Annotated in this window: 50 protein-coding genes and 3 tRNA genes; 5 read left to right on the forward strand and 48 right to left on the reverse strand. The window is 43.0% G+C overall.

All coding sequences use genetic code 11. From position 1 onward, the window contains the following. Positions 1-73: 73 nt before the first annotated feature. From radC to gyrA, 4 genes are all read right to left on the reverse strand, one after another. Positions 74-757: a RadC family protein gene (gene radC, locus H7T92_RS09645; protein WP_201037658.1), complete on the reverse strand. Its 684-nt coding sequence runs from the start codon at positions 755-757 to the stop codon at positions 74-76. A gap of 54 nt (positions 758-811) precedes the next feature. Next, positions 812-1,090, reverse strand: coding sequence for a porphobilinogen deaminase (locus tag H7T92_RS09650; RefSeq protein ID WP_201037659.1), 279 nt, complete (start codon positions 1,088-1,090; stop codon positions 812-814). A 179-nt stretch (positions 1,091-1,269) separates the two neighbouring features. Then, positions 1,270-2,013: a class A sortase gene (locus tag H7T92_RS09655; RefSeq protein ID WP_014713268.1), complete on the reverse strand. Its 744-nt coding sequence runs from the start codon at positions 2,011-2,013 to the stop codon at positions 1,270-1,272. A 13-nt stretch (positions 2,014-2,026) separates the two neighbouring features. After that, positions 2,027-4,483: a DNA gyrase subunit A gene (gene gyrA / locus H7T92_RS09660; RefSeq protein WP_201037660.1), complete on the reverse strand. Its 2,457-nt coding sequence runs from the start codon at positions 4,481-4,483 to the stop codon at positions 2,027-2,029. 198 nt (positions 4,484-4,681) lie between these two features. Here gyrA and H7T92_RS09665 point away from each other — a divergent pair, with 198 nt between their 5' ends. Beyond that, positions 4,682-5,668 carry an L-lactate dehydrogenase gene (locus tag H7T92_RS09665; RefSeq protein WP_021153137.1) on the forward strand — a complete coding sequence of 329 codons (987 nt, stop codon included), beginning with the start codon at positions 4,682-4,684 and terminating at the stop codon, positions 5,666-5,668. A gap of 44 nt (positions 5,669-5,712) precedes the next feature. On the opposite strand, the gene H7T92_RS09670 is transcribed toward H7T92_RS09665, so the two are convergent. The 10 genes from H7T92_RS09670 to parE all read right to left on the reverse strand — a co-directional run bounded on the left by H7T92_RS09670 (position 5,713) and on the right by parE (position 15,071). Continuing rightward, a complete protein-coding gene (locus tag H7T92_RS09670) occupies positions 5,713-6,129 on the reverse strand; it encodes an NUDIX hydrolase (protein WP_045759394.1) in 417 nt (138 codons plus the stop codon). Between the two features lie 56 nt (positions 6,130-6,185). After that, a tRNA-Arg gene (locus H7T92_RS09675) sits at positions 6,186-6,257 on the reverse strand. Between the two features lie 76 nt (positions 6,258-6,333). Beyond that, positions 6,334-7,533 carry a 30S ribosomal protein S1 gene (gene rpsA, locus H7T92_RS09680; protein ID WP_003011990.1) on the reverse strand — a complete coding sequence of 400 codons (1,200 nt, stop codon included), beginning with the start codon at positions 7,531-7,533 and terminating at the stop codon, positions 6,334-6,336. A 168-nt stretch (positions 7,534-7,701) separates the two neighbouring features. Next, positions 7,702-7,773, reverse strand: a tRNA-Gln gene (locus tag H7T92_RS09685). A gap of 49 nt (positions 7,774-7,822) precedes the next feature. Continuing rightward, positions 7,823-7,903: transfer RNA gene (locus H7T92_RS09690), tRNA-Tyr, on the reverse strand. Positions 7,904-7,955: 52 nt separating this feature from the next. After that, on the reverse strand, positions 7,956-8,186 hold the full coding sequence (locus H7T92_RS09695; protein WP_003003589.1) for a DUF2969 domain-containing protein: 231 nt from the start codon (positions 8,184-8,186) through the stop codon (positions 7,956-7,958). A 236-nt stretch (positions 8,187-8,422) separates the two neighbouring features. Continuing rightward, positions 8,423-9,445, reverse strand: a complete 1,023-nt coding sequence (locus tag H7T92_RS09700) for a branched-chain amino acid aminotransferase (RefSeq protein WP_201037661.1) — start codon at positions 9,443-9,445, stop codon at positions 8,423-8,425. A 175-nt stretch (positions 9,446-9,620) separates the two neighbouring features. Next, complete coding sequence (gene parC, locus H7T92_RS09705) at positions 9,621-12,074, reverse strand: DNA topoisomerase IV subunit A (RefSeq protein ID WP_201037662.1); 2,454 nt, start codon at positions 12,072-12,074, stop codon at positions 9,621-9,623. A 172-nt stretch (positions 12,075-12,246) separates the two neighbouring features. After that, positions 12,247-13,065 carry an aminoglycoside 6-adenylyltransferase gene (locus H7T92_RS09710; protein WP_201037663.1) on the reverse strand — a complete coding sequence of 273 codons (819 nt, stop codon included), beginning with the start codon at positions 13,063-13,065 and terminating at the stop codon, positions 12,247-12,249. 56 nt (positions 13,066-13,121) lie between these two features. Beyond that, the gene (gene parE, locus H7T92_RS09715; protein WP_031576991.1) at positions 13,122-15,071 is read right to left on the reverse strand and encodes a DNA topoisomerase IV subunit B; all 1,950 of its coding nucleotides are present in this window, start codon (positions 15,069-15,071) and stop codon (positions 13,122-13,124) included. Between the two features lie 187 nt (positions 15,072-15,258). Between parE and plsY the strand changes: the two genes are divergently transcribed. Continuing rightward, positions 15,259-15,903 carry a glycerol-3-phosphate 1-O-acyltransferase PlsY gene (gene plsY / locus H7T92_RS09720; protein WP_031576989.1) on the forward strand — a complete coding sequence of 215 codons (645 nt, stop codon included), beginning with the start codon at positions 15,259-15,261 and terminating at the stop codon, positions 15,901-15,903. Between the two features lie 58 nt (positions 15,904-15,961). Here plsY and H7T92_RS09725 read toward each other — a convergent pair whose 3' ends face one another. The 21 genes from H7T92_RS09725 to H7T92_RS09825 form a co-directional block, all read right to left on the reverse strand. Then, a complete protein-coding gene (locus H7T92_RS09725; RefSeq protein ID WP_070661433.1) occupies positions 15,962-16,372 on the reverse strand; it encodes a hypothetical protein in 411 nt (136 codons plus the stop codon). A gap of 56 nt (positions 16,373-16,428) precedes the next feature. Beyond that, positions 16,429-16,794, reverse strand: coding sequence for a hypothetical protein (locus H7T92_RS09730; RefSeq protein ID WP_201037664.1), 366 nt, complete (start codon positions 16,792-16,794; stop codon positions 16,429-16,431). Between the two features lie 99 nt (positions 16,795-16,893). Next, the gene (locus H7T92_RS09735) at positions 16,894-17,679 is read right to left on the reverse strand and encodes an L-threonylcarbamoyladenylate synthase (protein ID WP_003003291.1); all 786 of its coding nucleotides are present in this window, start codon (positions 17,677-17,679) and stop codon (positions 16,894-16,896) included. A 98-nt stretch (positions 17,680-17,777) separates the two neighbouring features. Then, on the reverse strand, positions 17,778-18,368 hold the full coding sequence (leuD, locus tag H7T92_RS09740) for a 3-isopropylmalate dehydratase small subunit (protein WP_031576981.1): 591 nt from the start codon (positions 18,366-18,368) through the stop codon (positions 17,778-17,780). Positions 18,369-18,379: 11 nt separating this feature from the next. After that, positions 18,380-19,762 carry a 3-isopropylmalate dehydratase large subunit gene (gene leuC / locus H7T92_RS09745; RefSeq protein WP_201037665.1) on the reverse strand — a complete coding sequence of 461 codons (1,383 nt, stop codon included), beginning with the start codon at positions 19,760-19,762 and terminating at the stop codon, positions 18,380-18,382. 24 nt (positions 19,763-19,786) lie between these two features. Beyond that, positions 19,787-20,065 carry a DUF1294 domain-containing protein gene (locus tag H7T92_RS09750; RefSeq protein ID WP_134974480.1) on the reverse strand — a complete coding sequence of 93 codons (279 nt, stop codon included), beginning with the start codon at positions 20,063-20,065 and terminating at the stop codon, positions 19,787-19,789. Between the two features lies 1 nt (position 20,066). Continuing rightward, on the reverse strand, positions 20,067-21,104 hold the full coding sequence (gene leuB, locus H7T92_RS09755; protein ID WP_201037666.1) for a 3-isopropylmalate dehydrogenase: 1,038 nt from the start codon (positions 21,102-21,104) through the stop codon (positions 20,067-20,069). Between the two features lie 18 nt (positions 21,105-21,122). Beyond that, a complete protein-coding gene (locus H7T92_RS09760; protein WP_201037667.1) occupies positions 21,123-22,679 on the reverse strand; it encodes a 2-isopropylmalate synthase in 1,557 nt (518 codons plus the stop codon). 433 nt (positions 22,680-23,112) lie between these two features. After that, positions 23,113-23,745, reverse strand: coding sequence for a YpmS family protein (locus H7T92_RS09765; protein WP_201037668.1), 633 nt, complete (start codon positions 23,743-23,745; stop codon positions 23,113-23,115). Beyond that, positions 23,714-24,556, reverse strand: a complete 843-nt coding sequence (locus H7T92_RS09770; RefSeq protein WP_201037669.1) for an SGNH/GDSL hydrolase family protein — start codon at positions 24,554-24,556, stop codon at positions 23,714-23,716. The genes H7T92_RS09765 and H7T92_RS09770 overlap by 32 nt, the downstream gene beginning before the upstream one ends. 14 nt (positions 24,557-24,570) lie before the next feature. Continuing rightward, positions 24,571-25,839 carry a dihydroorotase gene (locus H7T92_RS09775; protein WP_049490678.1) on the reverse strand — a complete coding sequence of 423 codons (1,269 nt, stop codon included), beginning with the start codon at positions 25,837-25,839 and terminating at the stop codon, positions 24,571-24,573. 11 nt (positions 25,840-25,850) lie between these two features. Then, complete coding sequence (locus H7T92_RS09780) at positions 25,851-26,315, reverse strand: NUDIX hydrolase (RefSeq protein WP_003003493.1); 465 nt, start codon at positions 26,313-26,315, stop codon at positions 25,851-25,853. Positions 26,316-26,324: 9 nt separating this feature from the next. Beyond that, positions 26,325-26,978 carry a uracil-DNA glycosylase gene (locus H7T92_RS09785; protein WP_049490676.1) on the reverse strand — a complete coding sequence of 218 codons (654 nt, stop codon included), beginning with the start codon at positions 26,976-26,978 and terminating at the stop codon, positions 26,325-26,327. A 279-nt stretch (positions 26,979-27,257) separates the two neighbouring features. Further along, a complete protein-coding gene (locus H7T92_RS09790) occupies positions 27,258-28,760 on the reverse strand; it encodes a glycosyltransferase family 39 protein (RefSeq protein ID WP_201037670.1) in 1,503 nt (500 codons plus the stop codon). Between the two features lie 121 nt (positions 28,761-28,881). Beyond that, positions 28,882-29,373, reverse strand: a complete 492-nt coding sequence (locus tag H7T92_RS09795; protein ID WP_201037671.1) for a DUF3592 domain-containing protein — start codon at positions 29,371-29,373, stop codon at positions 28,882-28,884. A 55-nt stretch (positions 29,374-29,428) separates the two neighbouring features. Then, positions 29,429-30,028: a hypothetical protein gene (locus tag H7T92_RS09800; protein ID WP_134974487.1), complete on the reverse strand. Its 600-nt coding sequence runs from the start codon at positions 30,026-30,028 to the stop codon at positions 29,429-29,431. Between the two features lie 142 nt (positions 30,029-30,170). After that, positions 30,171-30,803 carry an orotate phosphoribosyltransferase gene (pyrE, locus tag H7T92_RS09805; protein WP_003014772.1) on the reverse strand — a complete coding sequence of 211 codons (633 nt, stop codon included), beginning with the start codon at positions 30,801-30,803 and terminating at the stop codon, positions 30,171-30,173. Between the two features lie 229 nt (positions 30,804-31,032). Then, positions 31,033-31,725: an orotidine-5'-phosphate decarboxylase gene (gene pyrF / locus H7T92_RS09810; RefSeq protein ID WP_003014774.1), complete on the reverse strand. Its 693-nt coding sequence runs from the start codon at positions 31,723-31,725 to the stop codon at positions 31,033-31,035. 179 nt (positions 31,726-31,904) lie between these two features. Beyond that, positions 31,905-32,843, reverse strand: coding sequence for a dihydroorotate dehydrogenase (locus H7T92_RS09815; protein WP_021153106.1), 939 nt, complete (start codon positions 32,841-32,843; stop codon positions 31,905-31,907). Positions 32,844-32,852: 9 nt separating this feature from the next. Further along, positions 32,853-33,659, reverse strand: a complete 807-nt coding sequence (locus tag H7T92_RS09820; RefSeq protein ID WP_201037672.1) for a dihydroorotate dehydrogenase electron transfer subunit — start codon at positions 33,657-33,659, stop codon at positions 32,853-32,855. A gap of 184 nt (positions 33,660-33,843) precedes the next feature. Next, complete coding sequence (locus tag H7T92_RS09825) at positions 33,844-35,280, reverse strand: DUF6688 domain-containing protein (RefSeq protein ID WP_201037673.1); 1,437 nt, start codon at positions 35,278-35,280, stop codon at positions 33,844-33,846. Positions 35,281-35,523: 243 nt separating this feature from the next. Between H7T92_RS09825 and H7T92_RS09830 the strand changes: the two genes are divergently transcribed. After that, positions 35,524-36,432, forward strand: a complete 909-nt coding sequence (locus tag H7T92_RS09830; protein WP_003003594.1) for a LysR family transcriptional regulator — start codon at positions 35,524-35,526, stop codon at positions 36,430-36,432. Between the two features lie 127 nt (positions 36,433-36,559). On the opposite strand, the gene H7T92_RS09835 is transcribed toward H7T92_RS09830, so the two are convergent. The 10 genes from H7T92_RS09835 to rpiA form a co-directional block, all read right to left on the reverse strand. Further along, positions 36,560-37,501, reverse strand: coding sequence for a hypothetical protein (locus H7T92_RS09835; protein WP_134974490.1), 942 nt, complete (start codon positions 37,499-37,501; stop codon positions 36,560-36,562). Between the two features lie 124 nt (positions 37,502-37,625). Then, positions 37,626-38,357, reverse strand: a complete 732-nt coding sequence (locus H7T92_RS09840) for an NAD-dependent protein deacylase (RefSeq protein WP_201037674.1) — start codon at positions 38,355-38,357, stop codon at positions 37,626-37,628. Next, positions 38,358-39,125, reverse strand: coding sequence for a hypothetical protein (locus H7T92_RS09845; RefSeq protein WP_201037675.1), 768 nt, complete (start codon positions 39,123-39,125; stop codon positions 38,358-38,360). It abuts the gene before it with no gap. Next, positions 39,125-39,835 (reverse strand): purine-nucleoside phosphorylase, encoded by a 711-nt coding sequence (deoD, locus tag H7T92_RS09850; protein ID WP_201037676.1) that lies wholly within the window; start codon positions 39,833-39,835, stop codon positions 39,125-39,127. The genes H7T92_RS09845 and deoD overlap by 1 nt, the downstream gene beginning before the upstream one ends. A gap of 147 nt (positions 39,836-39,982) precedes the next feature. Further along, positions 39,983-40,693 carry a type 1 glutamine amidotransferase gene (locus H7T92_RS09855; protein ID WP_260314303.1) on the reverse strand — a complete coding sequence of 237 codons (711 nt, stop codon included), beginning with the start codon at positions 40,691-40,693 and terminating at the stop codon, positions 39,983-39,985. After that, positions 40,693-41,925 carry a chloride channel protein gene (locus H7T92_RS09860; RefSeq protein ID WP_201037678.1) on the reverse strand — a complete coding sequence of 411 codons (1,233 nt, stop codon included), beginning with the start codon at positions 41,923-41,925 and terminating at the stop codon, positions 40,693-40,695. The genes H7T92_RS09855 and H7T92_RS09860 overlap by 1 nt, the downstream gene beginning before the upstream one ends. 4 nt (positions 41,926-41,929) lie before the next feature. Continuing rightward, positions 41,930-42,739, reverse strand: coding sequence for a purine-nucleoside phosphorylase (locus H7T92_RS09865; RefSeq protein WP_201037679.1), 810 nt, complete (start codon positions 42,737-42,739; stop codon positions 41,930-41,932). A gap of 13 nt (positions 42,740-42,752) precedes the next feature. Then, positions 42,753-43,295 carry a DUF1697 domain-containing protein gene (locus H7T92_RS09870; protein WP_201037680.1) on the reverse strand — a complete coding sequence of 181 codons (543 nt, stop codon included), beginning with the start codon at positions 43,293-43,295 and terminating at the stop codon, positions 42,753-42,755. A 1-nt stretch (position 43,296) separates the two neighbouring features. Beyond that, complete coding sequence (locus H7T92_RS09875) at positions 43,297-44,508, reverse strand: phosphopentomutase (protein ID WP_003011617.1); 1,212 nt, start codon at positions 44,506-44,508, stop codon at positions 43,297-43,299. Between the two features lie 248 nt (positions 44,509-44,756). After that, complete coding sequence (gene rpiA / locus H7T92_RS09880) at positions 44,757-45,428, reverse strand: ribose-5-phosphate isomerase RpiA (protein WP_195423395.1); 672 nt, start codon at positions 45,426-45,428, stop codon at positions 44,757-44,759. Positions 45,429-45,633: 205 nt separating this feature from the next. On the opposite strand from rpiA, the gene H7T92_RS09885 reads away from it, so the two are divergent. Together H7T92_RS09885 and mnmE are read left to right on the forward strand one after the other, a co-directional pair. After that, positions 45,634-46,122 carry a sporulation protein gene (locus H7T92_RS09885; protein WP_201037681.1) on the forward strand — a complete coding sequence of 163 codons (489 nt, stop codon included), beginning with the start codon at positions 45,634-45,636 and terminating at the stop codon, positions 46,120-46,122. A 318-nt stretch (positions 46,123-46,440) separates the two neighbouring features. Next, entirely contained in the window at positions 46,441-47,814 is a 1,374-nt protein-coding gene (mnmE, locus tag H7T92_RS09890; protein WP_195423123.1) for a tRNA uridine-5-carboxymethylaminomethyl(34) synthesis GTPase MnmE, read from the forward strand. 294 nt (positions 47,815-48,108) lie between these two features. On the opposite strand, the gene H7T92_RS09895 is transcribed toward mnmE, so the two are convergent. The 3 genes from H7T92_RS09895 to H7T92_RS09905 all read right to left on the reverse strand — a co-directional run bounded on the left by H7T92_RS09895 (position 48,109) and on the right by H7T92_RS09905 (position 50,580). Continuing rightward, complete coding sequence (locus H7T92_RS09895; protein WP_201037682.1) at positions 48,109-48,921, reverse strand: PrsW family glutamic-type intramembrane protease; 813 nt, start codon at positions 48,919-48,921, stop codon at positions 48,109-48,111. 115 nt (positions 48,922-49,036) lie between these two features. Next, complete coding sequence (locus H7T92_RS09900) at positions 49,037-50,005, reverse strand: DUF6287 domain-containing protein (RefSeq protein WP_201037683.1); 969 nt, start codon at positions 50,003-50,005, stop codon at positions 49,037-49,039. 287 nt (positions 50,006-50,292) lie between these two features. Continuing rightward, entirely contained in the window at positions 50,293-50,580 is a 288-nt protein-coding gene (locus H7T92_RS09905; RefSeq protein WP_260314304.1) for a hypothetical protein, read from the reverse strand. Between the last annotated feature and the right edge of the window lie 740 nt (positions 50,581-51,320).

Below are 51,320 nucleotides of genomic sequence, written 5' to 3' on the forward strand. Positions count from 1 at the left end.
TACTCAACTGTGCGGAGGTGGGACGACGAAATCGAATTCTAACGAATTACCGATTTCTGTCCCACTCTCTTTTTTATACCAAATAATCGGTTTCTTCACGGTAACTATAATAGTTTTCCTCAGATACAATCAAGTGATCTAGTAGTGTTAAGCCCATCACTTCACAGGCCTCTATGACTCGATGCGTTACTTCATCATCATTTTTACTTGGAAATACGGCACCAGATGGATGATTGTGAGCCAAAATGATGGAGGTTGCCATGTGCTTCAGTGCATAATGCAGGATTTCACGTGGCTCCGCAATACTTCGATTCACGGTTCCAATAAATATGGTCTGTTGATGAATAATTTCATTTTGCGTATTTAAATAGAGGGCAACCAGGTGCTCCTGTTTCTTATGGCCGATTTCCTGTTGAATTTTATGGGCCAATTTCTGACTGCTCATGATCTGTTCAGAACTCATTAATTCATCTTTATGAATTCTTCGTCCAAACTCAATCACAGCCTGAAGTTCGATGGCCTTCACCCGGCCAATGCCAGAGATTTCCTGTAGCTCCTCTAGGGTTAATTGACTTAACTCCTTTAAACTATTAACCGAACTCAAAAGCCCTTGTGCAATCTCATAAACGCTTTTTTTCTTATTGCCTGTCCTTAAGAGAATGGATAACAATTCTTGATGACTCAGCTTATCCACCCCTTCAGAAACCAAACGTTCTCTAGGAAGCAAAGATGGTTCAATAAATGATATGTCGTACATAATTTCCTCCTCACTTATTAATTCGTAATAAATGGAGAAAACGACGATCTTTCATTATTTACAGGCAATTTCTTGTTTCAAATCATCTAACACTAAGACTTCATCTTTATTAAAGCGGATTTGGTAACCTGTTTGAACTTGTTCAAGCTCCTTTAAAAAATGTTGAATTTCACAGCGAATCAAGTACTCCTGGCTCTGAGGAATGGCCTCTAAAGCTTGGTAGACCTGCTCTACTTCGTAGATTCCTTTCGTAATTAATCCATTTCGTGGAAAATCATTTATTAAGAGATTATAGAAATGATGCAAGAGATGATAAATTCGCTCTTTTGTCACTATTCTACCTCCTTATCATACTCTTTCTCCTCTTATTATATACCTATTTTCCCTCAATATTATGACAAATTCCTTACATTATATTACCAATCGCTTACAATTTTACAAGAATCCTTTAGTTATTTCATGCCATACTATAAAGAAAAAAGCCCCGGCATCTCTACCTCGGGCTTTATTTCTTAAAGTTGCATTTGATTATAAGACTTGCTGAATGAATCCAGGATGTCCTTTGGAGCCTTGTCATAGTCAACAGAGGTTTCCAAGTTTCCTTTTACAATCGTACGGTAAGTCGCTGCAGCATCCTCACAGGTCACCAAGGTGATTTCATTAACACCTTCACGATCTTGAATGACATCTACACGGTCTGGAGTCACTGTCTCGACAGACGAGATGACATAAGTATAGATTTTTTCTTTGTCCGTGATGTAGATCTTCATACCAGCCTTGGCTTTCTCTAATGGTGAGAACAGCATGGCATTTGCTCCAGTAAGGCCAAATACGTGGTGACTAGCAAGAGAATAATTGCCTTGTCCCATGACTTGGTTTTCCTTCATAGTCCCTGCTCCATAGTAAAGGGCTACGTTTTCGAGTCCTTTAAAAATTGGAAGGTTCATGTTCAATTCAGGAATCGAAATCCCCCCAATTACAGGAAGTTTTTGAGCTTGCCATTGGGCATTGATGACGGCTTCCGTCGAGAGTGACTGGACATGTTGGAAATCAAAGCTCGTCTTCACTTCTTTATTCTTATCAATGGTTTTTTTATCGACCTTGCTAACCTGGTATTGGTTGGTATGCCAAACCATAATCATGTTTCGGATCGGAGCATTGAAAATCAAGAGAAGCGAGAGAATAATCAAAAGTGTTGCAACGATGTTGATAAGAGTATTGCGTAAACTCTTTTTCTTTTTTCTTTTGCGTGACATGCTGTCCCCTTATCTATTCGTTTTCTTCCACTACTTCTTCATCTTTTTCTTCGGGTTGGACTGTTGTAAAGGTCACAATTTTCGCATCCTGATCCAGTCTCATGACTTTCACACCCTGTGTTGAACGACCAGTTTGAGAGATATTCCCAACACTTGTACGGATCATGACTCCTGTATCAGTAATGATCATCAGATCTTCATCTCCTTTAACGGTTAAAAGACCAGCTAAAGGACCATTTTTCTCTGTGATATTGGCTGTCTTGATTCCTTTACCGCCACGGCCTTTGGTTGGGTATTCGCTAGCCATTGTACGCTTACCATACCCTTTTTCAGTGATGATCAATACTTCATCTTGATCCGTAACGACACTAGCCCCAACAACCTTGTCTCCTTCGCGGAGATTCACACCACGTACACCTGTGGCAGAACGACCCATATTGCGGACCACAGCCTCGTTAAAGCGGACAGAATATCCATATTTGGTACCGATAATGACATCAGCATTGCCATCCGTAAGGAAGACATTGATCAATTCATCCTCATCGCGCAGATTCAGAGCTTTGAGACCGTTCTGACGGATATTTGAAAATTCTGCTACGTTAGTGCGCTTGACTACACCTTGTCGCGTCGTAAAGAAGAGATAAGACTCATCACTGCGATCTTGCTCCACATTGATAATGGTTTGAATCGATTCACCTTCGTCCAATTTTAGGAGGTTGACAATTGGCAATCCTTTAGCCGTCCGGCCATATTCGGGAATCTCATAACCTTTCAAACGATAAACCCGCCCCTTATTCGTAAAGAAGAGCAAATGATCATGGGTGCTCGTAGAAACCAATTCACGAACAAAGTCATCATCCTTCACACCAGTTCCTTGAACCCCACGTCCACCACGTTTTTGAGCCGTAAATTCCGCTTGGTCCAAACGTTTGATGTATCCTTTATTAGAAAGGGTAATTAAGACATCTGTTTCTTCAATCAAGTCCTCATCTTCAAGAGAAAGAACTTCCCCTACCATCAACTCAGTTCGGCGAGCATCGCCAAACTTGCGTTTGACTTCTTCCAATTCTTCCTTGATGATGGTCGCCACACGTTCTGGCTTCGCCAAAATGTCAGCCAAATCAGCAATCAAGGCAACCAAATCATCGTATTCACTTTGGATCTTGTCTCGTTCCAAACCGGTCAAACGACGAAGACGCATGTCCAAAATGGCTTGACTTTGACGTTCAGAGAGCTTGAATTTAGCCATCAATTCAGCTTGGGCTTCAGCGTCTGTCCGGCTATTGCGGATAATCCGGATCACTTCATCGATGTGATCCAAGGCAATCAGCAAACCTTCTAAGATATGGGCACGTGCTTCCGCTTTTTCTTTATCAAAGATAGTCCGGCGAGTCACCACTTCTTTCTGGTGCTCAATATAAGCCCCTAAAATTTGGCGAAGAGAAAGAATCTTTGGAACACCATTTTGGATCGCCAACATATTGAATCCAAAATTGGTTTGCATTTGCGTCATCTTAAAGAGGTTGTTCAAAATAACGTTAGCCGAAGCATCTCGGCGGACCTCAATGACAAAACGAACCCCTTCACGGTTTGATTCATCACGTACAGCTGTAATCCCTTCGATCCGTTTTTCTTGCACCAAGCGAACGATGTGCTCGTGAACCTTGGTTTTATTGACCATATAAGGGAACTCAGTAACAACAATCCGTTCACGGCCACTCTTGGTCACTTCAATCTCTGTACGAGAACGAAGAACGATTGATCCTTTTCCTGTTTCATAGGCTTTGTGGATACCTGATTTCCCCATGACCAAAGCACCTGTCGGAAAATCTGGACCAGGAAGAACTTCCATGAGTTCACGGGTCGTTACCTCAGGATTATCCATCATCAGCTTCACTGCATCAATGGTTTCTCCCAAATTGTGTGGAGGAATATTGGTTGCCATCCCAACGGCAATCCCTGTAGCACCATTAACCAGAAGGTTAGGGAAACGTGCAGGTAAGACCAAAGGTTCGCGTTCGCTGGCATCATAGTTATCAGCGAAATCAACTGTATTTTTGTTGATATCCCGCAACATTTCAAGAGCAATCTTACTCATACGGGCTTCTGTATACCGTTGCGCAGCGGCGCCATCACCGTCCATAGAACCAAAGTTCCCATGGCCGTCCACTAGCATATAGCGATAGCTCCACCATTGCGCCATCCGAACCATGGCTTCATAAATAGAGGAATCCCCGTGTGGGTGGTATTTACCCATAACATCCCCTGTGATACGGGCTGACTTCTTATGTGGTTTATCTGGCGTAACACCCAATTCATTCATACCATACAAAATACGACGGTGAACGGGTTTTAAACCATCCCGAACATCAGGGAGGGCACGAGCTACGATAACACTCATCGCATAATCGATAAAACTCGTCTTCATTTCTGATGTTAAATTCACATCAATTAGATTATTATCCTGCATTCAAAAAATGCCTCTCTTTACTTAATTCACCATACTATTATAACACATTTTAGCCTATTTTTCTTCTTAGGAACACAAACGTAAAAACGTTTACATCAAGGATTCATACTGTTTCAGATGACAAAGACTTTCAAAAGTGGTAGAATGAAGTCGTATGAGAATCTATCTCAAAAAAAAATGAAGGAGACGTTTAGACTCATGGATTTGACTAAACAACACAAAAAAGTTATCCTTGTCGGTGACGGTGCCGTAGGTTCATCTTATGCATTTGCACTTGTCAACCAAGGAATTGCACAAGAGCTTGGAATTATCGAAATTCCTCAATTGCACGAAAAAGCTGTCGGAGATGCGCTTGACCTTAGCCACGCCCTTGCCTTCACTTCACCTAAGAAGATCTATGCGGCTGAGTACGCTGACTGTGCGGATGCTGACCTTGTTGTAATTACTGCAGGTGCTCCTCAAAAACCAGGTGAAACTCGCCTTGATCTTGTTGGTAAAAACCTTGCCATTAACAAATCAATCGTAACACAAGTTATTGAATCAGGATTTAACGGTATCTTCCTTGTAGCTGCTAACCCAGTTGACGTTTTGACATACTCTACATGGAAATTCTCAGGATTCCCTAAAGAACGCGTTATCGGTTCTGGTACTTCTCTTGACTCAGCTCGTTTCCGTCAAGCACTTGCTGAAAAATTGGACGTTGATGCTCGTTCAGTGCACGCCTACATCATGGGTGAACATGGAGACTCAGAATTCGCTGTATGGTCACACGCTAACATCGCTGGTGTAAACCTTGAAGAATTCCTTAAAGACACTCAAAACGTTCAAGAAACTGAATTGATCGAATTGTTCGAAGGTGTTCGTGATGCTGCTTACACCATCATCAACAAAAAAGGTGCTACATACTACGGTATCGCTGTTGCCCTTGCTCGTATCACTAAAGCAATCCTTGATGATGAAAATGCAGTACTTCCACTTTCTGTATTCCAAGAAGGTCAATATGGTGTTAGCAACGTCTTTATCGGTCAACCTGCCATCGTAGGTGCACACGGTATTGTACGTCCAGTGAACATCCCATTGAACGATGCAGAACAACAAAAAATGAAAGCTTCTGCTGATGAATTGCAAGCAATCATTGATGAAGCATGGAAAAACCCTGAATTCCAAGAAGCTTCTAAAAACTAAGAAAAAAACATCTCCTTATTAAAAGGGGATGTTTTTTAGCTGCTTTATTTGGATTTGTCAGCAAGGATTTCAAGCAAATAAGGCACAACGAGATTGCTCTCTATGTCTTTCAAAGAAGAAATCCATTTAAAGTCTGTATGCTCTTCTGGATCTAATATAAAATCACGCTCTTCCAAAATCTCGCCAGCATAAACTAGGCGTGTAAAGACAGTATCTTTGCTGGCATCAAATTGACTATCTTCGTGGATAATCTTATTAATCCGAAGCTTTTGATTAACCTCCTCAATAGCCTCACGTAGAGCAGCCTCTCTAGGCAATTCATTCTCTTCTACACTTCCACCTGGAATATCCCAATAAGATGGATAGACATTAGGGAGACCTCGCTTTATTTTCGAGCGTTTGATAAGCAGATACTTCCCGTCTTTCTCAATCAAGGTATGGGCGATTAATTTTACTGTCATTGCATGTTCCTCCAAGAAAGAGCAAAAAAGACTCCGAGGAGCCTCGTTATGAATCATCCACCCTGAGGGAATCGAACCCCCATCTCAAGAACCGGAATCTTACGTGATATCCATTACACTAAGGGTGGCAACTGTTATAGTATATCAAATTCTCGAGAATTTTACAAGTAAAAAAAGCTTACCGAGAGGTAAGCTTTTTGAATATTACAATTCGATATCGCCAAACAAGTCAGCCATTGAGAATCCAGTTTGAGTTTCTGGAAGATCAAAGTCGCGTTTTTCTTGTTTTGGACGACGTGGGCGAGATTGACGTTTTTCTTGTTTTTCGCCTTCTTCTTGAGCTGGACGTTCTTCAAGAGCTTTGATAGAAAGTGATACACGTTCATCTGCAGCATTTACTTCAAGAACTTTAACAGTTACTTCTTGTCCAACTTTAAGAACATCTTTTGGATTTTCAACACGTTTGTGTGAAATTTGTGAGATGTGTACAAGTCCGTCGATACCTGGCAATACTTCAACGAATGCACCGAAGTCAGTCAAACGTTTAACAGTTCCTTCGATAACATCACCAGCAGCCAATTTTTGTTCAACGCCATCCCAAGGTCCAGGTGTTGTAGCTTTCAATGAAAGTGATACACGACCTTCTTCTTCGTTCAAGTCAAGAACTTTCACTTGGATTTCTTCACCAACAGTTACAACTGATTTAGGTGATACGTTGCGTTCGTGTGACAATTCTGTCAAGTGAACCAATCCATCAACACCACCAAGGTCGATGAAAGCACCGAAGCTTGTGATACGTGCAACTTTACCAGTTACGACATCACCAACGTTCAATTTACCAAATACTTCTGCGCGTGCTGCAGCTGATTCAGCTTCAACAACTTCACGACGTGAAAGGATAAAGCGGTTTTCTTTTGGATCTACTTCTTTGATTTTAGCATCAAATTCTTGACCTACGAAACGTTCAGTGTTACGTACAAAACGAGTATCAAGCATTGAAGCTGGAATAAATCCACGAAGTCCTTCAAATTCTACTGAAAGTCCGCCTTTAACAGCGCGAGTTCCTTTAACAGTAACAACTTCTTCTTCACGTCCAACCAATTTGTCCCATGCTTTGCGAGCTTCCAAACGTTTTTTAGATACAAGGTAAGTTACTGTATCAGTATCTTTACCAACTACTTGACGAAGAACAAGCAATTCAAGTGTTTCACCTGGTTTTACCAAGTCGTTGATGTCAGCATCACGATCGTTTGTCAATTCGCGAAGAGTCAAGACACCTTCGACACCAGTTCCAGAGATTGCAACGTTAGCTTGGTTCGCGTCAACTGTCAATACTTCAGCAGTAACAACGTCACCTGGTTCAACTTGGCTAACACTGTTTAGCAAATCTTCAAATTCATTCATCTAAAAAATCCTCCAACAATCAAGTTTTCTAAAACTTGACATACTTATAATTATTTTTCCTAAGCAAGCACTCGCAATGAGATCAACTACAATCTTTAACGACTCATCCTATAAAGAAATAAAATACCTGGATAGATATTTTATCACTTATCTGATATTACCTAAGAACTGGGGTAGCTGGATTCGAACCAACGCATGAGGGAGTCAAAGTCCCTTGCCTTACCGCTTGGCTATACCCCAAAAAGAGCGCTGACATCAGTCACTTTATCATCGTCACAATGAACGCTAATGGAGAGAGAGGGATTCGAACCCCCGAACCCGAAGGAGCGGATTTACAGTCCGCCGCGTTTAGCCTCTTCGCTATCTCTCCATATAAATCAACAGGATCTATTATACCATTGATTTATTATGATTGCAAGCCCTTATTTATTCAAATTATAATTTTCTATTAAAATTTCAACGGCTTTTTCAAGTTTTTTGTAAAGAGAATCCACATTTCCATTTTTGATAATGGCAAATTGACCAGCCATGTCTGCAATTTCACCAATCGTTTTCTTTCCAATGGACAAAGTGAATCCATCAAAAGTGTCTTTCCCGACGGTTACTTTACTATCAACGATTTGAATCTCAATTTTCTTATCTTTTTTACTCATTTCAACCCTCTTTTCACTTTTTCTATTTTACAAAAATTCTCTTGATGACGCAAGAGAAAAGGGAGTGGGTCAGAAAGAATTTAGTTAGAAATTCCTTCTTTATCCCACCCCCGCAAGAGTCATTCGTCACCCTTCTATTCCTAAAAGCGAATGAAGAGAAACATTAGCTACTGCGTCTTTTCGTTAAGACTTGTTCTCATTGAAGCCTGGACACTTTGATCTCAGATGCTTTCGGTTTAATCGACTTTGACAATCCATCCTTCTGGTGCTTCGACATCGCCAAATTGGATACCGGTCAACTCGTCATAGAGTTTCCGTGTGACAGGTCCTACTTCTGTTTCAGAATAGAAAACATGGAAGTCATCCCCGTGTTGAACACCTCCGATTGGAGAGATGACAGCTGCGGTACCACAAGCTCCTGCTTCTACAAAGCGATCCAAGTCATTGATAAAGACATCCCCTTCAATTGGTGTCATACCAAGACGGTGTTCTGCCAAGTAAAGCAAAGAATACTTGGTAATCGATGGCAAGATAGAAGGACTCAATGGCGTCACAAATTCGTTATTAGCAGTGATTCCAAAGAAGTTTGCAGAACCAACTTCTTCAATCTTGGTGTGCGTCGCTGGATCGAGATAAATCACGTCAGAGAAGTTACGATCATGCGCAATCTTACCTGGCAACATACTAGCTGCGTAGTTCCCACCAACTTTTGCAGCCCCTGTACCATGTGGTGCAGCACGGTCATACTCATCTTGAATCAAGAAGTTCGTTGGGACCAAACCACCTTTAAAGTAGTTACCGACAGGCATGGCAAAGATGGTAAAGATATACTCATCTGCTGGATGCACACCAATAATATCACCAACCCCAATCAAAAGTGGACGAAGGTAAAGGGTAGCTCCTGTACCATATGGTGGAACATACTCTTCATTGGCTTTTACCACTGCCTTACAAGCATCCACAAACATATCAACAGGTACTTGAGGCATCAGCAAACGATCAGCCGTGCGTTGCAAACGTTTGGCATTTTGATCTGGACGGAACAATTGGATACTTTCGTCTTTTGTACGGTAGGCTTTTAACCCTTCAAAGGCTTGCTGACCGTAATGCAAACTTGGAGAGGATTCAGACAAATGCAAGGTCGCATCTTCTGTCAATTCCCCTTTTTCCCAAGCTCCATTGCGATAATGTGCCAAATAGCGATAGGGTAATTTCATATATGAAAAGCCTAGGTTTTCCCAATCAAGTGATACTGTCATGATAGTGCTCCTTTTAATTCTTTCTATTCCTTGTCGATCCGATGCAGGTCGATTCAGTTTCTCAATCTATGTACACTATTGTACACCATTTCATGAGAATTTCAAGCGAAATTTTCAATTTTCAGAAAATTTATTTTTAAAGAAAGTCAGTCCTAGAATGGACCGACGCTTTCTTTTATTTGATGGTAGCTGAAAAAACTTCTTGATCCGAAATAGTATCGTTAACAAAGGATCCATTGCTTGTTCTTTCAGAAATGCTTAATTGTGTTAAATCAACTTCTGTTACCTGACCTGTTGTAGAAGTGATCTGAAGAATTTGATCTTGTTCTGCCACTTCTTCTTGGCTCGTAAAGAGATCAAAATCTCCTTGGTCCGTGAAAACTGAACCTGCCTTGAAGACGCGGTGGGGTTTATTTTTCAACTCACGCAAGACCTGTAGGCCACGTTTAGCACGACTAGTTACAGGAATATCGTCTTGCAACATCCGTTTGAGACTTCCTCGCTGGGTCAAAATATACATACTTGGTGTTGTAGACTTAAAGGCGGCAGCGACTTGATCCCCGTCTTTGAGGTTAATAGCTTTAACCCCTGCCGCTTTGGCTCCTACGACAGGGACCTCTTCAATATTAAAGCGCAGACCATAGCCATTTTTGGTAATGATCATGATGTCTTCAAGGACAACTGGCGCAACAGCTACGATACGGTCCTCTTGGTCTTTCAGCTTAGCGTACTTCGTTGATTTGGAGCGGTAGGTCCGCCATGGGCTCAATTCCTTGCGTTCAAAGCGCTTGATTTGTCCTTGTTGAGTTGCTGCAAAGTAGGTCACGCCCTCAAACTGATCCACAATCTCCGCAAAGAGAATTTCTTCTTCTTGCTCGAAATTGGTCAAAGTTTGACTCAAGTGCTCTCCAATATCCTTCCACTTGGTATCTGTCAATTCATGAATTGGTCGATAAATAGCATTTCCCAAGTTGGTAAAGAGTAAGAGATGCTGGGTAGTCTTAGCAGGCTCCACGAAAATCAATTCATCGTCGTCCCGCTTACCGACTTCTTCCAGTGTTGAGGCATTGAAAGAACGAGGCGAGGTCCGTTTGATATATCCAGCACGGGTTACGCTGACGAAGGTTTCCTCTTCAACAATGAGACTGGCTGTATCAATCTCAATCGTTTTAGCAGTGTCTTGCAATTCACTACGACGCGGATTACCAAAGAGCTTCTTGACTTCACGCAATTCCTTCTTCATGAGATTGAACATGGTCCGTTCGTCCCCAATGATGGCTGCCAAGGTCGCGATTTGCTCCTTGAGACTGGCATGCTCTTCTTCCAAGGTCACGATATCGGTATTGGTCAAGCGGTACAATTGCAAGGTAACAATAGCTTCTGCTTGTTCTTCCGTGAAATCGTAGCTGACCTTGAGGTTTTCCTTAGCATCTGCCTTATTATCAGAAGCTCGGATCAAGGCAATGACTTCATCAAGGATAGAAATGACGCGGATCAAGCCCTCTACGATATGGAGGCGTCGTTCTGCCTTTTCCTTATCAAAGCGCGAGCGAGCGACAATGATATCCCGACGGTGTGCAATGTAGCTAGAGAGAATCGGTACAATCCCCACCTGACGTGGTGTGTAGTTGTCAATTGCCACCATATTGAAGTTGTAGTTGACCTGCAAATCCGTATACTTGAACAAGTAGTTCAAGATCAAATCTGCATTGGCATCTTTCTTCAACTCAATCGCAATGCGAAGACCATCTCGGTCAGACTCATCCCGAACTTCTGCGATACCAGCCACCTTGTTGTTAACACGGACATCGTCGATCTTCTTGACCAAAACAGCCTTGTTAATCTCATAAGGGATTTCGGTGACAACGATTTGCTGCTTACCGCCTTTGAGCTGCTCGATCTCTGTTTTAGAGCGGACAACCACCCGGCCCTTACCAGTTTCATAGGCTTTCTTGATCTCATCCCGTCCCTGGATAATGGCACCAGTTGGGAAATCAGGTCCAGGTAAAAACTCCATGAGTTTGTCTACCTTGGCAGATGGATGGTCGATCATGTAGACCACGGCATCAATGACTTCAGCAAGGTTATGTGGTGGAATATCAGTCGCGTAACCAGCCGAAATCCCTGTTGCCCCATTGACCAAGAGATTTGGAAAAGCGGCAGGCAAAACCGTTGGCTCTTTTTCTGTATCGTCAAAGTTCCAGGCAAATGGCACTGTATTCTTTTCGATATCTTGCAAAAGATAACCAGCAATTTCAGATAAACGCGCCTCGGTATAACGCATGGCTGCCGGTGGATCACCGTCCATGGAACCATTGTTTCCGTGCATTTCGACTAGAATCTCACGGTTCTTCCAGTCTTGAGACATACGAACCATGGCATCATAGATAGAACTGTCCCCGTGAGGGTGGAAATTCCCCATGATATTACCGACAGACTTGGCAGACTTGCGGTAGCCCTTGTCATGGGTATTACCATCCTTATTCATCGAATAAAGAATCCGCCGTTGAACTGGTTTCAAGCCATCCCGAATATCAGGAAGAGCCCGTTCTTGAATAATGTATTTGGAGTAGCGACCAAAGCGCTCCCCCATGATGTCCTCCAGGGACATATTTTGAATATTAGACATAAGATACAAAGCCCGTAAAATACAAAGTGAAAATAAGAAATTTATCTTTTTCACACAGCACTTAGGGCGTGTTCAACTCCTTTCAAAGAATGTTGAGTAGTCTTTTATATATAGAGGAATTCAGTTACACCAAGTAACCAAACGTTCCTTTCCGATGTTTAAAATAGATTCATTAATGATTAGAAAGTTTCTCTTTAGCATAAGAAGTCATTTTTTCTGCTACTTCCTTATCGTAAGTAAACCCCATCTTTTGGGCCAGAATTTGAGCTTCTCGATTGAATAGCCCCATGGTAGCAAATAAAGAATGAGTGATTTTATCGAAACTAGATAAATCAAGCAAAGCTGAGAACTCCTTCTCTTGCTCAGCTGGTAGATAGTGGAAGAGGTACTTGTAGTTCTTTCCGATGTCAACTACTCCCCTATCGCTTGTCACCTGCCAAGCTAAGACCTTGAGGAGTTCTTGCTGACAAATGCTATAGAGATGATCAGTCGCATAGATGAGTTGCTTTCTTCGAATGGCCTTGACGACATAAGCCGATACCCACCAAAATTCATTGCAGGAGGCTGCAAAATCTTCTTCGGTAGGCGGAGCGGTCCAGTAGCGCTTCGGACTAGGAATGTAAGAGTCAAACAAACCTTTGTCATCTTTTAAGACTTTGAAACCAGCCTCGCTATCCACCCACTCTTGGATAGACTCCTTGGGACAGAGGGTTAAATCGATGCGATTCCCATCTTCAAAGAGCATGAGATACAGACGACGGTGTCCCAGTCGGTTGTGCTGTTCGATGAATCGGTTTCCGTACTGATCCAACCAGGATAAATCTGAAATCAGGTCTTCTAGATCATCAACGATATAGACCACATCATAATCTTGAAACTCGTCTTTGGGTGCCCGAGGATTGGCTCGCGAACCGGATAAGGCCACTGCTTCCACTTGCAAGGACTCAGCTATCTGCAAAATCAGATTCATCATTTCTGTATCAGTACTCATGTCGATTCCTTACCATTTCTACATCCCAGCTTATTTAATTTATAAGTAGAAAGTGATTAAAAAACTGTATTTTCTTCTAAGGTAAACTTAACGTTATCTTCAATCCATTGACGACGTGGTGCAGCCTTATCACCCATAAGGACGGAAACACGGCGTTCTGCACGCGCTAAATCATCAATGGTGACACGGATCAGGGTACGAGTTTCTGGGTTCATGGTGGTTTCCCAAAGCTGATCCGCATTCATTTCCCCCAACCCTTTGTAACGTTGAAGGGTTGCTCCACGGCCAAAGGTCCGACGCAACTCTTCTAATTCGCTATCTGTCCAAGCATAGGCTACTTCTTCTTTCTTGCCTTTGCCTTTCGACATCTTATAAAGAGGAGGAAGTGCAATGTAGACATGACCTGCTTCTACCAAAGGGCGCATATAGCGATAGAAGAAGGTTAAGAGGAGGGTTTGAATGTGGGCACCATCCGTATCTGCGTCGGTCATGATAATGATCTTATCGTAGTTGGCGTCTTCCACTGAGAAATCTGCCCCAACGCCAGCACCGATGGTGTAGATCATGGTGTTGATCTCCTCGTTTTTGAGGATATCACTCATATTGGCCTTCTCAGTATTAAGAACCTTCCCACGAAGTGGAAGAATCGCTTGGAACTTACGGTCCCGCCCTTGTTTGGCAGAACCGCCGGCTGAGTCTCCTTCGACTAGATAGAGTTCGTTTTTCTTAGGATTTTTAGACTGGGCTGGTGTCAATTTACCAGACAAAAGTCCCTTGTCCTTTTTACTCTTCTTGCCATTTCGGCTTTCATCCCGCGCTTTACGAGCGGCTTCACGCGCATCCCGGGCTTTAATAGCCTTACGAATGAGATTAGAAGCCAATTCTCCATTTTCCATGAGGAAGAAGGTCAATTTATCAGAAACAATGCTATCGACGACTGGACGAGCCAAGGGACTTCCTAATTTGTCTTTGGTTTGTCCTTCAAACTGCAAATGGGCCTCTGGAACCAGGATCGAGAGAACAGCAGATAAACCTTCACGGTAGTCTGATCCTTCCAGATTCTTGTCTTTTTCTTTGAGGAGTCCTATCTTTCTTGCATAGTCGTTCATAGCCTTGGTAATGGCTGTCTTCAGACCTGTCTCGTGGGTTCCCCCATCTTTGGTGCGGACATTATTAACGAAGGACAAGATATTATCTGAGTAACCATCATTGTATTGCATGGCCACTTCTACCTGAAAACCATCTGATTCGCCACTAAAGTAGAGAACAGGTGTCAAAGTTTCCTTGTCTTCGTTCAAGTACTCTACGAAATCTTGGACACCATTTTCATAGTGAAAGGCCACATGGTTGTCTTCTTCCTTGCGGAGGTCGGTCAACGTCATCGTCACATCCTTCAGCAAGAAGGCTGATTCTTTGATTCGCTCAGCAATGGTATTGAATTTGAAATCTGTCGTTGAAAAGATGGTTGGATCTGGCATGAAGGTGACCTTGGTCCCTGTCTTAGACTTGGGAGCAGAGCCAATCTTCTCGAGTGTAGTAACTGGTTTTCCACCATCTTCAAAACGTTGCTTGTAGACAGCTCCATCACGGGTAATTTCTACCTCTAGCCAGCTAGAAAGGGCATTGACGACAGAAGATCCCACTCCGTGAAGACCTCCAGATGTCTTATAGCCTCCTTGACCAAACTTCCCTCCGGCGTGGAGAACCGTAAAGATCACCTCAACGGTTGGTTTACCCATAGCATGCATCCCGGTCGGCATTCCACGTCCCTGGTCTTCTACCGATAGCGAACCATCTTTATTAATCGTTACATCGATTTGTGAGCCAAAGCCAGACAAGGCTTCATCGACCGCATTATCCACGATCTCCCAGACCATGTGATGCAAGCCATTTCCGTCGGTCGATCCGATATACATCCCTGGACGTTTACGGACTGCATCCAACCCTTCTAGTACCTGAATGGCATCGTCATTATAATTATTAATATTGATTTCCTTTTTTGCCACAAGGAACCTCCTGTTTGTTCATCTTTTCTATATTACAGTTTTTTAGGAAATTTTGCAAAATTTTTTCTCTTTATATGGAGATTTCTATATCTCAGTAAAAAAAGCTGGCTGGACACTTTCTTCAGATGTCACACTTGAACTCCAAAAATTGCTTTTTCTATTGATGCCTTTTTGATATAATGAAAGTATGATAAAAGAAATAAGTGTTTTAATTTTAGCCTATCTATTAGGCTCCATTCCTTCGGGATTATGGATTGGGAAAATCTTTTTCCATATTAATTTACGGGAACATGGCTCGGGCAATACTGGAACGACCAATACCTTTCGGATTTTAGGGAAGAAAGCTGGAATCATTGTCTTTGCGATTGATTTCTTGAAAGGAACTTTGGCCGTTCTCCTTCCGACTTTCTTTGGAATTCAGGGGATCTCGCCGATGGTCTTTGGTCTCTTAGCCGTTTTGGGACACACTTTCCCAATTTTTGCTGGATTCAAGGGTGGAAAAGCAGTGGCGACGAGTGCTGGTGTCTTACTTGGTTTCTCGCCTATCCTGCTTCTCATTTTAGCTGTTTATTTTGTAGCTAGCCTTTATTTAACCAGTATGATTTCGTTTTCGAGTGTTACCGTTGCGCTACTCGCCATTCTTTCGGTCCTCCTTCTTCCTTTGACTGGATGGATCTTGCACAGCTATGATCCACTTTTTACAATCATTGTCTTGGCACTAGCGACCTTGATCATTCTTCGTCACAAGGACAATATCCAACGGATCAAAGAGAAAAAAGAAAATCTCATCCCTTGGGGAAAGAATATCACCCATCAACAACCAAAAAACTAGAGCGCATACTCTAGTTTTTTTTGATTGGACTACAGTTTTATTTATGAACAGATTCTCATTATAAGGCGTCAACCAAGTCCATCAGTATTTCCATAGGTGTTTTTTTCCTACGACCATTAACAGTTTCGATCATGTGATAAACTTTTAAACGATTGTCATTGCTAAATACAAACTCAAAGCGGAATTCGCGTCCGTTGGGTGCCACTGTATCAAATTTCGTTTTATATTTATCATGAACGGGGCTAACTGGAAACTTATTGAAGAGCAAGCGTCGTTTCTCCCCTGCTTCTTTCAAACAGTTTTCTAGTTCTTGACAATAGTTATAAAACAGCTGATAGAGGTCTTCTTCTGAAATTCTTCTTCTCCGAACTAATGATGTAAAATCCGAAAAATTTCTGCGAGGAATTTCAATGCTAAATGAGAAGCCCTCCTGATTGATTCTTTCTAAAAATGCATCTCTTGAAATCATAGAACCACTCTTTCTTTTATCAATCTTTAGTGAACCCTTATTGTTTCTATACACAGTCAATCCATTATGTAATCAAGCAGGTCCATCAGGGTGAGTTTCTTGCGACCATTGACGGTCTCAAATAGATTATAAACTCTTAGTTCTTGGTTCTTTTTAAAAGCAAACTCAAAGCGAAATTCGCGACCATTGCATGCAGCTACATAAAATCCGGTCTGATACTTTCTCTTATCGGCTACTGCCTGCATTTGCCGGTCTTCTACCTCTCTACAAAGTAAAAGAAAGATCTGATAGACTTGCTCCTCAGAGAGCCTTTTTCTCCAAACTAATGACTTGAAGTTATTGTACGTCCACCATGGGATTTGGATGTTGAAGGAAAAACCTTCCTGATTGGCTTTATCGATAAATGCTTTTCTGGAGACCATACTAACTCCTCTTCTAATGGAACATTGTTTGACTCTATTATACCATCTTTTAACCTTTCACAAAAAAAGCATCCCAAATGGAATGCTTTTTTCTGTTTCTTAATAGTATTCCCCTTGGCGGTAGTTCCAAGAGTTGAAATGATCAGATAAGTGCATCATGATCTTATCGATATCCAATCCTTTACGGATGACGACTGGACAAGTATTGACAGAACGGCTGCCTGCTCCTTGTTCTGGGATCAGTTTACCTTCTGCATCCACCATAGAAACCATCACACCTTGTTCATAGCGCGTTTCAATGGTCTTGTCTGGTTGGATAGAAGCTACATAATCGTCGGCTTCGATGACCAAGTCCACAGCACCTTCGATGCGCTCACCGATTCCTTCGACTTTCCCGCGGTTTCCTTTACCGGAAGGGTTAGCTGAAGATGCGTAAACCATCTTGCCTTCTTTTTCCCACATTTCTTTGGCGATTTGCTCACCAGCTTTACCAAATTTGATGACAAAACAGCTGGTTCCACGAACGTCTGTCATGAGTTCTTCACGTCCATCTCCGAAGGCTTGCAATTTTGCATAAGCATCTTCACGCCAAGGAAGGATACAACCAAGCAAGATATCTTCATCCCAATGTTTTTGGTAGAAGGCTTCAATTTCAGGATTCAATTGCGCAAGGGCACGAAGTTCATCCATGCTTCCGCAGAGAACCACACCTGGTTTGTTGCGGTTGCGTTCTTTGGCTTCGAATTTCCGTTCCAAGCCAGCCTTGTCACTGGTCATGATGATGTAGCCAACTTTGGTAGGGCAGACGATACAGCCACCCTCTCCTTTAAGAATATCAAATCCTTCTTGTGAAAGTTGTCCGTCCCATTGAATGTGTTTTGTCATAAGTCTCTTTCCTTTTCTATTCTTTTTAGTATTGTATCAAAAAATAGTCTCAAATTCAATATATTTTCAGAAAATTCGTAATTCGGTATACAATTTTATCATTGCCAGTAAGCTGGACGGTTCTTCTCATAAGCTGCGATCAAGTCTTCGTACTGAAGCGTAATCCCGATATCATCCAAGCCGTTGAGCAATTTGTGTTTCCAATCTTGATCGATCTCAAAGCGAAACTCTCCAACAGGCGAGATGATCTTCTGCTCTTCCAAATCCACTGTTACCTCATCTGTCGGCTTCAAACTTGCCAATTGTTGACGAACCTCTAGCGGTTGAACAATCGGCAGCATCCCATTATTAAGCTCATTATTGTAATGGATATCTCCGAAAGATCCGGCGATAACGACTTTGAAGCCATAATCAGCTAAAGCCCAGGCTGCGTGCTCCCGAGAGGACCCAGCCCCAAAATTGTCACCAGTGATCAAAATGGTTGCCTTGCGGTATTCTGGCTTGTTAAAGATAAAATCCGGATCCTCAGTATATTGGTCATCCAAATAGCGCCAAGCATACATGAGGTATTTCCCAAAGCCTTTTTTATCAATCAGCTTTAAGAATTGCTTGGGGAGGATTTGGTCGGTATCAATATTATCGTTCATCAAAGGAACCGTAGTCCCCGTATAAATGGTAAATTTCTCCATGCTTCCTCCTTTTACTCGACTTCTGGCATTTGGCGCACATCGACAAAGCGGCCGGCGATTGCTGCTGCAGCGGCCATTGCTGGGCTACAGAGATGGGTTTTAGCCCCAAATCCTTGGCGGTCTTCAAAGTTCCGGTTGCTAGTAGAGGCACAGTGGACCCCATCTGGAACCTTGTCTGGGTTCATTCCTAGACACATGGAACATCCTGGATCACGCCATTCAAAGCCCGCATCCATAAAGATCTTGTCTAAGCCTATTTTTTCAGCTGCTTGCTTGACTGGACGTGAGCCAGGTACCACAATAGCTGTTAAGTTTGGCGCAATTTTTTTGCCTTTCACAAACTTGGCTGCCAACTCCAAATCGCTGAGACGCGCATTGGTACAAGAACCGATAAAGATATAGCCTAATTCAATGTCTGCTGGTTTTTGGCCAGGTTCTAGATCCATATAATGATAAGCCCGTTCATCATTCATGTCGCGAATCTCTGGAAAAGGAGTCTCGAAGTCCACTCCCATAGAAGGATTGGTCCCCCAAGTCACCATCGGTGCAAGATCAGATACATCCATACGGATGACCTTATCATAAACGGCGTCGTCATCACTAACCAGAGTCTTCCAATCAGCTACTGCGGCCTCAAAATCATCTGGCACACATTCGCGTCCTCGGAGGTAGTCAAAGGTCGTCTCATCTGGATTCATGATCCCCATTTTGGACCCAAACTCGATCGACATGTTACAGATAGTCATGCGTTCTTCCATGGTCAAGCGATCAATTGCTTCTCCCCGATACTCTACGACATAGCCAACTCCACAAGCAACACCGTAGCGCGCTATCAAAGCTAGGATGTAATCCTTTGAATAGATCCCTTTTTGTGGGGTTCCGGTGAATTCAACCAACATTTTCTTTGGTTTGACTTGCCAGATGGTTTGGGTGGCAAAGACATGCTCCACTTCACTGGTTCCAATCCCAAAGGCAATGGCACCGAAGGCTCCGTGGGTTGCGGTATGGCTGTCTCCACAGACAATAAATTTCCCAGGCTGGGTCCGACCGGTTTCAGGGCCCACCATATGAACGATTCCTTGCTTAGCAGAACCATGGGCAGCATGATCAATCCCAAAGTCCACCACATTCTCAGCTAATTTATCAATCTGGGCTTTTGAAATCACATCTCGAATATCAAAAATATTGACCGTTGGAACATTGTGATCAAAGGTTCCAAAGGTTAAATCGGGTCGTCTGACCTTGCGTCCTGCGTCCCTTAATCCTTGAAAGGCTTGCGGACTCGTCACTTCGTGGATGTAGTGTTGGTCCACATACATGAGTTGGGGTTGCCCTTCCACTCCTGTGATCACGTGGCGGTCCCAAAGTTTATCAAAGATAGATTTTCCACTCATCGTCTTTCTCCATTTATCTTCTTGTTAGGAAATCCATTGAAGGATTAGAAAGAGGGCACCTGCTAAAAGAAGGCTACTCCCCCACCAGCTAGCTTGAAAATACCATTTCCGCACCTTGTGGTGAAAGAGATATCCACCTAGTAGAGCTCCGAATCCACCAAGTAGCCAGCTCTCGAGTAACAGGACCTTTTCAGGAATCCGCCACCTGTTTTGGATAGCTTTTCGTTTATCTAAACCATAGGTCAGAAATACGATACTATTCCAAATAGCAATAAGAACTAAACAGCGGTCTCTCCAAGTCATCTCAGAGATTCCCAATAATGGCTGCAGTCATCTCTGCAGTAGAAGCCTGTCCACCTAGATCCCGTGTCAAGATTCCTTGATTCAAGGTTTGATTGACAGCTTCTTCGATCATTTCTGCACCTGCCGTTTCTCCAAAACTGTCTCGGAGCATCATGGCAACGGACAGGATCATAGAAATCGGATTGGCAATGCCTTGACCTGCAATATCAGGTGCCGAACCATGAATCGGTTCGTACATACTTGGTCCTTGGTCAGAATGACTGGCAGACGGCATCACGCCTAGTGTCCCAGGAAGGACACTCGATTCATCAGATAAGATATCTCCGAATAGATTCTCTGTCACTACAACATCAAAGCGGGCTGGATTGGTAATCATGATCATGGCCGCACTATCGACAAGCTGGTGCTCTAAGGTCACATCTGTAAATTCTTTGGCAACTTCTTCTGCCACTTGGCGCCACAATTTAGACGTCGCAAGGACATTTTGCTTATCGATACTGGTCACTTTCTTACCACGTCCTTGCGCGATTTTGAAGGCTTGGCGCATAATCCGACGGATTTCTTCTGCACTGTAATCATTGATATCGCGCGCTGTATCTTCTTTCAAGATATGCTCTCCAAAGTAAATCCCACCTGTCAATTCACGCACGACTACAAAGTCGACACCCTCGATACGCTCTGGTTTCAAAGGAGACAAGTGTTTCAAGGCGTCAAAGATCCGTACAGGACGAATATTGGCAAAGAGATTTAATTCCTTGCGAATAGCGAGTAACCCTTGTTCTGGACGAACAGGAGCATTATCATACTCAGGACTTCCGATAGCTGCGAGAAGAATAGCATCCGCTCCTTTAGCTGCTTGTAGAGTATCTTGGGGAAGTGGGTGGCCAGCGGCATCAATCCCAGCACCCCCAAAAGGTTTGTCTTCTAGACTATAATCAAAGCCAATTTTGGGAGCAACAGCTGCGAGAACCTCTAGTCCAGCAGCCATGATCTCAGGGCCAATCCCATCTCCTGCAAGTGTTACAATTTTCTTTGTCATGTTCATTTCCTCTTAGGCTTATGGAAGATCACGGTAGGAGACAGCTCGTCCCATCTCACCCGCATTCTCTTTTTGAACCAGCGTATTGGCATTGATATAAGCAATGGCAGAGGCTTTTAATACATCGAAGTCCAAACCAGAGGCATTGAAGATCGTATCTGTATCAACATTTTCCACCGATACCAAGACACGGGCTTGGGCATCGATTCCATCAGTCACCGCATCGATGTTGTAAGAGGTCAAGCGAACGGTTTGCTTGAAGAATTTATCAATCGCATTAAAGATGGCTTCAACCGACCCTTGACCATTGGCAAGGAATTCAAGTACTTCCCCTTCTTCATTGCTGAGGCTAACCGCTGCTGTAATCGTTTCGTCTGCATTGGTTGTCAAGCGGAGATCGTTAAATTGGAATCCTTCTGGATTTTCCACTGCTGTACCAGCAACAAGGGCGCGGATATCAGCATCTGTGATCTCGTGTTTTTTGTCTGCCAGAGATTTGAACTTAGCAAACAATGGCTTGATGTCTTCTTCTGTAAATTCCAGTCCCAACTCATGCAGTTTTTCGACAAAGGCATGGCGACCAGACAATTTTCCAAGAGGGAGACTATTGCTCTTAACACCCACCAACTCAGGCGTAATGATTTCATAGGTAAGGGGATTTTTAAGGACCCCATCTTGGTGAATCCCAGACTCGTGTGAGAAAGCATTGCCACCAACAACCGCCTTGTTTTTAGGAATTGGAATCCCAGAGTAACGAGAGACCAACTCAGAAGTGTTGATGGTTTCATTAAGGACAATCGGACTTTCAACTTGGAAATAGTCTTCACGGATATTGAGAGCAACCGCTACTTCTTCAAGCGCCGCATTGCCGGCCCGTTCACCGATTCCATTAATGGTTCCTTCGACACGACGGGCACCATTTTTAACAGCAGCGAGGCTATTCGCCACGGCCATGCCTAGGTCATCATGGCAATGAGGGGAATAGATAATCTCGCGGTCTGTCTTGACATGGTCAATCAAGTATTTGAAAATCGCGCCATACTCTGCTGGTGTTGTGAAACCGACTGTATCAGGAATATTGATGTAGCTAGCCCCTGCGTCAACCGCAGTCTGGACAACTTGCAAGAGGAAATCCAATTCCGTCCGTGTCGCATCTTCTGGTGAGAACTCCACAACCTCAAACTTTGAACGTGCATATGAAACGTGCTCTTTAATGGCTTCAAGAATTTCTTCCTTGCTCTTGTTGAGTTTAAACTCCCGGTGAATGGGACTGGTTGCGATAAAGACGTGAACTTGCGGATACTTGGCATCCTTTAAGGCTTCATAACAAGCATCAATATCTGATTTGACAGAACGAGCTAGGCCAGTTACGGCTGTCTTGGTTAAGACCTTTGCAATTTCCTGTACAGCTGTGAAGGAATCCGGACTAGCCGCTGGAAAACCTGCTTCAATAGCAGAAATACCCCATTTTTCCAATTGTTTGGCAATGGCAATCTTTTCTTTGATAGAGAAATTAACTCCCGGAGTCTGTTCACCATCCCGAAGGCTGGTATCTAAAAATTCAACTTTGCGCATAGGGTCTCCTCATTTCTATGTAGTGGATATAAAGAAAAACATCTCACTCGGTCAACCAAGCGAGATGTTTTTGCCCGCTTGGTAAGCCAAACAGGACTAATGCTTCTGCACTAGCCCTTATACCTCAACAACAAAGCAAATTGAATAAACTTAGCTGTTTTCATGTTTGACTTTCTCCTTTGTTCAATGTCTTGTTTAGTATTTTAGCATAGGGAAAAAGCAATGTCAAGAATTTTCTACAATATTCAGAATTTTTTGAATAGAAACAAAATAGAGCTTTCATTTCTAGTTAGATTGAAGATAAAGTCATCTTAGAAACTTTCCGTCATGAGAAAAGTGCTAGAAACACTATTGTTTCTAGCACTCGGAATTATTGAACCTAAGGAAAGTTTTTAAGATGACTTTGAATTCAATTTGAATAGCCTCTTTCACCCTACTTCTTCTGATACAAATCGAAAACGATCTTGTCATTATAGAGGTCAATGGTATTGGCCTTGACATAGATTCCAAAGTCATTGTCAATTTCTGGCAATACAATGGTGATGGTAGACTGCTTGGGTGAGATCTGAACAAATTTTGGGATATTTTTATTTTTACTCAAGAGCTGCAAGACCATCCTTTGTGGAATTTGAAAGGTTCCAACTGAAAAATCCTTCACCGTCAAGAGGATGTTCCCATTTTCCAATTTGGATGGTTGGAAGTAAATATATAAGGGATACTCCTTTCCTAAGAGACTCAACTGCCCTTCTAATAGGATTTGCTGATTGTCCGCATAGACCTTGTAGTCGGACAGCTTATATTTTTTCAGTAGCGATTTGATAGTATCATTGAGTTGATCCCGAGTCGTTGTCATGGTTCCAACTTTGACATCTTTGATGCCAACTGCTTGATGAAGCTGGCTAACATCTTCTCTTGGCGTCGCTAAGCGTCCTTGCACAACTATAGCGAAGGCTAAGAGAAGGCTGACCAAACCTAAAAATAACCATTTCCAAATATTGATTTTTTGAAGGAATGGGACCTTCTCTTTGATGGGATTATTTTTGACTCCAAGTTTTTTTCGTGGCATTGATTTTCTCCAATATTGCTTGTTTCATCTTTTCATAGCCCGTATTGTTGGGGTGAAAGCTATCCTCTTCATACAGGGCATCATTGATAACGGTTGTCTTCCCATCACTGATTTCTGATACGCCCATTTTTCCATCAATTCCTTTATAAAGCAGATCATTGATCGGAACGAAATAGACCTGATCAAATTGCGCGATGGTTTCTTCCGTCGTCTCATTCCAACGATCTACAGCCGTCTGGATACTAGTTAATTCAGGAAAATTCAGGTAAAGAGGATTGTAGATCCCCACTACATAAATGGGAAGATGGGGATTGTCCTTTCTGGCCTTTGTAATAATTTCTTTGAGGTTCGCTGTATAATTCTTGAGCGGCTTTTGGATATCTGATAGAGAAAAATCACTCAGATGATCGACAACAACTTTGCGCAGATCATTTCCCCCAACCGTTAAGGTCATGACACGCGCCTTTTTGAGATCCTTCTGAAGATCTGTTTGCTTCTTGAGCCGATCTAAGATCTGAGAACTTGTATTCCCAGCTACTCCATAGTTGACAGGCTGGTACTGGCCGTCATTTTCATTAGACAGGCTTTGAGCAAGGATGGGCACGAAGCCCCCTTGCTTGGTGCTATCCCCTACTCCTTCGGTCAGTGAATCCCCTAGAGCTACATAAGTATAGGTGATTTCTTTCGCAGCCGTTTTGGGCTTGGTCATGCGAGGAGATGCAGTTGGTAGCAGAGCACGAAATAGAAAGACAAAGACAAGAAGGCTGGTTAAAAAGAATACCAAGCCTTGCATCATTTTTTTGAGATTCATATGAATACGATCGCTTATCCTTGAAAAATCACTTGTCCATCACAGATTGTATAAGCAACTTTCCCTTTTAATGTTTCACCCACAAATGGTGAATTGCCAGCTTTTGAAGCGAAATGATCCGATACCAGACGATCTGCTTCTGGATCAAAGATGGTTAAATCAGCCGGTCCATCCACTGCAATATATCCGGCATCAAAATCATAGAGACGTGCTGGATTATAGGACATCTTTTCAAGCAATTGCATCAGGCTTAAATGGCCAGCATGCACCAAGTAGGTCAAACCAAGAGAAAGCGAAGTTTCAAGCCCAGTCATGCCAGATGGTGCTTTGGTAATATCAGGAACATTCTTCTCATCTGCATGGTGAGGCGCGTGGTCCGTCGCAATCACGGAGATGACGCCTGACTTCAAGCCTTCAATCACTGCTAGACGGTCAGATTCCAAGCGAAGAGGTGGATTCATCTTAGCATTGCTTCCTTTAGTCAAGAGCAGACTTTCTGTTTTCGAAAAGTGTTGAGGTGCCACTTCTGCCGTCACATGAGCTCCTAATCCTTGGGCAAATTCCACCACCTTGACACTTTCTTCCTTGGAAAGGTGTTGGATATGGAGGTGAGCACCTGTCGCATGGGCAATCATGGCATCACGCGCAGCCATTGAATATTCGGCTACACCCGTCGCCCCACAGACATGGAAGTGTTCCTTAGCAATGTTCTCATTCAAACCAAGAATGCCATTCAACTCAGGGTCTTCTTCATGCAGACTAATAAAGGTTCCTAGACGCTTAGCTTCTTCCAAGGCTTGGCGGACAACCTTAGTGCTTTGAAGGGGAATCCCATCATCTGAAAATCCTACTGCACCAGCCTTAAGCAGTCCTTCGAAATCTGTCAGGTGTTGACCGTCAAAGTTCTTAGTCACCGTCGCAACCGTATGAATGTGAAGATTTTCCTTGGCTGCAGAAGCTAAGACTTCTTCTAAGGTAGCAATATCTGAAATGGTCGGATTGGTATTGGCCATCATAACCACTCGGGTAAAACCACCCGCAGCTGCGGCTAAGGCACCCGTATGGATGTCTTCTTTATGAGTTTGACCGGGTTCACGGAAATGCACGTGTACATCGATCAAACCAGGAGCTACAACCAGACCAGTAGCATCAAAGACTTCTTGTCCATCCGTTGGGAGGTTTTCAGCGATCTCTACAATTTTCTTTCCTTCAATGCGAAGATCACAGACTTGATCCAAGCCTGTCTTGGGATCCATTACGCGACCATTTTTAATGACAACCATTGCATTCTCCTTTATTCATAAAAATCAACATGCGACTCTAACAAGCGATCGCCGTCATAGCGAAACATTGCTGAAAAGAAGGGTTTATCCTCCAACAACCACTCGACAAAGGTGTGGTCCCCTTCCCAGGTTGGTTTTGAGAGGACTTGATCATAAGGCACCCACTCCAAGGTCCCTTCGTTACACTCGATTAGTTCTCCTTCAAAATCTGTTACCTTGAAGACATAGGTGTACCAGTCTAAATCTGGAGTGAACTCCGGAAAGGTAATGATCCCTTTTAAGACTGGCTTGGCTCTAAGGCCCGTCTCCTCAAAAATCTCACGCGCAGCACACTCCTGTGGAGTTTCTCCGCGTTCTAGTTTTCCACCAACTCCGATCCATTTACCTTCATGGACATCATTGGGCTTTTTATTGCGATGCAGCATGAGAAATTCTTTCCCATTGTCAATGTAACAAATCGTTGCTAATTGTGGCATTTCTTTCTCCTATCTTAACCAATCAATCGGCTCGCGTCCCGCCTCTTTCAAAAATTGATTGGTTTTTGAAAAGGGTTGGGAACCAAAGAATCCTCGGTAGGCCGATAAGGGACTTGGGTGAGCTGATTCAAGGACCAAATGTCGATCGTGGGTAATCAGCGGCTTTTTCTTACGGGCATAAGATCCCCAGAGGATAAAGACAACAGGCTCCTCCAACTCATTGACCACCTTGATCACAGCATCTGTGAAAGGCTCCCAAATTAGTCCTGCATGACCATTAGCCTGACCAGCTGGAACCGTCAAACAGGCATTGAGCAAGAGCACCCCTTGCTCCGCCCAAGAGGTCAGATCGTGGGAACGCTTCTCTCCGATATCTGAGCGCAATTCTTTAAGAATATTTTGCAAAGAAGGTGGCGCTGGTACATGATCTGGAACAGAAAAACTTAAGCCCTGCGCCTGATCCGGTCCATGGTAGGGATCTTGACCTAAGATCAAGACCTTGACCTGATCCATCTCTGTCGTCTGCAAGGCCTTAAAGACCTTGTCACGCGGTGGATAAACCACTCCTTTGCTATAGACTTCATTCATAAAGTCATTGATCTGGTGAAAATACCCTTCTGGAAGATGGGATTTGATGGCTTCATGCCAGGGTGAATGCTGCATGGAAACTCTCCGCTATCCAATAAATTCTTACCTTCCATTATACCACATTTGAAGCAGATCCACTGGATAAAAAAGAGGCTGGGACAAAAGTCCTAGCCTCTCAATTATTTTTGGATTGTCGAGCAAGACGCAGTGGTTGAGTGGGCTCTACTACGCTGATTTTATCAGCTTTTACAGCCCTACTCAACTGTGCGGAGGTGGGACGACGAAATCGAATTCTAACGAATTACCGATTTCTGTCCCACTCTCTGTTTCTGCCTGTCAAACAAGCGAGAGCTTTTAGGTATTTTCTTTCTTGGTAAATCCTGCTAGACCAATCGAAGCGACTAGTAAAATTTGCGGTAAGAATTGGATGAGGTAGCGGGTCTTCCCACCTTCAAAGATGGTTAAGAAGAGCAAACCACCAAAGACCGCTAAGGAAAGGAAGTTAAAGTCATCTGTATCTCGACGTTTGAGATAAGCTCCAACCAAACCAGCCGATAGGACGATCCAAATCACCTGCTTGACAAATTCATAATACTTGTACTGCGGGCGATCAATGCTAAGGAAATAGGTCCGCACCCATTTTGCCAGACCATTATTTTTAGTCAGGGGTGCATAGAGAGGATTGATAAAAGGCGTCTTCTCATACTCTACATCTCGGTAGAGCCAGCCCAGGGTCCCTTCTGCTACCGTCAAGGATTGCTTGTAGTAGATATGCCCGATCAAACCGAACGGACCGTACTCCTTGAGACGGCGTTTGATTTCTTTGATCACATTTTCTTTTTTAAAGAGGCCATTGTTGTAATCCGAGCGCTTATCCTCATCGATATAGGCTAGCAAGCCTTCTTTCATATCTTCTTGGTTGTGCCCCATATCTGTCAAGCCCAGATTGATAAACAAGAGCGGTCCTTTAGCCAACCCTTCTTGTTTCAAGATCGGTACAACTCTTTGATGATTGACCGCTGTATTCAATCCTGCAAAGACAAAGCCCGTCATCATCACGGTCACCGTAGCAATCTTGCCAAAGGCCTTCCAATTTCCTCTGAAGAAGAGCACAGCCCAAAAGGCAATCATGACAATAATCGTCGTTGGACGGATCAACATGTTCACGCCAGATAAGATTCCCAAACCAACAATCTTCTTCCAGGAGACTGCTTGATCTTCCTTCAAGAGATCCAAGGCCCACCATAACTGAAGAGCGATCAAAGGAAGTGGCGGAATGTCCGTATACATGGAATAGAAATACGGCGAGTAACAGATCAAGCTCACATAGAAGAGATAGACTAGATCAGCCGTTTTTTGATTGAAATGCTTCTTACATAGCTTATATAAGAGAACTGCACCCAGATTGACATAGAGGATATTGAGAGCCTGCATGACCCACAGACCGCTAGAGCCAAATAAGACATAGAAAAACTTCTCGTAAAGAAAGAGCGGAATGTTATTGGGATTGCGACTAAGGTAGTTGGTGATAGAGGATTGCTTAAGAAGATCAAAAGCCCCTTTGAAAACAACCGCAGCATCCCGACGGATAAAGAGCTCCGCACAAACCATAACAATCAACTGAAAGACAAGGGCTCCAAGTAAGAAGCCTTTTTTATGCCGAGTCAACCAAGCAAAGGCACTCTTTAGCCCATCGCGTTTCAGCCAGGCTAGCAGAAATAGCAATCCAGCACCTAAAATGGCTAGCCATGAAATCTCTCTCAGATAGGTCACACTGATCAAGAACCAGTGGACCATCACTAGCAACATGACAACATGAAGCATCCCAAATAGAATACGTTTACTTTTCGATAACATAGGTCCATTATATCAAAAAAACAGCATTTCTGCTGTTTTGGACTGACTATCAACTGTAAAATGGTAATTATGGATACATTCATTTTATCCAACCAATTTTTAACTCTTAACCTTAACTAACCTAAAACACTAGGATTAGAATACATAATAAAACAAGATAAATCCCAACTGTTAGAATCATTCCGATTTTATAGAAACCGACTAAGCCGGCATATCGTTCGACAAAACCGATCTGTGGGTCGACTGGATTATAAAAGACTGTCATGGGAGACCCAATTGGGAATATCATCCGCAAATCCAGATTTTTACCGGCTCCAAGAACATAGGTTCTATCGAAAACATTGGTTTGTCTTGACTTAGAAGAAGTCTCTCTGAAATAAGCGTAGGTAAAGTTCTTCTGGTATCTTTCACCCTCGACTTGATACTCCACCACAGGCAGAGAAATTAGCAGTTGATTTTTGGAATCAAAAGCAACTACTTCTCCCATAACTTTTGCGGTTGATTCTGTTTTCACTTTTATTTCACGACGATACAAGGTATAAAAGATGAGCAGCATGATCAAGAAAACAAGTGTCAGAATGCCCAAACTAAGCCAGAATGTTGTTACTGTCATTGATTTTTTACCCTTTCACATAAACTTGTTGGTTTCAAATCCCTTGAAAAAATTTTTACTCTCCTCTTTTCAACCAATTCTGTTGCTGTGCTTTTTCTGCAAGATCTTTTGCTTTATTGAGATCTAGTGAATTTGAATCTGATGGGGCATTAGATTCGATCTCTTCCTTCAATTCTTGTAAAGTTTGAACATCTTTCGGGGTTAAATTAGAGACTGTGCTAGATTCTTTTTCTGTCGAATTTTCTGGCACAGACTGGATCTCTCGATAGGTATTGATCACTTCAGTTCCTGCGTCTGTTGTCGGAAGAGGACGATAGAACATGAAGAAGCCAATAATGACAATCAGAAGAGCCGTAGCTGATACCAAAAAACCTTTCTGCAGATTCTCTGTAGTTATTTTAGTATCTTTAGTAGACAAGACTTTCCAGTCTGGATGTTCTTCCTCAGCTTCTTTTTTGGCGTTGAAAGCAGGGGTAACCAAGAATTGGTTCATCAAGGTCAGTGCCCCCAAGGCCATCAATAGAAATGGGATATGACGTGATTTACTAATGACCACTAAAATTCCTCCCGCAATAGCAATCAAACTAATGATGATATTGACGGTAAACCAGACCCGAGCCTGCTTCTTCATTTGCAAATAATGTTCTTTTGTCATCTTATTCTCCCTTAAAAATAGTTTTTCCTTCATCCATAAAAACAATTACTACTATCATACCGGATTTTACTTTGAGATTCAAGTTAACCACCAACTAGTGAAAATAGTATAAAAAAGAAGCGTTAGAAACGCTTCCGTCCTATTATTTATCTTGCCAAGTTTCTTGGTTTTCTTTGAAACGCCGCAACAACTCTAATCCTTCGGAGGTAATGTAGCCCTGTTCTTCTGCTAAATGGATCAATTCTGTGTAGTTTGACAAGGTTTCGAGCTGAACACCAGCTTCCGCAAATTTCTTATCAGCTTTCTCCAATTGGTAAGTAAAGATCGCTACCACACCAAGGACGTCTGCTCCTTCACGTTTCGCAGCTGCAACAGCATCCAAAACAGAACCACCAGTAGAAATCAAATCTTCCACTACCACCATCTTTTGACCTTGTGGTACACGGCCTTCAATTTGGTTTCCAGCACCATGGTCTTTTGGTTTGCTACGGATGTAGGCAAATGGCAAATTCATCTTGTCTGCAATAATGGCTCCGTGAGGAATCCCTGCTGTTGCAGTTCCTGCAATTACTTCTACTTCAGGGAAAGCTTCCTTGATTTTATCTACAAATCCATTTTCGATCAAGGTACGAGTTTCAGGATAAGCGAGGGTTACACGGTTATCTGTATAAATAGGGGACTTGATCCCAGATGCCCAAGTAAAAGGTTCTTCTGGTTTCAAATAAACCGCTTCGATTTTCAAAAGATGGCTAGCAATATCTTTAGCTAATGACATGACGACTCCTTTTTACGATTTTAATCATATACGAATTAAATCATTTCTTTGATTTAAACAACAACATTTCAGGTTAGTGAATGCGTTAGGGAAGGCCCTATCGGGCTTAATTATTCCGACGATCACAGAAGAGAAACGATCATTTTCTCTTCTGTGATCTAGTGAATGCGTTAGGGAAGGTCCAGTAGGACTTCCCGTAGAGCTACAAAAGTTTCACTTTTAGTAGCTCTTACGCATTCCACTGTCTCTTAATTTCATGGTAAGCGTCCCATGGGTTTTCTGCTTGAATAATTGGACGTCCAACGACAATATAGTCAGATCCAATTTTATGAGCTTCTTGTGGGGTCATAACCCGTTTTTGGTCACCGATTTCAGCTCCAGCAGGACGAATCCCTGGTGTGACACAGACAAAGTCTGATGAAGTGGCATCTTTGATCAAGGCTACTTCATGAGCTGAGCAGACAACGCCATCCAAGCCTGCTTCTTGGGCCTTGCGAGCATAATTGACTACAGATTCTTGGACCGTTGTTTGGATGTTTTGGCAATCACGCATGTCTTCTTCACTGGTCGAAGTCAACTGGGTCACGGCTACCAATTTAGCTCCTTCACCAAGAGCTGCCTTGGCTTCGCGCATCATCTCTACACCACCGGCTGCGTGGACCGTCACCATATCTACTCCGAAGGTCCCCAGTACGGACATGGCTGATTTGACTGTATTTGGGATATCATGTAATTTTAAATCAAGGAAAATACTGTGTCCAAGCCCTTTGAGGTAATGTACAATTTCAGGACCAACTGCATAGAAAAATTCCATTCCGATTTTTACAAATAATTTTTCGTCTTCTGGAAAATGCTCTAAAAAGTTTTTGACATCCTCGAAAGCTGGGAAGTCAAGGGCGATAATAGGACGTTCTTCACGCATGGATTACTCCTTTTTTGATTGATCATTTTGTCTACAAAAAAACCTTGCCCGAGGCAAGGTTACACGAAAATTAGGTAGGAACAACTACCATGATTCACCGTCTAGACCTTAGGAGCCTCTCTGGACTACTTTAAAGGTTTTTATTTATTGTAGTACGATATTTGGGAAAAGTCAAGGATTTACAGTAGATTTTCCCGTACATGTTTTCGGAAGTTCTCAAGGGTGTCAATACCATAGCGATCCATGACCTGTGGCAGATCTTCGATGATGGTTGGACAAGCATAAGGATCGGTGAAATTAGCGGTTCCAACTCCAATCGCAGAGGCCCCTGCAATCATCATTTCAATGGCTGCTTCTGCTGAATCCACACCTCCCATTCCGATAATCGGAAGTTTAGTGGATTGGGCAACCTGGCGGATGAGTTTCAAAGCAACTGGGAAAACAGCTGGACCCGACATGCCTCCCGTACCATTTGCAATGATCGGTTTGCCAGTCTTAAGGTCAAAGCGCATCCCGACCAAGGTATTGATCATGGTCAAGCCAGTCGCCCCTGCATCCTCTGCTGCTTTTGCGACCTGCGTAATGTCTGCCACACTAGGCGTTAACTTGACATAGACAGGGACTGAGGACGCTTCTACCGCTGCTTTGACAGCCGCATAGGCCAACTCAGGAACCTGCCCGATTAAGAGACCATTGTTCCCATGGTCTACGTTTGGACAAGAGATATTGAGCTCAATGGCCTTGACATTTGGCGCTTGCGAGATCTTGCTAGATACCGTCGCATACTCTTCATTGGAGAAGCCGGCTACGTTGGCAATAATCGGTAGGTCTGGATAATGTTGAGCCAACCAAGGGAGTTTCTCTGCTAGAACCACGTCTACCCCTGGATTTTGGAGACCAATGGCATTGAGCATGCCTGCAGGCGTCTCAGCAACACGTGGTGTCGGATTTCCGAAGCGAGCCTCAGCAGTTGTCGCCTTGATCATGATGGATCCAAGCAGGTCTAAGTCATAGTATTTGGCATATTCCTGACCGAAACCAAAACAGCCAGATGCCGGAATAATCGGGTTTTTCAAGTCTAAACCGGGTAAGGATACGGCTAGTCGATTTGCTGTCATAAGGTCCTCCTACATCACAATCGTACCGGTTTCAAAGACCGGTCCGTCTTCACACACGCGCTTATTGGCTGCTTGGCTTTCATTTTCCAGATGCACTACACAGGCATAGCAAGCACCCATCCCACAAGCCATACGCGATTCCATAGAAATGTAGGCGCGGGGATGATCATGGAATTTGGTATTGACATATTTGAGCATGCCAGGTGCTCCACAAGAATAGATAGCATCAAACTCCTGGTCCATCTGATCAACGATGGTTGAGACATAGCCCTTAGTGCCATAAGTCCCATCGTCTGTCGTTACAGTGACATGAGCAACCTTGGAAAGCTCTTCTTCCAAAATGACGGCTTCTTTGGTCGCAAAGCCGACAACCACTTCAACTTCTACCCCTTGCTCATGGAGTTGTTTGGCCACTTGGACCAAAGGAGGAACACCGATCCCGCCACCGATGATCAAGGTTTTCTGACCTTGACCGAGATTGGTGAGATCAAAGCCATTTCCCTGTGGCCCCATGACACTGAGTTTGCTACCAATTGGCAATTGGGAAAAGATAGCTGTCCCCCCACCTTCGATGCGGTAGATCAAGCGGCAAGTCTGTGTCTTACGGTCAATCTCAGAAATTGAAATCGGACGGCGAAGGAGCTTGGACCCGTCAGGGACGCGGATATGAAGGAATTGACCTGGTAGCATTTGCGCCACCATTTCCCCCTTTAAGATCATGGAATAGATGCGCGGAGCGATCTCTTCTTGAGCAACCAGCTCCATCTCCTCCATCATGATGTTGCCAAAGCGTTTTTTACAACTGTCACTGACCATTGGTTTCCTCTTCTTTCTTTCAGCAAAAAAGACCTCGCAAAAGCAAGGCCCTACAAATGATCAGCTAGACACAGTCTGCTGATCTTTTTCTGTCTTTCCTTGCAGGCCTCTCTGGACCTCTTAAAGGTTAAATTTGTCTCATTATATCGCGCTCCTTCTCGCTTGTCAAGTAGAAATCGGTAGCTTACGAAGCTTTCTTGGGATCAAAATCTTCTGGGATCGGTTTGATGTATTGCATGGCGATTCGGTTTTCAGGCTTGCGGTCAACTAGATAGAGAACCAGTAAAAAGAGCCATTCCAAGGGTTTCATCAGGTAATAGATCAGGTCCATAGCCCATTTCTTCCTGATATGTTTGGCAAAGGGATAGCCATAGCGGTCGTAATTGCGACGCAAGAAGCGATGGAATCGCGGCGTCTTTTCTTCTAGTACCTGTTCAAATGCATTGGCAATACAAAGCTGGCGATTGACAACAACCGGATGACCGTGGCGGATGCCCATCCGCTGGGGTTTAACAACTTTTTCATGACCACCAGCCGCAACCGTACAGAGATAGTGCTCATCAATGATGAGATTCTGAGGAGGGATCTTCTGTGAGAAGGCCCAGTCAGCTGTATTGGTCCAGGCCTTGATCATAGAATCCGGTTGCTGCCCAAAGAGCATGAGAACGAGGACAACGAGAGCAAGTGTTGGAAGGGCAACAAGAACTGCTAGCCATGGCCAGTTACGCGACCGATTTAAGAGCTGATGGAAGAATTGAAGCAAGCGATTCTCATAGGCCATCTCTGTTCGATCTTCCTGCCACTCCTTGATGCGAACCCATAAGAGATAGATGGAATAGATCAGTAAGAAAAAGGTATGAAAACTTGCTACCTGCAGTTGATTATCGAAAACTAAGAGAAGAACCACACCTCCTAGAATGCCACTGATGCAGAAGACATTTGCTAACGGCGAGAGTGAATTCGCATCCCGGTAGGAATAGATAATCAAGGCTAGTAAAGTAAGAGTTGCCAGTGTGAAGAAGGTCGGATAGGCGCCAGACCAGATCAGGGCATGCTTCTGAGAATTGACCAAACTCTCACTCCAATCGTAAAAAGTCATCTCCTTGACGATGTAAATGAAAATCGCTTCGAGAAAGCAACCAAAGAGACCAAACCAAAGAACAATGGTAGGCTGTTGCTTTTTCTTTTTGACAGGCTTAGGACTAGGTGATTCTTGCCTTTCTTTCATAAGGAATGCGTCATCTTCTCTTGTCCCTTTTCCTTCCTTTGGCCCTCTATCTTCAAACAAATCCGGATCTTTGAGAGCTTCTTCCTCTGCTTCTTTGAACTGGATGCTAGACCACCGACCGATCCCATAGATAATGACAAAAATATTGGGAACAAAAAGGGCTAAGGTCACACCATAGGGCAAAACCTCCATCGTAAAGGACACTATAGCAAGAAAACTAAACTGAATGAATGGATCCTTTATTGCATAGATCGACTCACTAACAACAAAATAAATGTAAAAGGCTAATAGAATCAGTGCATTTGTCACAAAATTGATCTGCAACAGACCGGCTGTGAAATGGGTTTCCAATTCCTTATCCTTTTTCTTATACCAGGAAACGAGTTTTTTCATAAGATCTCCTCAATCAATTTTTTACCATTCTATCAATCAGAACTTATCTTAAGCAAGGCAAAACTGTATTTTTCCATCAAAATCAGTCCCCAGATGGAGATTTTGTTTCCAATTTTCTATTTTTAAAATATTTGATCTAGCCTACTTTCTATTACCTCCCTCAGCCTGCGTTATTCTCTGATACAGTCCTTGAAAGACCACCTTTTACGGGAAAAACGCGCTCTTTTATGTTAAAATAAAAGCATGAGAATACAACAATTACAATACATTATCAAAATCGTCGAAACCGGCTCTATGAATGAAGCCGCAAAACAACTCTTCATCACGCAACCTAGCCTTTCCAATGCCGTTAAAGACTTAGAAAATGAGATGGGGATTGAAATCTTTATCCGGAATCCTAAAGGGATCACTTTGACTCGCGATGGGATGGAGTTCCTCTCTTATGCCCGCCAGGTGGTGGAGCAGATTGACCTCTTGTCCGAGCGCTATAAAAATCCTGTGGGCTCTCGTGAGCTTTTCAGCGTCTCTTCACAGCACTACGCCTTCGTGGTTGAGGCCTTCGTTTCTCTCCTCAAGAAAAGCGACATGGAAAAATACGAGCTCTTCCTACGGGAGACGCGGACTTGGGAGATCATCGATGACGTCAAGAATTTCCGAAGCGAAGTTGGCGTACTCTTTTTGAATAGCTACAACCGAGATGTCCTCTCTAAGATGCTGGATGATAATCACCTGATTGCCACCCACCTCTTTACAGCACAACCTCATATCTTTGTCAGCAAGACCAATCCTCTTGCCAAGAAGGAGATCGTCCACTTGTCAGATCTGGAAGATTTCCCATACCTTAGCTATGACCAAGGAACCCACAACTCCTTCTACTTCTCAGAAGAGATCCTCTCTCAAGAGCATCATAAGAAATCCATCGTCGTCAGTGACCGGGCGACCCTCTTTAATCTCTTGATTGGTCTGGATGGCTACACCATTGCGACCGGAATTCTCAACAGCAATCTCAACGGAAATAACATCGTCTCCATTCCCCTTGATATCGAAGACCCGATCGAGCTGGTCTACATCAAACATGAAAAAACAGCCCTCTCAAAAATGGGAGAAAAATTCATCGAGTACTTGCTTGAGGAAGTGAAGTTTGATAAGTAAAAAATATCTGAGTGTCTCATGTTCACTCAGATATTTTTTCTCATCTCAATTTTTAGAAATCAATATGGTTCAATAACTTGTATCCACAAAATCATTCCAACATTCATAATTTCTGAAATTAGTTAACTTATTTACTAAGTATTTCAGTTGTGTATTCATTTTTATCTGTGTATGTTTTCGATTGTGATATAACTCTTAAACCTTTAATGTTCTTGCTTCGGTCTTTCATGATATATGTATCTGTTATAGTAGTTTTAAATGAATTTCCTGTCATACGAATTCCAACCGGTTGATTAGTAAATCTATCAGAATAAAATAAATAAACAGCAAATTTTTCTTGACCAATATTTAAACTATTTCCACCATGATCAAACCGTCTATCCCAATAATTATATTGCTTTGATTGACCATAAGCATCAAAAAACCTTTGATTCCTTTCTGCTGTATTCATAACAGCTTGCCGAAAGAATACTGGGCGGAAAAAAGTAAATTCAGGTTCCGTACCATATTGGAAGTAAGTTTGTAGTTTCCCACTCTTAGGATTTCTAACTTGAAATCTAATCTCATATGGAAATTCTGGTATTTGAACCAAGGTATCCCCTTGGTGGAGCATTAAAACTAAATCTGTTAAAAAAATATAACTGTGATCCACCTTTTTTAGATTTGGAAAACGGTTAGATAGTTTCGTAAGAAGTTCATTATTTAAAATTCTCTCGCTAAATGCAGGACCAATTGAACTTACATCAAAGGGGATGTCCGCTTTACTTTTATCTGTAAAGGTCGCATGTAATATTATGCGACCACCATATTCATCTATGTCTGTTCGGATAGATTCTTTCCATTGTCCATCAGATGGTTTCTTTTCTATGTCATCATGAATAAATTCGAAATTGATGTCTTTTATAATCTTTTTCTGTGGCTTAATTTTACTGGTTTTGTAATTGTACACATCATAATAAATCGCTCCGGGCTCAAATAACTCAGGTTTCAAATAATAACGAAGGGCAATATAACCGATGAATACACTAATTAACGTCAGATAGATATGTTTCTTCTTAATTTCCAACATCTTCACCTCCTTAAGAAAATCTATTTCATTATATCATAATCAAATACATTCTTATAGTGCTAGTCAAAAGGAAGATGTAAAAACACCTGAAACAAGTGGATTGCCACTTCTCTCAGGTGTTCTGTTACGGTTTTAATTTAGAAAAGACTTGGCCAATTTTTCCTTCGATAACCAGGTCTGCCTGTTTGTCTTGTGGGATACTGGTTTTATTGATGACAACCAGCTTCTTCCCTCGGAAATACTGGATCAAGCTAGCTGCTGGGTAGACCACAAGGGAGGTTCCACCGATAATCAGGAGATCAGCCTCTTGGATGGCTTGGGCTGCTTGGCTAAAGACGTCCATATCGAGAGGTTCCTCGTAGAGAGTTACATCAGGCTTGACCACCTTGCCACAGTCCAGACAGTGTGGAACCGGGCCTTCCAAAGCTAGAAAGGCCTCCAAATCATAAAATCGCTGGCAACCCGTACAGTAATTGCGGTCGGCACTGCCATGGAGCTTCAAAACTTTTTTAGAACCAGCCATTTCATGGAGACTATCAATATTTTGTGTCACCACCGCCTTGAGTTTACCGGTCTCTTCAAGCCACGCGAGATAGCGATGGGCAGCATTGGGCTTGGCATCGGGATAGAGCAGGTATTTCTTATAGAAGTCGAAAAAGTCCTCTGGATAGCGCTCAAACATGGTATGTGAGACCAATTGCTCGGCTGTCAAATGCCGTCCTACCTGAACACTATAGACACCGTCTGAGCTTCGAAAATCCGGAATATTTGACTCCGTGGAAACTCCTGCCCCTCCGAAAAACACGATCCGTTGACTCTGATCAATCATCTCCTGTAGTTGAGCAATCTTATCCATCTACTTCTCCTTTAGTAGCTCTTCCATGACAGCATTGGCCTGATCAAAATAAAAGTTAACTTGATCGTAATGGATGCCTGTGTAGCTTGCAAGATCAATCAAATTCTTCATAAAATCCTGAGAAGAGAAACCCGTCGTCCGATGGAGCTCTTCCTCATCAAAAGGCTTGATCAAGTGGGCCAGGGGGTTGCGAACTGATTTTTCTAACTCCCGCAATTGTTGGGCCGCAACTTTGACGCTATCTGGCAAATCCAACTGCACAATCAACTCCGTCAAACTGGACGAATTGACCACACTTTCGCTGTGGAATTGCTGCAGGATAGGGTTGCCAGACGCATGCAGGCTCTCAAATTTCCAACGGTCATAACTGGATTCTTTGGAGTTGTGGATATAGTTGGTAATATCAGGAATTTTCAACTGAATCAATCGCATAAAGATCCGATAGATAGCTGGACTGACGGCACGAACAAAGTCAATAATCTGCTCATTTCGCAACTTCGCCTCTAAGTCATAAAGGTAGTTGGCCAACTGTTCATCTTCTGGATCTTCATGCCAAAAAAGCTGAAAACCAGTCGCTTCTAGCAACTCGGTTCTCAACTTTTGATTCATGACAGGTTGGATATTAAGCTCTCGACGCTCCGACATTAACTGTAGTAAGCTCACCAACAAATCCGGTACTTCTTCCTGCTGCTTGATAGAGCGCAGAGCCCGGCTGTAGTGATAATTTTGGAGATCGTAGAGCCATTCATCATGAAAGAATTTTGCCATTAGTCTGCAATCAAGGTCTCAAGACCAACTTTCATCATGTCTGTGAAAGTAGTTTGACGTTCTTCAGCAGTTGTGTCCTCATCTGGATTGACCAAACTGTCTGAAATCGTCATGATAGCAAGGGCATCAACATGGTGTTGAGCTGCAAGATAGTAAAGAGCTGCAGCTTCCATTTCTACGGCTTTCACACCCCATTTACCAAGCTCGATATTCTTTTCAAAGTAGTTTGAATAGAAGACATCAGAAGACAAGACATTGCCGACGTGCGTCGTCATGCCAAGGTCTTTGGCAATGTGGTAAGCCTTGTCCAAAAGATCAAAGCTAGCAATTTGTGGGAAATCATACATGGGCCAATCATTGCGGATGATGTTTGAGTTGGTGGCAGCTGCTTGTGCCAAGACCAATTCACGGACATGAACGTCTTCATTTAAAGAACCAGCAGTTCCGACACGAATCAATTTCTTCACACCGTAATCTACGATCAACTCACGCGCATAGATAGAGATAGATGGCATCCCCATTCCAGTCCCCATGACAGATACACGATGACCCTTGTAAGTCCCAGTGTAGCCAAACATGTTACGCACTTCGTTAAAACATACAGCGTCTTCTAAAAAGTTCTCAGCGATAAATTTCGCACGAAGAGGATCCCCAGGAAGGAGAATTTTATCAGCAATTTCACCTTGCTTAGCAGCAATATGGATAGACATAATATAAGATACCAAGGGCGTTAAAGAGGCAAAGTAAAAATAGGAAATCCGACAAAGATGCCTCGCATCTAGGAGGATTTATCTTTTTTACACAGCCTCTAGCCCGGGTTCAATTCAAACCCGAACTACCCTTCCTTTCTTTTTTATTTAATTTGTTAATGAATCCAAAAATGCAAAGAGTTTGGCATTCATTTCTCGATAATCGTAAGCACGAATGGCTTCAGGTTTTTGAACAAAGGTCAGGTTTTGACTTTGTTCTTCCAAAACAGCTTCACCGTCAGCAGCAATCAAGAGATCGACTGCTTCTGGATCAAATTCCAAGTGGGCTTGGAAGGCATAATGTTTCGGACTAAAGCGGATAATCTGACGTGGACACCCTTGACTGGTCGCAAGAACAACAGCATCTTCTGTCAATCCTGGCATATCGCCATGCCAGTGGCCGGTTTCAAGAGTTGCTCCAAACTCACCGACATGCGGATCTGTTAGACCATCCGGTGTCAAGGTCACAGGATAAACCCCAATCTCACGTTCCGGACTATGCTCATACTTCGCTCCATAGGCAACAGACAGGAGCTGGGCACCAAGACAGACCCCAACAATATAACGATCTGCCTTGATGGCTTTTTGAATCAGCTCGATCTCTGCCTGAGGATCGTAGTATGGAAAAGCTTCCCGATCTTCATCTGGCGATTGAGGACCTCCCATGACGATCAAAAAGTCGATCTCATCCACTGTCTCTGGTAAAGCTTCATTCTCATAGACTTTGGTCGTGGTCACTTGATGACCACGCTCCTGCGCCCATTTTAGATAAGCGCCCGGTACTTCAAAGGTTTCATGCAGTACAAAATGTACCTTCATTATTTCTTCTCCCATCTCTTTCGAATCACGTAAGACAAACCAGCCGCAAGTACAAGCGGGATTGTCAAACTCCAAGCCTGGCCTGTAAACCCAAGGCTCAGGGCAATAGCTGTCAGAGGAGCTTCTAGGGTCGTTCCTAAAAAGACGGTCGCTCCAAGTAACATCCCTAGAGCAGGATCTAAATGAATTCCAACGACTGTCATCAATAAAGTCACTAAGTAACCGGCCCCTATTCCTAAGGCAAATGATGGCGTCAAGGTTCCCCCATAGGCACCGTTGCTCAAGAGGAGATAGACTAAAAGCCCCTTCACTGCAAGAGTCAATGGAAGATAGGGAATCGACTGACTAGACAACAAGGTCTGGGCTAGTACCTGACCATTTCCCATAAAGATGGGGTAAAAGGCTACTAGGCTCCCCAGCACAAGAAAGGCTAGAGGAAGAGCCCAAAGAATTGTTCCATCCTTCCGTCGCTTGCGACCCGCGCGTTTAGCTAAAGATCGAAAGCCTAGCGCAAATGGAGTAACCAATAAAGCAATCAGAATCGCCTGAAAGAAACTGCTAGCTGACCAATGGACTAGCGACATATGATAAATAGAACCGTGCCCAACGATAGGCTGGGCCACCCAAGTCGCCAGATAAGTACTGGACAAAACCAGCAGAAGGTTCTGCCAACTGTAGGCAAGTCCTAAGGTCTCAAAGACGAACAAGCTACTAGCAAAGGGAACCTGATAGACTGCGGCCAACCCAGCTCCTGCACCACAGGCGATTAAAACTTTTCGCTCTTTGATTGCCAAGGAGAAGGCTTTGCCCAATCGACCAGCTAGAAGAGCCCCGACCTCTCGTGGGGCTCCTTCTTTTCCGACCGATGCACCTGCTCCAACAATCGCAACCTGCATCCCTGCATGAAGGAGGTGGGCTAAGAACGCTGGCTCCCTATCTCCAGCTAGGTCAATTTGCCTACGAATGGAGAGAATTTTATAGCGCCGTTGCAGAATATACCAGAAACCTGCTGCCAAGACCCCTGTCACACCTAGTACAAGGAATCTACGGAAACCTCCAGCGTGATTAAATTGCTGAAGCAAGTCCCCCTTATCTTGGCCAAAGGCCAGTCCTTGCACACCTTCTAGTAGATAATGACAGGCAATTCCGACCAGACCCGTCCCTATTCCCAATGATAGAGTGGCTAGAAGCAACCTCAGTCCGTAAGGCAGGCTTTGGAGTCTTGCTTTCATAGGATTAGAGTTCAGCAAGAATCGCTTTCAGCAAGCCTTTGAAGTCGTCTTTAACGCGCTCAGTGACTTCTACCACTTCTTCATGGTTGAGCTCTTCTTGGAAACCAGCCGCAAAGTTGGTAATACATGAAATACCAAGAACTTTCAAACCAGAGTGAGCCGCAATGATGACTTCAGGAACAGTTGACATCCCAACCGCATCCGCACCAAGAGTCTTATACGCACGGATTTCAGCTGGAGTTTCATAAGTTGGACCTGTCACACCGATATAAACCCCATCATCCAAATTGATACCCAATTTGTCAGCGACTTTATGAGCAGTCTCGCGGTATTCAGGTGTGTAAGCTTTCGACATATCAGGGAAACGTGGACCAAAGTCATCCAAGTTTTCACCGATCAATGGGTTTTGACCAGTCATATTGATGTGGTCAGTAATAGCCATCAAGGTACCAGGACCGAAGCAGATACCACCAGCAGCGTTGGTGACAAGCACTCCTTCACATCCCAACACTTTCATGACACGAACTGGGAAAGTCACAACTTCAAGAGGATTTCCTTCATAGAAGTGGAAACGACCTTGAAGTGCCAATACCTTACGTCCAGCAAGATCACCATAAACCAACTTACCAGCGTGGCCGACAACTGTCGAACGTCCCCAGTTTGGAATCTCAGAGTAGTCTACTACGACTGGATTTTCGATTTCTTCAGCCAGTTCACCTAAACCTGATCCAAGGATCAAGCCAAACTCAGGCGCTTCCATTCCTTTGCCCTTCAAGAAAGCAGCTGTTTCATTGATTTTTGCTAACAATGTCATTGTGTATCTCCTTTTATTTCTTAAGTAATGTGCCAATTTTGTCAAAGGTGTTAACGTTGCGAATAGTGATCTGACGATAGAAAGGCATCTTCATCAGATATTTGCGGTAGGCGGTTTTAGCGTAGCTTGCTTCTGAGGATTTGCCCCAGAAAACCGCTGTTTTGCCAAGGTGAAGCACTTCATCTCCTAGCTTCAAAGCAAGCAACTTCTCTTCTACGGATTCCCTATCCAAGCCCTCGGTGTAAAAGAGAACATCCTTACGAGCCATCTCTTCTGTCCACCATTGCGGTAGGTTTGCACATTCTGCTTCATAGTCTTCTCGACTCAGGAGAGAAAAGCGTTCAATAAAGGGATAGTGATTCTCAAAGAAGGTCGACAGGCACGCTACTAACTGAGATCGAGAAAGACCTGTCGTAAAAAAGATATTGCCACTGTTGATGTAGGTTTCCACTTGTTCCAATCCCAGCTCCATCAATTCTTGACGAAGTTGAGCCATGACCACTTTATTTTTGCCGCCAACATTGATCCCTCTTACGAGGAGAGCGAAGCGTGTCATCTTAGTTCAATTTGTCTAAGAAGCTTTCACCGATCATGGCTTTTTCAACACCAAAGTTCTCTGCAATTGTTGCAGAGATATCAGAGAAATGTCCGACTGGAATCACGCCATTGCCTTTGAAAGATGGGCTATAAGCCAAGAATGGGATGTATTCACGCGTATGGTCAGTACCAGCGTAGGTTGGGTCGTTACCATGGTCAGCCGTAATCATCAAGAGGTCATCTTCACGCATGGCTGCGATGATTTCTGGCAAGCGCTCATCGAACTCATGCAAGCAATCGCGGTAGCCGTGAGCATTGCGACGGTGACCATAAAGAGCATCAAAGTCTACCAAGTTGGTAAATGAGAACCCTTCTTGGAACTCAGGAAGTCCCATGGTCTTAATCAAGGTATCCATACCGTGGCTGTTTGATTTGTTGTGACCCATATCGTGGTTGATACCAGCTCCGTTGAAGATATCGTTGATCTTACCAACTGCATAGGTATCGATACCCGCTTCGTTCAACTTGTCCAAAACAGTTGGCGCAAATGGTGAAACAGCCAAGTCACGACGGTTGGCTGTACGTGTGAAGTTTCCAGGTTCCCCAACATAAGGACGAGCAATGATCCGGCCTAGAAGAGCTGGACGTTCCAAAGTGATGGAACGAGCGTATTCACAAATACGGTAGAGTTCATCCAAAGGAATGATGTCTTCGTGAGCCGCGATTTGAAGCACAGGGTCTGCTGATGTATAAATAATCAACTCACCAGTTTCCATTTGACGTGGTCCAAAGTCATCGATGACCGCTGTACCAGAATAAGGCTTGTTAGCTTCACGAATGACCTTACGTCCTGAGAATTCTTCAATCTTTGTAATAATTTCTTCTGGGAATCCATTCCAGAAGGTATCAAACGGTTCTGTAATGTTGAGCCCCATGATTTCCCAGTGACCAGTCATGGTGTCTTTCCCAAGAGAGACTTCTTGCAATTTTGTTGCATAGCCTGTTGGGTTGCTTTCAGCTGGCACCGTCTTCAATGGTACTTCACGAGGAATATTTCCAAGACCGATTTTGGCCATGTTTGGTACATTCAAGCCGACGGTTTTAGAGATGTGGCCCAAAGTATCAGATGCTCCATCTGGAACACCTGCATTGACAAAGTTATTGGCATCTGGTGCAGCACCGATCCCAACTGAATCCAGCACAACTAAGTGCATGCGTTTAAATTTTGACATATACTGCCTCTTTCCTTTATTAAACTAGCTATATTATACCATATCCCTATAAGAAGAGAGCCGTTGTTTGATCCGAGGCTGGGACAAAAGTCCTAGCCTCTCAATTGTTTTTGGATTGTCGAGCAAGACGCAGTGGTTGAGTGGGCTCTACTACGCTGATTTCATCAGCTTTTACAGCCCTACTCAACTGTGCGGAGGTGGGACGATGAAATCGAATTCTAACGAATTACCGATTTCTGTCCCACTCTCTATTTTTCTATGATGACAGGACCATCTGGTGTCCCTACAATCACTTTTGAAATCATGTTCAAGAATAAACCGTGCTCTACGACGCCTACGGTGTGATCCAGTTCATTTGCCAGAGCTTCTGTATCCTCGATCACCTTGAGGTCCAAGTCAATGATAAAGTTGCCTTGGTCGGTTACAAAACGTTGATCATCCGCGTGACGGAAATCAGGATGGTAACCCTTTTGCTCAAAATGACGGAAAAGATTTTCAGCCCCGTATTGCACTACTTCCACTGGAAGTTTGAAAGCCCCAAGAGTTGCGACTTGTTTAGATTCATCTACGATCCAAATGCAATCTTTAGAATTGGTTGCGACGATTTTTTCCATGAGGAGAGCACCACCGCCACCTTTGATCCCGTTCAATTGAGGATCCACTTCATCTGCGCCATCCACTGTCACATCCACCACTTCGACATCGTCGATGGCTTTGAGCGGGATGCCTAAACTTTCAGCCTGATCATAGGTCACACTCGACGTTGTGACAGCTGTGATCTGCAAGCCTTCTTCTTTGATGCGACGACCCAATTCAGCCACAAAATAATAAGCAGTTGACCCTGTACCGAGACCGACAATCATGCCGTCTTTGACAAACTCAGCCGCTTTAATTCCTACCTGTTCCTTTAGGTTTACCATCATAGACCTCCTTTTATATTCTCTTACAGTATAGCATATTCTGAAAGAGATTTCACTAATTATTTGAAAACCTTTCCAGTTTTAGTTCTAAAAGCAAAACCTTGCCCGTCTGCTGACTTTACGATAGAACATATTATGTTGTTATATTCTTTAAAATTTGTTATACTTAATTAAATTAATAACTATTAATAAACGGGTGAGAACTATGAAAAAGATTATTTACATTCTTACAATATTTTCTGCACTATTATTTTTATTTGCTTGTTCAAAAAACTCCTCAGAACCAAAATCATTTGAAGATTATATCTCCACTACAGATTTCACTGACTTTAAATATGATTCAGAAAATGACATTTATATTGTTAGCATTGATTTAAATAGCTCTATCAGTGATGAAAATGCAATTCAAAACTTTAATGATTCAATTTACGATGTTATCCATGCTGATTCAAAACCAGATAAAGATGTTGTTTTTAGGGCTTGGGATGGTAGTATAGCCGCCTCATTAGTTTATTTTAAAAAGGATAAATTTAATTCATTAGCTGATGAAGTTTTCAATTCTACAAGTACATATTTAAAAGCTGATGGATGGCAACCAATATCAAAATTCGGGCAATACCAGGAATCAAATGATCATTCTGATGATTCAACAACTGAAAATTTATTATTTAATCTTGCTATGATTAGTAAATAAAATAAGAACAATTTATTCTTATCAATTATTTAAGTTATTTATGAAACTTTCCGCTGTGAGTAAAGTGCCTAGATCAATTAAGTTCTAGGCACACGGAATTATTGAGACCTTAGGCTCAATAATTAGTCATGGAACTTCGAAGAAGTTCGCTGACGTCCGAACTCACATAAGGAAAGTTTTTTTAATGACTTTTCTTCAATTAAGTTCTCTTAATATTTTTTAATAGATAAAAGTTTACTTTTCAAAAGTTTTAAAACCTTGCCCGTCTGCTGACTTTACGATAGAATAGAGATGAATCTACAGGAAAAGAGAAATGACATGATTACTAAAGAATTTGATACCATTGCTGCCATCTCGACTCCTCTTGGTGAGGGGGCAATCGGGATCGTCCGCTTGAGCGGAACAGACAGCTTTGCCATTGCGCAAAAGATCTTCAAAGGGAAAGATTTAAGCAAGGTCGCTAGCCACACCCTCAACTACGGTCATATCGTAGATCCAGATAAGGACGAGATCCTCGACGAAGTCATGGTTGGAGCCATGCGCTCGCCGAAGACCTTCACCCGTGAAGACATCATCGAGATCAATACCCACGGCGGGATTGCTGTGACCAATGAAATCCTGCAGCTGGTCATCCGTGAAGGAGCTCGTTTGGCTGAACCTGGTGAATTTACCAAGCGGGCCTTTCTGAACGGTCGGGTCGATTTAACCCAGGCAGAAGCCGTCATGGACATCATTCGCGCCAAGACCGACAAGGCTATGAACATCGCCGTTAAACAGTTGGACGGCTCTCTGTCTGACCTCATCAACAACACGCGCCAAGAGATCCTCAATACCCTGGCCCAGGTCGAAGTCAATATCGACTATCCTGAGTACGATGATGTCGAAGAAGCAACCACTGAGATCATCCGCGAAAAGACCAGTGAATTTGAAGCCCTCTTGACCAACCTCCTCAAGACTGCCCGTCGCGGTAAGATCTTGCGTGAAGGGATTTCTACTGCTATCATCGGTCGTCCAAACGTCGGCAAGTCTAGCCTCCTCAATAATCTTCTTCGCGAAGAAAAAGCCATCGTGACCGATATCGAAGGAACCACTCGGGACGTTATCGAGGAATACGTCAACATCAACGGGGTTCCCCTCAAACTAGTCGATACAGCCGGGATCCGGGAAACCGAAGACATCGTCGAGCAAATTGGTGTCGAACGTTCGAAAAAAGCCCTCAAGGAAGCTGATCTGGTCCTCCTCGTCCTCAATGCCAGCGAACCCCTGACTGATCAAGATCGCCAGCTCCTTGAAATCTCTCAAGATAGCAACCGCATCATTCTCCTCAATAAGGTCGACCTACCAGAGAAGATCGAAATCGACCAACTGCCGGAAGATCATATCAAGATTTCCGTTCTGAAAAACCAAAACATCGATCAAATTGAAGACCGGATCAACGCCCTCTTCTTTAAAAATGCAGGTCTGGTCGAGCAAGATGCGACTTATCTCTCAAATGCCCGTCACATCTCTCTGATCGAGAAAGCTGTTGAAGCCCTGCAAGCTGTCAACGAAGGCTTGGCTCTAGGTATGCCGGTTGACCTGCTTCAAGTCGACCTCACCCGCACCTGGGAAATCCTCGGAGAAATCACAGGGGACGCTGCACCTGATGAGCTCATTACCCAACTCTTCAGCCAGTTCTGTCTTGGTAAATAAATCTATTTTAAGATCATATACTCTTAGAGACTTTCCTTAGGTGAGTACGGACGTCAGCGAACTTCGAAGAAGTTCCATGACTTAGTTTTGAATCTAACGTTTCAAAACTCCCGAGTGCTTGAAACAACAATGTTTCAAGCACTTTTCTCACGGCGGAAAGTCTCAAATATTTCTTTCAAAATAGAATTTAGTTTACAGCTATAGTATCACTCAGTTTATACAAAAGTAGAAAAACAATGTGTCCAAAATAACAAAAATGCGTATGTGTCCAAACATACGCATTCTTTTTTTGTTTTATTTTTCTTGTTCTAATCGCTCGACGGTCTGATACGCTTGGTAGATCAGGAAGAGCCCAGTAGCATTCAAGACTGGAATCGCAATAGGCAACTCGGTCACGATTTGTGAGAAGGGTGAATTGCCAACAAAATGAAGTCCAAACCCAGCTACTAAATATCCCCAGCCTGCTAGAGCTAGATCCTTGCGTCCTCTGCTTGCTTGGACAATTAGGAAGAGCCCCAGCATCACAAGTCCTGTGTAGACCCAGTGAGACATGGGCGCATTGGCCACACGACCGAGAATCCCTGACACCGTGTAAGAGAAACCTTCCGGCAGATCCTGACGGATATAGGCAAAATCCTCCACGATCTGGAAACCAAGACCTGAGGCAATCGCCAAGAGGAAGATCGACTTGATGCGACGGACACTGAACAAATAGAGGACAAAGAAGATTGGAATCAACTTAAAGGGTTCCTCAAAGAGGGGCGCAGCGATGGCACTCTCGTACTGGTTCCAAAAGTCGCTATTTGGAGCGATCGCTTGAATCATGTCATGGAAATAGGTATTGGCAAAGCTAGACAACCAACCGGCAACAAAGCCTCCACCTAGTAGAGAAAAGAGCACCGGTACCCATGACAACTTCCACTTCTTGGCAAAGTGAAAGAGAGCCCAAACAGCAGGAAGTGCATAGACCAAAAGGATCAAGGTCGAAAGTCCCACGATCCCGTACTGGCTGCCAGACATCCAGCCTTCTGTCAGTGACTGGGTCTCATAGGCTAGGCCGATCGCTAGCAAGAGTAAATAGAGAAACAAAATCAATTTGCGTTTCATAAAAGACCTTTCTAAAGTGAAATGAAAAAGGCTGGAAGCCCAGTCTTTTCCGAGTACTATCATTGTAACAGGATCAGCTTAAAAAAACAATAAACTGAGCTCTCAAATCCAGTTCCTACTTCAATACAGCCAGGATCTGACGAATCATGTCTGGATCCCCGTCTGGCAATGTCACCGTTTCAGCATGGTCCAAGATCCCTTGGGTAAATTGCGTCATAAACTCTTCACTATTGAGTTCATCTGCAGACTGTTGCCAGTGGCTCGGTACAGGGTAGATAGTGACTGTCCCATCACCGTTGGATGCATAAGTGATATTTCCTTCTGCTGAATAAGAACCAAACAGATGACGCACATCTTTTGGATAATCGACACCCAAGCCACCATTATAAATCTTTGTTCCAGCTGCACTATTTGAAATATTTAATTCTGATGGCACGTTCTTGATCACATAAGCCCAGACTCGCGCAGCTTCGACCTGAGCAGCGGTGTAGCCTGGATAATCATTCTGGTATGCCTTCTTCGAAGACTTGACCTCACCATCCGAACGAGTATTCCACTTCTTGGCCTTACTCGTCTTAGACGTACTACTGCTATCGTCTGTATCTACTTGCTCCTGATCTTTAGGTTGCTCTTTCTTGCGATAGTAGAAATTGTCATCATCGCCATAAGCCGGTGACTGACCAGCCCAGATCCGATCCTTGGACTTATCCGAAGCATCATCTTTGCCCGCTTTCTGACCTTTTGGAAGAAGCAAGAGACCATAGCCTCCAACACCTGACTTGGCACTAACCGTCATCTCAGCGATCTGGTCCTTCTGCTTAAAGCTCGATACATCAAGCTCAACATCCTCGCTGACCAAGCCCTTGTCATCAAAGACCAGCTCATTGCCACGCCCATCAATCCAAGTTCCTTTGATACTCGAGTAGTCCTTAGCCTTGATCGCTTTCAAGTCCATGCCAGATTGTTTCTTTTCTGAAGTGCTGGTCTGCTTGGTCTCCGAACTCTTAGGCATCACCGTCCTCTGAGGACGACCACACGAAGCCAAGACCAAAGCAGAAAGCACAATCAAAAAACCTTTTTTCATATCAATCTCCCTTCACACACCTACTATTTTAGAAAAATAAGAAAGGAGAGTCAAAGAAAAAGAGGAGGGGGAGAATAAATTAATGACATAAAAGTCTGTAAAATTATTATTTGAGTTTCTAAAGAAAAAGAAGCTCAATGTATCGAGCTCCTAGACCATCATTTTTTGTTTTTCTTGTTTTGGGATCATTCGAAAGAACACAGCTCTAAAACAAGGAAACATTGATACTATCAACTCCACACATCCTACATAGACAGTTTCCCTTATTTTTTTAATATGCTTCAAAACTATATCTTGTACAAATTATTTAATCTTTCTAACTCTAATACACTCATATATACTTCTACTCCAGTAACTACCCCCTTACTATAAATAATTCCACAAGAAAACACAATCCTCTCCTGACTCAAAATATTTGACAATACTACAAATGATTCCAAAACATAATCCTCTATAGTAATAAAACAATTATTTTCATCTTTAAAAAACTTTATAAATCCAATATCCTTACACCTATCACGTAAATGAAACCTAAGTGATCTTAAAAAAGAATCAAAAAACACATCATTTTCCATAGAAAACCCTTTCATTTTTTAAAAACATTCTGATATAATCATACAAAAAATAAAGGAGAACTACAATGAAAAAAAAATAATTATTTTTATCTTGTTAATCTTCTTAATCCTTTCTATTATTGCAATTTATACATACTACATGTTCTAAAAAATAAAATAAAGAGATATTTTTGACACATGTAATATAATAAAATTGTTGAATAAATAGCTCAAGGATACACTAAATCCCTAGAGGACTGTTGTCTTCTAGGGATTTTTACGCTCTTTTTTGATTAACGAGTATTTTGAGGCTAAATGCCGACTATCCTCGTCATCCAACTATTCACAAATGAAATATGCTAATACATTTGCCATAACGCTGAAGAAGAGGTCAAATAAGTTACTCACGACTCTCACTTTCTATCCTGCTCGGTAGGTCGTGATCAATTATCTTAGCTCATTTGCTTTCAATTTCTTTAGAGGGATAGTGGAAATTTTTTCTTTTATATAGATTGGCTAAAATAAATTCATCTGTGCAAACGCTATTTTATAATGACACTAGAATTCAAGAAAAATGACCAGCCTCCTGTAAAGTACAGAAAACTGGTCGCATAAGAGGGTTTTCTCTTGTTCCATTATTGGGGTGCAGTTCCTAAACATGCTAAGTTTTTTGTGTGAAGATATATCAAAACTTTTTAAACCAATTCTTGATATACTCTAAGCATATATCCAGTAAGAATTTGATAAATAATAATACAATT

The organism is Streptococcus parasanguinis (assembly GCF_016648855.1).
GTDB classification, from domain to species: Bacteria; Bacillota; Bacilli; order Lactobacillales; family Streptococcaceae; genus Streptococcus; species Streptococcus parasanguinis_L.

What these genes read in the sequence shown, in the direction of transcription:
- radC (WP_201037658.1), bottom strand. Translation starts at nt 757, where the DNA reads ATGTACGACATATCATTTATTGAACCATCTTTGCTTCCTAGAGAACGT.
- H7T92_RS09655 (WP_014713268.1), bottom strand. Translation starts at nt 2,013, where the DNA reads ATGTCACGCAAAAGAAAAAAGAAAAAGAGTTTACGCAATACTCTTATC.
- gyrA (WP_201037660.1), bottom strand. Translation starts at nt 4,483, where the DNA reads ATGCAGGATAATAATCTAATTGATGTGAATTTAACATCAGAAATGAAG.
- H7T92_RS09665 (WP_021153137.1), top strand. Translation starts at nt 4,682, where the DNA reads ATGGATTTGACTAAACAACACAAAAAAGTTATCCTTGTCGGTGACGGT.
- H7T92_RS09670 (WP_045759394.1), bottom strand. Translation starts at nt 6,129, where the DNA reads ATGACAGTAAAATTAATCGCCCATACCTTGATTGAGAAAGACGGGAAG.
- rpsA (WP_003011990.1), bottom strand. Translation starts at nt 7,533, where the DNA reads ATGAATGAATTTGAAGATTTGCTAAACAGTGTTAGCCAAGTTGAACCA.
- H7T92_RS09695 (WP_003003589.1), bottom strand. Translation starts at nt 8,186, where the DNA reads ATGAGTAAAAAAGATAAGAAAATTGAGATTCAAATCGTTGATAGTAAA.
- H7T92_RS09700 (WP_201037661.1), bottom strand. Translation starts at nt 9,445, where the DNA reads ATGACAGTATCACTTGATTGGGAAAACCTAGGCTTTTCATATATGAAA.
- parC (WP_201037662.1), bottom strand. Translation starts at nt 12,074, where the DNA reads ATGTCTAATATTCAAAATATGTCCCTGGAGGACATCATGGGGGAGCGC.
- H7T92_RS09710 (WP_201037663.1), bottom strand. Translation starts at nt 13,065, where the DNA reads ATGAGTACTGATACAGAAATGATGAATCTGATTTTGCAGATAGCTGAG.
- plsY (WP_031576989.1), top strand. Translation starts at nt 15,259, where the DNA reads ATGATAAAAGAAATAAGTGTTTTAATTTTAGCCTATCTATTAGGCTCC.
- H7T92_RS09725 (WP_070661433.1), bottom strand. Translation starts at nt 16,372, where the DNA reads ATGATTTCAAGAGATGCATTTTTAGAAAGAATCAATCAGGAGGGCTTC.
- H7T92_RS09730 (WP_201037664.1), bottom strand. Translation starts at nt 16,794, where the DNA reads ATGGTCTCCAGAAAAGCATTTATCGATAAAGCCAATCAGGAAGGTTTT.
- H7T92_RS09735 (WP_003003291.1), bottom strand. Translation starts at nt 17,679, where the DNA reads ATGACAAAACACATTCAATGGGACGGACAACTTTCACAAGAAGGATTT.
- leuD (WP_031576981.1), bottom strand. Translation starts at nt 18,368, where the DNA reads ATGGAGAAATTTACCATTTATACGGGGACTACGGTTCCTTTGATGAAC.
- leuC (WP_201037665.1), bottom strand. Translation starts at nt 19,762, where the DNA reads ATGAGTGGAAAATCTATCTTTGATAAACTTTGGGACCGCCACGTGATC.
- H7T92_RS09750 (WP_134974480.1), bottom strand. Translation starts at nt 20,065, where the DNA reads ATGACTTGGAGAGACCGCTGTTTAGTTCTTATTGCTATTTGGAATAGT.
- leuB (WP_201037666.1), bottom strand. Translation starts at nt 21,104, where the DNA reads ATGACAAAGAAAATTGTAACACTTGCAGGAGATGGGATTGGCCCTGAG.
- H7T92_RS09760 (WP_201037667.1), bottom strand. Translation starts at nt 22,679, where the DNA reads ATGCGCAAAGTTGAATTTTTAGATACCAGCCTTCGGGATGGTGAACAG.
- H7T92_RS09765 (WP_201037668.1), bottom strand. Translation starts at nt 23,745, where the DNA reads ATGCCACGAAAAAAACTTGGAGTCAAAAATAATCCCATCAAAGAGAAG.
- H7T92_RS09770 (WP_201037669.1), bottom strand. Translation starts at nt 24,556, where the DNA reads ATGAATCTCAAAAAAATGATGCAAGGCTTGGTATTCTTTTTAACCAGC.
- H7T92_RS09775 (WP_049490678.1), bottom strand. Translation starts at nt 25,839, where the DNA reads ATGGTTGTCATTAAAAATGGTCGCGTAATGGATCCCAAGACAGGCTTG.
- H7T92_RS09780 (WP_003003493.1), bottom strand. Translation starts at nt 26,315, where the DNA reads ATGCCACAATTAGCAACGATTTGTTACATTGACAATGGGAAAGAATTT.
- H7T92_RS09785 (WP_049490676.1), bottom strand. Translation starts at nt 26,978, where the DNA reads ATGCAGCATTCACCCTGGCATGAAGCCATCAAATCCCATCTTCCAGAA.
- H7T92_RS09790 (WP_201037670.1), bottom strand. Translation starts at nt 28,760, where the DNA reads ATGTTATCGAAAAGTAAACGTATTCTATTTGGGATGCTTCATGTTGTC.
- H7T92_RS09795 (WP_201037671.1), bottom strand. Translation starts at nt 29,373, where the DNA reads ATGACAGTAACAACATTCTGGCTTAGTTTGGGCATTCTGACACTTGTT.
- H7T92_RS09800 (WP_134974487.1), bottom strand. Translation starts at nt 30,028, where the DNA reads ATGACAAAAGAACATTATTTGCAAATGAAGAAGCAGGCTCGGGTCTGG.
- pyrE (WP_003014772.1), bottom strand. Translation starts at nt 30,803, where the DNA reads ATGTCATTAGCTAAAGATATTGCTAGCCATCTTTTGAAAATCGAAGCG.
- pyrF (WP_003014774.1), bottom strand. Translation starts at nt 31,725, where the DNA reads ATGCGTGAAGAACGTCCTATTATCGCCCTTGACTTCCCAGCTTTCGAG.
- H7T92_RS09815 (WP_021153106.1), bottom strand. Translation starts at nt 32,843, where the DNA reads ATGACAGCAAATCGACTAGCCGTATCCTTACCCGGTTTAGACTTGAAA.
- H7T92_RS09820 (WP_201037672.1), bottom strand. Translation starts at nt 33,659, where the DNA reads ATGGTCAGTGACAGTTGTAAAAAACGCTTTGGCAACATCATGATGGAG.
- H7T92_RS09825 (WP_201037673.1), bottom strand. Translation starts at nt 35,280, where the DNA reads ATGAAAAAACTCGTTTCCTGGTATAAGAAAAAGGATAAGGAATTGGAA.
- H7T92_RS09830 (WP_003003594.1), top strand. Translation starts at nt 35,524, where the DNA reads ATGAGAATACAACAATTACAATACATTATCAAAATCGTCGAAACCGGC.
- H7T92_RS09835 (WP_134974490.1), bottom strand. Translation starts at nt 37,501, where the DNA reads ATGTTGGAAATTAAGAAGAAACATATCTATCTGACGTTAATTAGTGTA.
- H7T92_RS09840 (WP_201037674.1), bottom strand. Translation starts at nt 38,357, where the DNA reads ATGGATAAGATTGCTCAACTACAGGAGATGATTGATCAGAGTCAACGG.
- H7T92_RS09845 (WP_201037675.1), bottom strand. Translation starts at nt 39,125, where the DNA reads ATGGCAAAATTCTTTCATGATGAATGGCTCTACGATCTCCAAAATTAT.
- deoD (WP_201037676.1), bottom strand. Translation starts at nt 39,835, where the DNA reads ATGTCTATCCATATTGCTGCTAAGCAAGGTGAAATTGCTGATAAAATT.
- H7T92_RS09855 (WP_260314303.1), bottom strand. Translation starts at nt 40,693, where the DNA reads ATGAAGGTACATTTTGTACTGCATGAAACCTTTGAAGTACCGGGCGCT.
- H7T92_RS09860 (WP_201037678.1), bottom strand. Translation starts at nt 41,925, where the DNA reads ATGAAAGCAAGACTCCAAAGCCTGCCTTACGGACTGAGGTTGCTTCTA.
- H7T92_RS09865 (WP_201037679.1), bottom strand. Translation starts at nt 42,739, where the DNA reads ATGACATTGTTAGCAAAAATCAATGAAACAGCTGCTTTCTTGAAGGGC.
- H7T92_RS09870 (WP_201037680.1), bottom strand. Translation starts at nt 43,295, where the DNA reads ATGACACGCTTCGCTCTCCTCGTAAGAGGGATCAATGTTGGCGGCAAA.
- H7T92_RS09875 (WP_003011617.1), bottom strand. Translation starts at nt 44,508, where the DNA reads ATGTCAAAATTTAAACGCATGCACTTAGTTGTGCTGGATTCAGTTGGG.
- rpiA (WP_195423395.1), bottom strand. Translation starts at nt 45,428, where the DNA reads ATGGTAAACCTAAAGGAACAGGTAGGAATTAAAGCGGCTGAGTTTGTC.
- H7T92_RS09885 (WP_201037681.1), top strand. Translation starts at nt 45,634, where the DNA reads ATGAAAAAGATTATTTACATTCTTACAATATTTTCTGCACTATTATTT.
- mnmE (WP_195423123.1), top strand. Translation starts at nt 46,441, where the DNA reads ATGATTACTAAAGAATTTGATACCATTGCTGCCATCTCGACTCCTCTT.
- H7T92_RS09895 (WP_201037682.1), bottom strand. Translation starts at nt 48,921, where the DNA reads ATGAAACGCAAATTGATTTTGTTTCTCTATTTACTCTTGCTAGCGATC.
- H7T92_RS09900 (WP_201037683.1), bottom strand. Translation starts at nt 50,005, where the DNA reads ATGAAAAAAGGTTTTTTGATTGTGCTTTCTGCTTTGGTCTTGGCTTCG.
- H7T92_RS09905 (WP_260314304.1), bottom strand. Translation starts at nt 50,580, where the DNA reads ATGGAAAATGATGTGTTTTTTGATTCTTTTTTAAGATCACTTAGGTTT.